We start from the raw sequence: 57,671 nt of genomic DNA on the forward strand, positions 1-57,671 counted from the left end.
GCCCCAGGTCGATCATGAAGTTGACGGCAGTTGGAGAGATCTACTTCGCCGCCAACTTCATGATCGACGGAGGAAGCCCGGGGGGACGGTCACCTTCTACTCGGGCGGAGACGGCATTACCTGGCGGAGGATTTCGTCTACGACGCTCGCGAGAGGTGCGGTGGCGTCGATTACGGTGCCGGTTCTCGGAATGTCTTGCTTCGTTCGGTGCAGTCGCAGGATGAGTTCGCGTTCCGCCGGCCTTCCGCCCCACTCGTCTTCCGGCCGCCCGTCGAGTCGCCGATTCAACGTGTCCAGGTCGACGTCGAGGACGAAGACGCCGTCGAACAAGTCGATGAACTTGTGAAAGTTCCGTGAGCCCCCGCAGAAGAAGGTCACCGGCTCGTCGTGGTTGGCGATCAGAGCCCGCACGTCATCCACGCGCCAGATGTGGTGCTCGTGCCCGAGACCGTCCAACGGCTCACCGGTCTCCGGGTCGCCTTGATAAGCCAGTTCCCGGTCGCCATTGACGGCATGACAGCCGCGCCGCTGCAACTCTCTGCAGACCGAAGTCTTGCCGGTGCCTGAGACGCCCTCGATCAGATAGTTCCTCAGGCCCATCGCCGGATGATAACGAGCAAGGCGTGATCACCGCCGGGAGCGACGAGGCACGTCGATCAGCGCGCCGCGCCCTCCGGGCCTGACAGCTCACGGCTCTCGTACGCCTGACGGGAGCCGCAGACGTCGGCGCGGGAGCACATGGAGCGCGAGCCGTCGGCGTCCAGGCGGACGGTCACCGCGTCCCTCGGGACGCTGTGGCCGACCACGCGGCCCTCCCCTTCCGGCGTGGTGACGCGGGCGCCGACGGCCGGAGCAGACTCGGCGAACTTGGCGTACAGGGGATGTTCGTACTTCAGGCAGCACATGAGCCGGCCGCAGGCGCCGGAGATCCGCAGCGGGTTGAGCGGCAGGTCCTGGTCCTTCGCCATCCGGATGGTCACCGGTTCGAAGTCGTTGAGGAAGGTCGCGCAGCACAGGTCGCGGCCGCAGGAGCCGATGCCGCCCTGCACCCGTGCCGAGTCCCGGGCGGAGAGCTGGCGCAGCTCGACCCGGCAGCGCAGGGTCGCGCCCAGGTCGCGGACCAGTGAGCGGAAGTCCACCCGGTGCGGGGCGGTGAAGTAGACGGTGCTGCGGTCTCCCCCGGCGTCGCCCTCGCCGAGAACATGATCGACGGCGACCACCTTCATCGGCAGCCCGTGCTCGCGGATCAGCCGCTTGGCGGCCACCTTCGCCTCGGCCTTGCGCCGGCGCAGCAACTCGTCGCGGCGCAGGTCCTCGTCCTGGGCCAGGCCGGCCAGCTTCGGAAAGCCGTCGGTCTCCTCCGCCACCCACTGCGCCGCCCAGACGCACTCGGCCACCTCGGGCCCGTCGTCGGTCGGGACCAGCACCCGGTCGCCGACCTGCGGTCGCAGCTCCCCCGGGTCGAGGTAGTAGAGGCGCCCGTACCGGTTGAAGCTGACCGCGCAGAGCATGCCCATGCGGTCCACCCTACGACGGACGGCCGGTGCCGGCCCGACCCACCCGTCGCCGTGCGGTCACGCCGTGCAGTCATCCACGATCGTCGACTCGTTCCCTTGGGCCTCGCCCGGACGGTTGAATCGGGCCCCGCGGCGGGACAAACGCCGGGGGCAGGGCGTTGAGTGGAGGCAGACCTGCGGGGGGTGCAGGGAACGGCCACGGCGCCGCCGCCGGGGCCCGGTCCAGCCGGGCGTTGCGCGCGGCGCCGTGGGCCGTCCACCGTCAGCGGCCCACCCGGGTGACGCCGTCGTAGCGGACCGGCCCGCCGGTCGACGCCCGCCAGGCCGACTCGGTGAGGCTCGGCGACCACTGGCGCAGCAGCGTCTCGGCCCCGTCGTACGCCACCCCGAGCACCGAGAGCACCCTCGTGGCGATCTCCGCCGCCGCGCCGGCGCCGGTGGCCGAGTTGCCGCCCGGCGCGGTCGCGGCGAGTACGCGTACCGCCTCGGCGGAGCCGAGCACCTCGGCGAGCATCCGGGCCACCGCCAGCCGGCTGCCCTCCACCCAGTGGGCGAGCGCGTCGGCGTACCCGGCGGTCGACTCGATCCGCCCGACCAGGCTCTCCGGCCCCTCGTCCAGGTGGCGCAGCAGCGCCGAGCGCGCCTCGTCGTACGCGGAGGCAGCCGGCCCCGTCCACAGGCCCGGGTCGGTGAGGGCGGCGCACGCGTCGTCGTACCCGCGAACGAGCCGGCGCACGGCGTGCCCGGCGGTCGCCAGCGGCGCCGGTTGCAGGTCGAGGAAGGCGCGCAGCGCGTCGCCGGGGAGCACCTGCATGCGGCGCAGCAGCGGCCAGAGCCGGTGCCCCTCAGGGGCGCCGGTGGCGAGCAGGTGGTCGACCCGGCGCAGCAGGTCCAGGCCGGGCTCGGCGAGCCGGTCCAGGGCGTCCATCAGCGCTCCCCGGACAGCCGCCGACCGGCGGTGTCGTCGACGTCCACGTAGCGGTCGGCGGCGCTGCGTACGGCGGCGGCCGCGGCGGCGAGCCGGGCGGCGGCGGCGCCGGCCTCCCGGGACCGGTCCCCGGTGGCGGCGGTCCACTGCCGGTGCAGCGCCCGGCCGACCTCGCCGGGGCGACCCGGCGCGTCCGCGCCGAAGGCGGCGTGGGCCGGGTCGGCGGCGGTCACCGTGCGGGCGAGCACCGTCAGCGTGTCGCTCGCCTCCTCCAGGCGGGCGGCGAGGGCGCGCAGTGCGTCCATCTCAGGCCCCCGCCAGCGGCCGGTACGCCGCGAAGGTCTCGTTGTGCAGCTTCTCCCGGGCCCACTGCGCGGCGTCCGCCGCGGCGGAGACGGCGGCCTGCACCGAGCCGGCGACGTCGCGCGGGTGGCGCGAGTGCAGCGGCCCGAGGAAGCGGACGTCGGTGATCCGCCCACCGGCCGTCACCACCACCTCGACCAGCCCGTCCGGCGAACGGACGGTCACCTCGACGGTGTCGACCGCCTGGTCGAACTCGGCCTGCAGGGACTCGATGCGGCGGTAGCGCCGCACCGCCTCCTCGACCCACGCCTCGTCGATCTCGCGCGGCATCGGTTCTCCCCCCGGCCGGTCATCACTCTGCGTGCCGTAACCGTCACCACGGCACACCGGACCGTACCGCACGCCCACAACACCTGTCGATGCCTGTGGACAGGGGGAACTATCCCTTCCAGAGGGAGAGCATCATCGCCTCGACCGCGATCCGGGGCTTGACGTTCGCCTCGATCGCCGCTCGGCACTCCAGCACGGCCTCCAGCCGCCGCAGCGCGCCCTCGGCCTCCCACTTCTGCGCGCCCGCCTCGGCCAGCGCGGCGGTGTCGGTGTGCACCGGGGCCACCGGGGCGCGCAGCGCCATGGTGAGCGCGTCGCGGTAGAAGCCGGCCAGGTCGACCAGGGCGCGGTCCAGCGCGTCCCGCTGGGCGCGGGTGGCCCGCGACTTCTGCCGCTTCTCCAGGTCCTTGAGCTGCCCGGCCGCCCCGCGCATGGCCCCGGCCGCGCCCCGGCCGGTGCCGCCCGCGCCGAGCGCGGTCTGCAACGCCGCCCGCTCGGCCGCGTCGGCCTCGGCCACGGAGGCCTCGGCCTCCGCCTCGGCCGCCTCGATCAGGGCCGACGCCGCGTCGAGCGCGGTGCCGACGCCGGTCAGCCGGCGCGGTACCGCCAGCACCGCGTCCCGCCGCTGCCGCGCCTCGGGGTCCCGGGCCAGCCGCCGGGCCCGTCCGACGTGCCCCTGCGCGGCCGCCGCCGCCCACTGCGCCACGTCGGGCGCGATGCCGTCCCGGCGCACCAGCACCTCGGCCACCGCGGCGGCCGCCGGCTGCCGCAACGGTACGACGCGGCAGCGCGACCGGATGGTCACCGACACGTCGTCCGGGTGGGTGGACGGGGCGCAGAGCAGGAAGACGGTCCGCGGCGGCGGTTCCTCGATCGCCTTGAGCAGGGCGTTGCCGGCGGCCTCGGTGAGCCGGTCGGCGTCCTCGATGATCACGACCTGCCAGCGCCCGCCGGACGGGGTGCTGGCCGCCCGGAGCACCAGCGCGCGCATCTCGCCCACGCCGATGGAGAGCCCCTCGGGCACCACCAGGCGCACGTCCGCGTGGGTGCCGGTCATCGTGGTGTGGCAGCCGGGGCACTCGCCGCAGCCGGTGCCGTACGTGCACTGGAGCGCGGCGGCGAAGGCGCGCGCGGCCACCGACCGGCCGGAGCCGGGCGGTCCGGTGAAGATCCAGGCGTGGGTCATCCCCGCGCCCGGGTCGACCGCCGGCTGCCCCTCGGCCTCCTCGGCGAACGCCTCGGCGCCGGTCCGATCCGAGCCGGCACCGGCCGGGTGGGCGGCGCGCAGCACGGCGGCGGCCGCCGCGGCGGCGTGGCGCAGGGTCGCGACCGCCTCGTCCTGGCCGACCAGATCGGCGAAGACGTCGGGCATCAGGTCCGATGCTCCATCGTCACCAGCTCCGCGTCGGATAACTCGGGCTGCACCGAGGTGTCCGGCCCCTGGGCGGGGCGCGGATGCACGATGGCGGCCGGGTCCACCAGGAACTCCTCGACCCGGCGGGCGACCAGGGCGGTGATCTCCTCGGCCGGGCGGGAGGCGTCCAGCACCAGGTAGCGCTTCGGGTCGTTGGCGGCGAGGTCGAGGAAGGCGTACCGGACCCGCTCGTGGAAAGCGAGCGACTCGGCCTCCAGCCGGTCGGTGCCCTGGTTGCGCGAGGAGACCCGGGACAGGCCGGTGTGCGGGTCGACGTCGAGCAGCACCACCAGGTCGGGCTTGAGCCCGCCGGTGGCCCACGAGGAGAGCCAGGAGACCTCCTCGACCGGCAGCGTACGGCCGGCGCCCTGGTAGGCCAGGGAGGAGTCGACGTACCGGTCGCTGATCACCACGGCGCCCCGGACCAGCGCCGGACGGACCACGGTGGCGACGTGGTGCGCCCGGTCGGCGGCGTAGAGCAGCGCCTCGGCGCGCGGCGAGGGAGCCTCGGCGCCGGCGTTGTCGAGCACCAGGGAGCGGATCCGCTCGCCCACGCCGGTGGCGCCCGGCTCGCGGGTGACCACCACGTCCCGGCCCTGCTCGCGCAGCCGCTCGGCGAGCCGGTTGAGCTGGGTGGACTTGCCGGCGCCCTCGCCGCCCTCGAAGACGACGAACAGGCCGGTGGAGACGAAGGGCTCGGCGGGCAGCAGCGGGCGACCCCGGATCGAGCCCCAGAGGTCGGCGAGGACCGGCACGCCCTTCTTGTCGTCCATCTGCCCGAAGGCGCTGATCCCGGCGAAGATGCCGGCGGCGCCGGCCGCGAGCAGCAGCAGCCGGGTGGAGGAGACGGAGACGCCGAGGTCGGCGATGGTCAGCTTGCGGGAACCGCCGACGCCGACCAGGAGGCTGCTCAGCGCGATGGCCAGGATCAGCACCAGCCGGGTGCCGATCTGCACCACCGCGAAGACCCGGCCGCGCACCTCGTCGGCGACCTCGCCGCCGAGCAGCGTGGTGCCGGCGAGGAAGGCCATGCCGGCCCCGGCGCCGACCAGGATCGCACCGAGCATGGCCATCGACAGGTGGATGGCGAAGGCGAGCACCAGCACGGAGGCGCTGGCCAGCACGATGCTCATGCCGAACCAGCGGCGGCGGGACATGTCCCGCACCACCATCGGGCCGAGCCCGATGCCGATGGAGAGGCCGATGAAGATCGCGCCGAAGAGCATGTAGAAGGCGGCGTCGCCGGCGCCGAGCGAGGCCGCGAAGAACTTGGCCGTGCCGATCACGATGCCGCCGCCGGCGAACGCGCCGAAGATGCCGAGCACCAGGCCGCGTACCAGCGGGGTCTGCTTGATGAACTTCCAGCCCTCGGTGAACTGGCGCATCATGCTCTGCTCGGTGCGCTCCTGCTCGCCGACCTGCGTCTGGCTGATCTCCTTGATGCCGAAGGCGACCACCAGCGCGGTGGCCAGCCGGGAGAAGGAGTTGAACCAGAGGGCGAGCTGGGCCGGCTCGGCCCAGCCCGGCATCTCGCCGCCGGTCACCGTACGGACGCTGCGGTCGAGCACCGCCAGGGCGATCGCGGCGGCCACCGGGGTCAGGCCGTACGTGGTGATCAGCGTGAGCTGGTTGGCGGTCTCCAGCCGGGCGCGCGGGATCAGGTTGGGGACCGCGGCCTCCTTGGCCGGGATCCAGAGCAGCGTGATCGTCTCGATCAGGAAGGTGGCGACCGCCGCCCAGGTGACCACCACGCCACCGCTGGCCCCGGTGAGCGCGAGCAGCGGGATCGAGGCGAAGAGCACGAAGCGCAGCAGGTCGCAGATGACCATCGTCCAGCGCCGGTCGAAGCGGTCGGCGAGCACGCCGGCCACCGGGCCGAGCACCAGCGCCGGCAGCAGCCGGACCGCGATCAGCGTGCCGAAGGCGGCACCCTTGGCGGTGCTGCCGGAGACCTGGGCGGCGGCGAAGACGGAGGTGGCCAGCAGGCCGAGCCAGTCGCCGAAGGACGCCGCCCCGAGCACGATCCAGAGCCGGCGGAACGGCCGGATGCGCAGCACCGAACGGATCGCGGCCGCGCCGGACCGATCGGTCTGGGCTCCCGACTGCGCTCCGGACGCCGACACGCCGGGCGACTCGCCGTTCTTCTGGCTTTCGATGGCCGTACCTCCACGTGCCGGCCCAACGCTGGGCAGTCTCGGTGGAACACTCTAGTCCCGGTGGGGGGCCTCCCCACCGGCGACATTCTCCTGCTCGCCGAGCGTAGGCCGCCGGGACCAGCGACCGCAGCCCGGCGGTACATGAGGGTATTTCGCATTACTATCCCGGACAGTTAGCGTGCAACCGTGGCCATCGACAGCGACACCCTGCGCGAGCGCCTCGAATCGGCGACCGCCCACCTCGACCCGCCCTACGCCGTGGTCGACCTCACGGCCTTCGACGCCAACGCCGCCGCGCTGGCCGACCGGGCCCGCGGCAAGCCGCTGCGCGCCGCCAGCAAGTCGATCCGCTGCCGGGAGCTGACCGGCCGGGTGCTGGGCCGGCCGGGCTGGGCCGGGGTGATGGCGTTCACCCTGTCCGAGGCGATCTGGCTGGTCCGCACCGGGGTGACCGACGACGCCCTGGTCGCATACCCGACAGCGGAGCGGGCGGCGCTCGCCGAACTGGCCGCCGACCCCACGCTGGCCACGGCCGTCACCCTGATGGTCGACGGCACCGAACAGCTCGACCTGATCGACGCGGTCCGCGCCCCCGGCAACCGGCCGGAGCTGCGGGTCTGCCTCGAACTGGACGCCTCCTGGCGGCCCCTGGGCGGGCGGGTGCACGTCGGCGTGCGCCGCTCACCGGTGCACAGCGCCCGGGCCGCCGGCGCGCTCGCCGCCACCGTCGCCGCCCGGCCGGGCTTCCGGCTGGTCGGGCTGATGGCGTACGAGGCGCAGATCGCCGGCCTCGGCGACGCCCCGCCGGGGCGGGCCGCGCTCGGCGCCGCGATCCGGCTGGCACAGCGCGGGTCGTACCGCGAACTGCTGGCCCGCCGCGCTGCGGCGGTGGCGGCGGTACGCGAACACGCCGACCTGGAGTTCGTCAACGGCGGCGGCACCGGCAGCGTGGCCGCCACCAGCGCCGATCCCGCGGTCACCGAGGTCACCGCGGGATCGGGCCTGTACGGTCCGACGCTCTTCGACGCCTACCGCGCCTGGCAGCCGAGCCCCGCCGCGTTCTTCGCCTGCGCGGTGGTCCGCCGGCCGACGCCGCAACTCGCCACCGTGCTCGGCGGAGGCTGGATCGCCTCCGGCCCGGCCGAGCGCAGCCGCCTGCCCCGGCCCTGGCTGCCGGCCGGGCTGACGCTGGTCGGCACGGAGGGAGCCGGTGAGGTGCAGACCCCGGTGGCCGGTGCCGCGGCCGCCGGGTTGCGGGTCGGCGACCGGGTCTGGTTCCGGCACGCGAAGGCGGGCGAGCTCTGCGAGCACGTCAACGAGCTGCATCTGGTCTCCGGCGACGAGGTCATCGGCACCGTCCCCACCTACCGGGGCGAGGGGCACGCCTTCCTCTGACCGGGCCGCCCGGGCGGGCCGTCAGCCCGGGCGGGGCGGGCGGGCCGTCAGCCGGGCTGGACGGCCTCGGTGGCGTCGACGTGCCGGTGCAGGTACTCGCGGATCAGGGCCTTGGCCTCGGCGAGGACCCGCTCGTCTCCCTCGGGGCTGCGGCGGAACGCCAGCTTGATCAGGGCGTCCGCGGCCTCGACGGCGATCTCCAGGCAGAACCGCAGCCGCGGCTCGTCGGTCATGCCGAACCGCTCGGTCAGCACCCGGGCCAACTGGTCGGCGATCACGCCGTTGTTGTCCCGCTGTTCATCGAGCAGGTGCAGGTCGACCACGTCGCCGAAGTGCAGGGTACGGAACCCCGGGACCGTGCGGTGCATCGTGATGTACTCGTCGATGCCCGCGTCGACGCCGTCCCACCAGTGGGTCAGGTCGTCCGAGGCGAACCGCTCGTCGAGCCGCTGCAGGTAGGACTCCATCGTGCGCAGGGTCAGCGCCTGCACGATCGCCCGCTTGTCCGGAAAGAACTGGTAGACCGACCCGATCGCCACCTCGGCACGCTCGGCGAGCAGCGTGGTGGTCAGCCCCTCGTACCCCACTTCGTCGACGAGTTCGGCACAGGCGTCCAACATCCGCTGGACCCGCGCGACACTTCGACCCTGCACCGGAACGCGGCGCAGCGGCCCGGTCGTGGCGGCTGGTGTGGACACTCGGCGCCACCCCCCTTCGACGGAAGAACATATCTGCATGTCACGAGTCCGTGACTACCGGTACAACGAGCGGACCTCGATTGCGGTATTTACCAGCGACAACGTTCCTGATATGAAGTCAGTTCATATTCATGTCGAGGAGCGCGCCGATGGCCGGTACCGCCACCGCATGGTCCAACTGGGCCGGCAACCAGCAGAGCATCGCCACCGCCATCCTGCGCCCCAGCACGCTCGACGGTGTCACCGAGGCCGTCCGGGACGCCGCGGCGGCGGGCGAACGCATCCGGGTCGTCGGCAGCGGCCACTCGTTCACCCCGATCGCGGTGGCCGACGGGCGGCGGTTGGAACTGACCACTCTGGCCACCGAGGTCCGGGTCGACCGGGAACAGCGCCTGGTCACCGTGCCCGCCGGGATGACCCTGCGGGCGCTCAACGCGCTGCTCGCCACGCACGGGCTGGCGCTGCCGAACCTCGGTGACATCGACGCGCAGACCGTGGCCGGGGCGATCTCCACCGGCACCCACGGCACCGGCGCCGCCTACGGCTGCCTCTCCACCTTCGTCGCGGGGCTGACCCTGGTCACCGGCACCGGCGAGGTGCTGCGCTGCTCCGCCGACGAGCGGCCGGACGTCTTCGCCGCCGCCCGGGTCTCCCTCGGCGCACTCGGCGTGCTGGTCGAGGTGACACTGCGCTGCGTCGACGCCTTCGTCCTGCGGGCCCACGAGCGCCCCGCGCCGCTGGACTCGGTGCTCGCCGAGCTGCCGACGCTGATCGACGCGCACGACCACGTCGAGTTCTACTGGTTCCCGTACACCGAACGGGTGCAGGTCAAGACCAACGATCTGGTACCCGCCGACGACCGGCCGCTGCCCCGGTGGCGGGGCTGGCTCGACGACGACCTCCTCGCCAACACCGTCTTCGCCGGGGCCTGCCGGCTGGGCCGCGCCGTGCCGGCGCTGGCCCCGGCCATCAGCGCGGTCTCCGCCCGGGCGCTCACCGAACGCACCTACACCGGCCGCTCCGACACGGTCTTCTGCACCCCGCGCCGGGTCCGCTTCGTGGAGATGGAGTACGGCCTGCCGCGCGCCGCCCTGCCCGCCGCGCTCGACGCCCTCCGGCGGATCGTCGACGGGCTGCCGTTCAAGGTCCTCTTCCCGGTCGAGGTGCGGTTCACCGCCGCCGACGACATCTGGCTGTCGCACGGCTACGGCCGGGAGTCTGCCTACGTGGCGATCCACCAGTACGTCGGCATGCCGTACGAGCCGTACTTCCGGGCCTTCGAGGAGGTGGCGGCCGAGCTCGGCGGCCGGCCGCACTGGGGCAAGCTGCACTACCGGGACGCGGCGTCGCTCGCCCCCGCGTACCCCCGGTTCGGCGACTTCCGGGCGGTCCGCGACCGGCTGGACCCCGACCGCCTTTTCAGCAACCCGCACCTGGACCGCATCCTCGGCTGAGGGTGCCCCGGGCGCCGAGGGCGCCCGGGGTCCGTCACTCGGTGGTGCTGGCCGCCTTCTTCGGGGCGGCCTTCTTCGCCGGAGCCTTCTTGGCCGCCGTCGTCTTGGCGGTGGTGGTCTTCTTCGCCGCGGTCGACTTGGCGGCGGCGGCCGTCTTCTTCGCCGGGGCCGCCTTCTTGGCCGGGGCCTTCTTGGCCGCCGCCTTCTTCTTCGGCGCCGGACCCTTCGCCCGCTTCTCGGCCAGCATCTCGGAGGCCTGCTCGATGGTCAGCTCCTCCGGGGTCTGACCCCGGCGCAGCGACGCGTTGAACTCGCCGTCGGTCACGTACGGCCCGAACCGGCCGTCCTTGATCACCAGCGGCTTCTCGGTCAGCGGGTCGACGCCCATCTCCCGCAGCGGCGGCGCGGCGGCGCGCCGCTGGCGGGCCTTCGGGGCGGCCAGCAGCGCCAGCGCCTCGTCCAGGGTGACGGTGAACATCTTGTCTTCCGAGTCCAGCGAGCGGAACTCGTCACCCTGCTTGACGTACGGGCCGAAGCGGCCGTTGTTGGCGAAGACCTCGGTGCCGTCCGGGGCCACCCCGACCAGCCGGGGCAGGCTCAGCAGCTTGAGCGCCTCGTCCAGGGTGAGCGAGTCCGGCGTCTGCGAGCGCAGCAGCGAGGACTTGCGCTCGCCGCTGGCCACGTACGGGCCGAACCGGCCGGACTTGAGCAGGATCGGCTCGCCGGTGGCCGGGTCGTCGCCGAGCTTGCGCTCGCCCCCGCCGCCCAGGAACAGCTCGCGCACCTTCTCCGGGGTCAGCTCGTCCGGCGCCAGCCCCTCGGGGATCGGGGCCCGGTCGCCTTGGCCGCCGCCCTCCTCGCCCTCCGCGGCGGGCGCGGGCTGCTCGCCCGGCACCGCCCGCTGCAGGTACGGCCCGTACCGGCCGACCCGGACGACGACCTCGCGGCCCTCGTCGTCGGTGTGCAGCGGGATCGAGTTGACGCTGCGCGCGTCGATGTCGCTGATGTTCTCGGTGACCAGCTTCTTCAGGCCACCGGCGTGGGCGATCGCCTGGTCGCCGGCGCCGTTGGCGCTGCCGAAGTAGAAGGAGGTGAGGAAGTCGACCGAGGCGTGGTCGCCGCCGGCGATCTCGTCCAGCTCGTTCTCCATGCTGGCGGTGAAGTCGTAGTCGATCAGGCGCGGGTAGTGCCGCTCCATCAGCCCGATCACCGCGAACGCCAGGAAGGACGGGATCATCGCCTGGCCGCGCTTGAAGACGTACCCGCGGTCCTGGATGGTCTGCATGATCGACGCGTACGTCGACGGGCGGCCGATGCCCAGCTCTTCCAGCGCCTTGACCAGCGACGCCTCGGTGTAGCGCGACGGCGGCTGGGTGTGGTGACCCTGCGCGGCCAGCTCGTCGGCGGTCAGCGGCTGGTCCCTGACCAGGGTGGGCAGCCGGCGCTCGGCGTCCTCGGCCTCGGCGTTCTCGTCGTCACTGGACTCGACGTACGCCCGCAGGAAGCCCGGGTCGGTGATGGTCTTGCCGGTCGCGCCGAAGTCGGCCTCCTCCTGGGCGGAGGAGACGGCGCGGATGCGCACCGAGACGCTGGAGCCGACCGCGTCGGTCATCTGGGAGGCGATTGTGCGCCGCCAGATCAGCTCGTAGAGCTTGAACTCCTCGGCCGACAGCTCCTTGGCCACCTCGCCCGGGGTGCGGAAGTTGTCCCCCGCCGGGCGGATCGCCTCGTGCGCCTCCTGCGCGTTCTTCACCTTGCCGGTGTAGCGGCGCGGCTCCGGCGGCACGCTGCGCTCGCCGTACAGCTCGACGATCTGCCGGCGGGCCGCCGAGATGGCGGTCTCCGACAGGTTCACCGAGTCGGTACGCATGTAGGTGATGTAGCCGTTCTCGTAGAGGCGCTGCGCGGTGCGCATCGTCTGCTGCGACGAGAACCGCAGCTTGCGGGCCGCCTCCTGCTGGAGCGTGGAGGTGATGAACGGCGCGTACGGGCGGCGGCGGTACGGCTTCTCCTCGACCCGGGTGACGGTGAACGGCCGTCCCTGGAGGCGGGCCGCGAGACCCCGGGCACCGCTCTCGTCGAGGTGGACCACCCCGGCGCCGGGCTTCACGCGACCCGTGGTCGGCTCGAAGTCCTTGCCGGTGGCGATCCGGTCGCCGTTCAGCGCGACCAGGGTGGCGTTGAAGTTGCGCGGGCCCTCACCGGCGTTCGCCACCGCCAGGGTGGCGAGGATGTCCCAGTACTCGGCGGTGCGGAAGGCCATCCGCTGGCGCTCCCGCTCGACCACGATCCGGGTCGCCACGGACTGCACCCGGCCCGCCGAGAGCTTCGGCATGACCTTCTTCCACAGCACCGGGGAGACCTCGTAGCCGTAGAGCCGGTCGAGGATGCGGCGCGCCTCCTGGGCGTCGACCAGGTCGCGGTCGATCTCGCGGGGGTTGGCCACCGCCGCCTGGATCGCCGGCTTGGTGATCTCGTGGAACACCATCCGCTTGACCGGCACCTTGGGCTTGAGGGTCTCCACCAGGTGCCAGGCGATCGCCTCGCCCTCGCGGTCCTCGTCCGTCGCCAGGAAGATCTCGTCGACCTCCTTGGCCAGCTTCACCAGCTTGCTGATCTGCTGCTTACGGTCGGCGGAGACCACGTAGAGCGCGTGGAAGCCGTTGTCGACGTCCACCCCGAGCCGGGCCCAGGCCTCGCCCTTGTACTTGGCCGGCACGTCGGCGGCGTTGCGCGGGAGGTCCCGGACGTGGCCGAAGCTGGCCTCCACGACGTATCCCGGGCCGAGGTAGCCCGAGATCGTCTTGGCCTTCGCCGGTGACTCGACGATGACCAGACGGGTGGTTCCAGCGTTGCTTGGCACGTCTCTCCCCGACCTCACTCCTGCTCCATGCCCGATTCGGGCCGTGTTGCACCCCACCGGACCACCGGCGGTCCGGATGTCCAACGTAACGCGCCGCCGGGGTTTCGGGTTTCGCGGGCGGCAAACAGCCTCCGCGCGGCGGGCGCCACGGCGCCGCGCGGGCTTCACGGGCCGGACGGCGCCACCGTACACCGTGGGTATGGCCGGAGGCGGAACACTGTGACGATGGCGGACCCCCGGCCGAGGGTCACCGAGCCGTTTTATCCGGACGAGCCGCCGCTCGGCTGTCCCCGATCGGACACCTCGGCGCCGCCCCTGCCGGCCCGGCCCTTCCCGCCGAGGTGCGACGCCGGATACGTCGACCAGAGTCGATCTTGCAGCGGGCATTCGGCCGGGTCCGAGCAGGCGGTCAGGCGGGGAGCGCGGGCCAGTCGGCCGGGGGCGCGGCCGGGGGGCGATCACCGACCAGCTCCGCCAGCCGGGTCAGCCGTCGCCGGCCCGTGATCCGGTACGCCGGGCCGCCCTCGCCCGGGTCGAGCAGGGCACCCGGCAGCCCGACCGTGGCGAGCGCGGTCCGCACCGCCGGCCACCACTCCTGGTCGCCGTCGCCGAGGCGCAGCAGGAAGCCCGCCGGGTCGGCGGCGCCGGCGGCGGCCAGCCAGAGCCGCAGCCGGCGACCGTTGAGGTGGAATCCGCCGGGTGGGCGCTTGCGGCCCGAGTCGGTGAGCCAGGCCATCGCCAACGGGGCCAGGGTCCGGGTGTACGAGGTGCGCACGGCGTAGCGCTGGTCCTCGGTCGCCTCCCAGCTGGCGGCCAGCCCGCGCGCCGCCAGCTCGGCGACGAGCACGTGCACCCGCCAGGCGGCGTCGACCACGATCGACAGCCGGGCGGTCCGGCCCATCCGGCCCACGTCACCGGGGCCGGCGAGCAGACCGGCCAGGTCGGCGACGGACGGGTCCGCCGCCTCGGTGCCGAACAGCGAGAGCTGGCGCACCGGTTCGGGGGGTGAGTCGGGAGGGGTCAGCGACACTCCGGAACCTCGTCGAAGGCCTGTTTGAGCTCTTCAGAGTTGAGCTGGCTGGTGTCCAGCGCGCTCGCGTCGTACTCCTTGGTGAGCGTCTCGACCGTGGCCTTGACGCCGTCGTAGAAGGTGGTGGGCTCGGCGGTGCCGAGCCCGTCGATGGTGTCGCGGGCCCGCCCGTACGCGTCCCGCACCTTCTCCAGGGTGGTCTGGAACCCCCGGGAGATCTCCTCGCCGTGCTCGGTCTCCGGTACGCCGGCGTCGGCGACCCTGCGCCGGGCCGTCTCGCTGGCGTCGGCCGCGCCGGCGAAGAGCCGGACCAGGTTTTCCTTCGCCTGCGCCGGGGTGGTCTGCGCGGTCATCTGCTGGTCGGTGCTGCTGGTCAGCTTGCTGATCTCGGCCCGCCACGGGGTGAGCGCCTCGCAGACCGAGGCGGCCCAGGCCCGCGGGCTGGGCCCGCCACCGCAGGCGGCGACGACGAGCACGAGCGTGGCCAGGACCACCGTGAGCTTTCCGGCGGCTGTCGCCCGGCACGTACGCATGCGTTGCAGCGTACGGCCTCCGCGCCGATGCGCCACCGCTCAGGTTTGCCGCCCTCGCAGCCCAGGTGGACGGGTTCCCGGCCGGCGGTCGGCCGACCGGGAACCCGCGGTGCCACCGCCTCAGGCGCTGACCGTCTCCGCCCGCTCCGGGCTGCCCGCCCCGGAGCCGCCGTCGGAGGAGTCCATCGCCACGCCCTTGCGCTTGCTGAACACCACCGCGGCCACCACGATCAGCGTCGCCACCAGCGCGATGGTCAGCCGCAGCGGGGTGTTGCGGTCGTCGCCGACGCTCCACGCCACCACGGCCGGCGCGATCAGCAGCGAGACCAGGTTCATCACCTTGATCAGCGGGTTGATCGCCGGGCCGGCGGTGTCCTTGAACGGGTCGCCGACGGTGTCGCCGATGACGGTCGCGGCGTGCGACTCGGAGCCCTTGCCGCCGTACGCGCCGTCCTCCACCAGCTTCTTGGCGTTGTCCCAGGCGCCACCGGAGTTGGCCAGGAAGACCGCCATCAGCGTGCCGGCCCCGATCGCCCCGGCCAGGTACGCCGCCAGCGCGCCGGGCCCGAGGCCGAAGCCGACCGCGATCGGCGCGAGGATGGCGAGCAGGCCGGGGGTCATCAGCTCGCGCTGCGCGTCCCGGGTGCAGATGTCGACGACCTTGCCGTACTCGGGGCGCTGGGTGCGGTCCATGATCCCGGGCAGCTCGCGGAACTGCCGGCGTACCTCCATCACCACGGCACCGGCCGAGCGGGAGACCGCGTTGATGGCCAGGCCGGAGAAGAGGAACACGACCGCCGCGCCGATGATCAGACCGACCAGGTTGCGCGGGTTGGAGACGTTCAGCGAGTTGAGGATCTCGGTGCCGACGTCCCCGACCCCGGCGTCGGAGTACGCGGTGCGCAGGGTGTCGGTGTACGACCCGAACAGTGCGGTGGCGGCGAGCACCGCCGTGGCGATCGCGATGCCCTTGGTGATCGCCTTGGTGGTGTTGCCGACCGCGTCCAGCTCGGTGAGGATCCGGGCGCCGTCCTCGTCGATGTCGCCGGACATCTCCGCCACGCCCTGGGCGTTGTCGGAGATCGGGCCGAAGGTGTCCATCGCGACGATCACGCCGACGGTGGTGAGCAGGCCGGTGCCGGCCAGCGCGACCGCGAAGAGCGAGAGCGTGATGGAGCTGCCGCCCAGCAGGAACGCCCCGAAGACGCCGGCGGCGATCAGCAGGGCCGAGTAGACCGCCGACTCCAGGCCGACGCTGATGCCGGCGAGGATGACGGTGGCCGCACCGGTCTGCGAGCTCTTGCCGATGTCCTGCACCGGGCGCCGGTTGGTCTCGGTGAAGTAGCCGGTCAGCGCCTGGATGGCGGCGGCCAGCACGATGCCGATCACGACCGCGCCGATGGCCACCAGCCGGGGGTTCTGATCGACGTCGGTGAGGCCGCCCTCCAGCTCGGCGAAGGTCGCCGGGAGGTAGAGGTACGCGGCGACCGCCACCAGCGCCGCCGAGAGCACCGCCGAGAGGTAGAAGGCGCGGTTGATCGCGGTCAGGCCGTTGCGGTCCGAGACGCGCAGCCGGGTGATGAAGACGCCGATGATCGCGACGAGCACCCCGATGGTGGAGATGATCAGCGGGAAGACCAGGCCGTCCTCGCCGAACGCGGCGCGGCCGAGGATCAGGGCCGCGACCAGGGTGACCGCGTACGACTCGAACAGGTCGGCGGCCATGCCGGCGCAGTCGCCGACGTTGTCGCCCACGTTGTCGGCGATGGTGGCCGCGTTGCGCGGGTCGTCCTCCGGGATGCCCTGCTCGACCTTGCCGACCAGGTCGGCGCCGACGTCGGCGGCCTTGGTGAAGATGCCGCCGCCGACCCGCATGAACATGGCCAGCAGGGCGGCGCCGAAGCCGAAGCCCTCCAGCACCGTCGGCGCGTCGCCCTTGTAGGCGATGACGACCATCGCGGCGCCGAAGAGGCCGAGCCCCACGGTGAGGAAGCCGACCACGCCGCCGGTGCGGAAGGCGATCTTCATGGCGGCCTCGCGCCCGCCCTGGGCCTCGCGGGCCGCCGCGGCGACCCGCAGGTTGGCGCGGGTGGCCAGCCACATTCCGGCGCCACCGATGAACGCGCTGAACAGCGCACCGACCACGAAGAACGCCGACCGGCCGATCTTCACCGCCAGCTCGCTGCCGTCGGTGTCGTGCACCGGCAGCAGGAAGAGGAGCACGACGGCGACGACGACGAAGATCGCCAGTGTCCTGAACTGCCGGAGCAGGTACGCGGAGGCGCCCTCCTGTACCGCCCCGGAAATCTCCTGCATGTTGGTGGTGCCCTTACCGGCTGCCAGCACGGCCTTGGTCAAGGCGGCGGCGAAGACGAGTGCCACCAGCGCGATGACCGCGGCGATGACGACGTACGTCAGGTTTCCTCCGGAAAGGGACAGCGCGCCGCCTTCGGCGGCCAAGGTCCCGGACATCTATGTCCTCCTGTACCGAACACTGTCGCGCCGGCCAGCGGACGTACTGACCCGACGCCTGGATGCGGTTGCGCAAGCGCCCCAACCCACCCCACCGGACCAGCGATGAACGCACATACCCGCTGGTTGCGGGAAGGATCACTTGCTGACAACCCCGGTACTGTAGCCCCGCTGAGTGTTGGAGGTCACATCCGGGGGACACCGTGTCCGGATGATCTTCGTAACTGTGTTATGAGGAAAAATCTGATATAGGGGGCCATCAACGCGTCGAGGCCGCGACCCCGCAGGGTCACGGCCTCGACGGCGGAACGTGAAGGTCAGCGGCCTACCGGCCACACCATCCGGACCTCGGTGCCGACGCCCTCGTCGACCGGGCGGACCTGGAGGTCCTCCACGAAACCGGCGAGCAGGGCGAAGCCGACACCGGTGGTCAGCGCCTCGTCGGTCAGCGACTCGTTGGCCAGGTCGTCGGCGTTCAACGCGGCCAGGCCGATGCCGGCCTCGATCGGCGCGCGGTCCACCACCCGCACCGAGTACGCCCCGGAGTCGGACATCTCCACCAGCACCGGGTCGGGCAGCCCGTACTGCCGGTGGAGGGCGACCGCCCGGGTGCACGCCTCACCGATCGCCAGGCGCACCTCGTCGAGCAGGTTCTCGCGTACCCCGGCCCGGCGGGCCACCGCGACGCCGACCAGACGGGCGGTGCGCACGTGCACCGGAGCCGGCGAGAAGGAGAGTCGGACCGTCGCCATCACGCGCCGGCGCCGGTGGGGTCCGCCGCGATCGCCGCCTCGACCGTGGGGTGCAGCGGGAACACCTGGTCCAGCGCGGTGATCCGGAAGATCTTGAGCAGCGGCTCCTTGTCGCAGACCAGGGCGAACGAGCCACCGGCCGAACGGAGCCGCTTGAGGGCGCCGACCAGCACACCCAGGCCGGTCGAGTCGAGGAAGTCCACCCGGCCGAGGTCGACGACCACCCGCCGGTTCCCGGCGTCGATCAGCTCGAGGAGCCGTTCGCGCAGTCGGGGGGCGGTGTAGACGTCCACCTCACCACCGACCTCGAGCACCGTGTGCTCCCCCACCGTGCGGGTCGCCAGCGACAGCTCCATCAGTCCTCCTCCGAGAGCCGTAAACTCTCCTGGGCATCTAACCATCCCCGCCGAGACGGCCTCTGGTCACCGGCGGAGGCCTCTCCTTACCCAGGCCCCCGCTCGAACATCTCCGAACACCAGTGCGAGAGTTCAGGACGTGAATCCCGCAGCCACCGTATCCGCAGGTCCGGGCCCCGAGCGAGCGCCGGCGGCGGCGCCGGGCGACCTGCTGCGCCGGCTGCGCGCCCGCCACGGCGACGACCCGGTCACCCACGTCGAGCGGGTCCCGGCCCGCCCGGGCGAGCCGGCGCCGTGGCCGCAGTGGGCCCCCGAGGAGCTGCGGGCGGCGTTGGCCCGGCGCGGCGTGGTCGCGCCGTGGCGGCACCAGGCGCAGGCCGCCGAGCTGGCGTACGGCGGGCGGCACGTGGTGGTGGCCACCGGCACCGCGTCCGGCAAGTCCCTGGCGTACCAGCTGCCCGCGCTGGCCACCCTGCTCGCCGACCCCCGGGCCACCGTGCTCTACCTGGCCCCGACCAAGGCGCTCGCCGCCGACCAGCTCCGCGCCGTCGCCGGCCTGGAACTCGACGGGGTACGCCCCGCCACCTACGACGGGGACACCCCGCGCGCCGAACGGGAGTGGATCCGCCGGCACTCCCGGTTCGTGCTGACCAACCCGGACATGCTGCACCACGGCATCCTCCCCGGGCACGCGCACTGGTCCGGTTTCCTGCGCCGGCTGGCGTACGTGGTGATCGACGAATGCCACACCTACCGGGGCGTGTTCGGCTCGCACGTCGCGCACGTGCTGCGCCGGCTGCGGCGGCAGTGCGCCAAGTACGGCCGTACCCCCGTCTTCGTGCTGGCCTCGGCGACGTCGGGTGACCCGGCGGCGGCGGCCGGGCGGCTCACCGGCCTGCCGGTGGCGGCCGTCACCGAGGACACCTCACCGCGCGGCGGGGTGACCTTCGCCCTCTGGGAACCGCCGCTGCTGCCGTCCTCCGACGCGCCCTCCCCCGACGCCGACCTTCTCCAGGTCCGCCGGTCGGCGCTGCGGGAGACCGCGGACCTGCTCGCCGACACCGTCGCCGAGGGGGTACGCACGCTGGCCTTCGTCCGGTCCCGCAAGGGCGCCGAGGTGGTGGCGTCGAACGCGCGCCGCGCGCTCGACGAGGCCGTCCCCGGGCTCGGTGACCGGGTGGCCGCCTACCGGGCCGGCTACCTGCGCGAGGAGCGGCGCGAGCTGGAACGCGCCCTGCTCCACGGCGACCTGCTCGGCCTCGCCTCCACCAACGCACTGGAACTCGGCGTCGACCTGGTCGGCCTGGACGCCGTGCTGATCTGCGGCTGGCCGGGCACCCGGGCGTCGCTCTGGCAGCAGGCCGGTCGGGCCGGCCGCTCCGGCGACGAGGCCCTGGCGGTGCTGGTGGCCCGGGACGACCCACTGGACACCTATCTGGTGCATCACCCCGAGGCGCTGTTCGGACGGCCGGTCGAGGCGACCGTGCTCGACCCGGCCAACCCGTACGTGCTCGCCCCGCAGCTCGCCTGCGCGGCGGCGGAGGCCCCGCTCACCCCGGCCGACCTGGAGCTGTTCGGCGACGGCGCGAAGGAGGCGGTGGAGGAGCTGGTCGCGGCGGGGGCGCTGCGGCAGCGGCCCACCGGCTGGTACTGGCGGCACCGGGAGCGGCCCGAGGTGGACCTGCGCGGCGAGGGCGGCGCGCCGGTCTGCGTGGTGGAGGCCTCGACCGGTCGGCTGCTCGGCACCGTCGACGGCGGCTCCTCGCACTTCCTCATCCACCCCGGCGCGGTCTACCTGCACCAGGGCGTCTCGTACGTGGTCGACTCCCTCGACCTCGACGACGGCTGCGCGCTGGTGCACGCCGAGGAGCCGGACTGGTCCACCCACGCCCGCGACGTGACCTCGCTGTCGGTGGTGTCGGTGCGCTCGTACGCGGACGCCGGGCCGGTCGGGCTCTTCCTCGGCGAGGTGGACGTGACCAGCCAGGTCGTGTCGTACCAGCGGCGGCGGATCGCCTCCGGCGAAGTGATCGACACTCGGCCGCTGGACCTGCCGGCCCGGGAGCTGCGCACCGTCGCGGTCTGGTTCACCCTCTCCCCGCAGTCGCTGGCCGCCGCCGGGGTGGAGGCCGCCGACATCCCCGGCGCGCTGCACGCCGCCGAGCACGCCGCGATCGGACTGCTGCCGCTGATGGCGACCTGCGACCGCTGGGACATCGGCGGCCTCTCCACCGCCGTGCACCCGGACACCGAGGCCCCGACCGTCTTCGTGTACGACGGGCACCCGGGCGGGGCGGGCTTCGCCGAGCGGGCGTACGGGACGGCGGCGGCCTGGCTGCGCGCCACCCGGGACGCGATCGCCGAGTGTGGCTGCGAGGCGGGCTGCCCGTCGTGCGTGCAGTCGCCGAAGTGCGGCAACGGCAACAATCCGCTCTCCAAGCCGGACGCCGTCCGGGTCCTCGACGTGGTGCTCGCCAACCTGCCGGCCGGCGACGTTCCGGCCGGGTCGGGTGAGGGTGCGCCCCCGGCGGCCGACCTGCCGGCTGCGCCGCTCCTGCCGCGTCAGGACGACCGGACCAGCACGGACGCCGAGGTCACTCCGGGCGCCAGCTGAGCCGGCTCGCTTTCGGGGCTTCATGCATGACCGGCCCGGCCGGTGGGCATTGATGCATGGGAGCGCTTCCATATACGGGCCTCCCTGCCCGCCTGCAGCGCTCACCACACCAGCCGAACCCACCGATGCCGTACCGGAGGAGGAGCCGTGGCCGACACCATCGCCGAAACCGTCGACCTGCTCTATACGATCGACCAGGAGAAACTCACCCTCGACCAGCAGATCGCCCTGGGTGCCGCCCTGGCCGGCCTGGCGCAGGCGGAACGCCTCGAACAGATCAACGAGCGGCTACGCGGGATCCACCAGGTGCTCAACGCCTGGGCGTTGAAGGCGACGGTCGAGGGCGGACGCTGAGCCGCAGGTTGTGCGAGACTCCGGCGCACACTTCGGAGGAGACATACATGCAGCTCGACAACTTGCAGACGCAGCACCAGTTCCACGTCCGGCAGCGGATCCGGATGATGGTCAACCAGTACGAGGTCCGCGCCGTGGCCCCGGACGGCACCGAGGGAGAGCTGCTGGCGTTCGCGCAGCAGAAGCGGCTCGCCTTCAAGGAGCAGGTCACCATCTACACCGACGACTCGAAGCAGCAGCCCCTGCTCGGGTTCAAGGCGCGGCAGCGGCTCGACCTCGGCGCCACGTACGACGTGACCGACGCGGCCGGCACCCCGATCGGGCAGTTCCGCAAGGACTTCGCCCAGTCGCTGCTGCGCTCGACCTGGCACGTCGAGCAGGCCGGCCTGCCGCAGATCACCGGCCAGGAGCGGAGCCTGCCGGTGGCGCTGCTGCGCCGGTTCGTGGACTCGCTGTCCTGGCTGCCGTACCACTTCGACTTCGTCGCCGAGGGCCAGCCGGTCTTCTCGGTCGTCAAGAAGTGGGGCCTGCGCGACAAGTACGTCGTCGAGGTGCAGAACCCGCAGGTGGACCGCCGCCTGGTGATCGCGATGGCGATCGGCCTGGACGCGCTGCAGAGCCGCTGACCAGTTGACCGGCCGAGGCGCGTCCTGCGGGGCGCGCCCGGCCGGCGTGCCGCCGCACCGCGCCTGCCCTCACTCGCCATCGCTGCCGCGTTCCGGTCGGGCTCGGTCAGTCGCGGCTCGGGCCGGCGCGGGAGGTGGCGGTGGCCACCCGGTGAAAGCCGGGAAGCGGGGTGACCGGCACCTCCACCGTCACCAGCACGTCGAGGCCGTCCAGCTGGCAACCGGCCAGGAATGCGCCGTTGGCCCGGGCGAACTCGGCCGCCGCCGCGCAGGCCACCCCGTCACCCTCCAGCGCCCGTCCCGCCCCGGCGAGCGCCGCGAAGTCGGCACCGATCCGGGCCTGGTGCCGAGCCGTCCGGGCGGTGCCGATCGCCGCGCCGAAGACCCCGACCAGGACGAACACCAGGCCGACGACGAGCAGGCACACCGTCGCCCCACCCCGGTCGGCGGCACCGGGTCGTCTCGGCGTCACGGCTGCGCCGCCGGGGAGCCCGGACCGGGCCCGCCTCACGGGTGCGCCGCCGGGGAGCCGGGCTCGACGGCGGCGACCGTCGTGGCCGCCACGGTGATCCGGGGCAGGCGGGCGCCGAGCGCGCGGACCGGTGCCCGCACCGTCGCGGTGACCCGGTCACCGTCCACCGTCACCGAGACGTCCGCTCCCGGTGGCGCGATCCGCGCCCCGGCCGCCGCCCCGCTCTCGCCCCGGGAGGCGGCGAGTGCCGCCTCCCGGGCCGCGTCCAGGCAGGCGGCCTTCGTGGTGACCGCGTCGACCGCGGTGAGACCGGTGAGCAGAAGCAGGAGCAGCGCCGGCAGGCCGGCCGCCAGCTCGGCGGTGAACGAACCCCGGTCACGGCCGGCCGGCCGGCGCCGGCTCACTTCAGCGCCCGGTCGATGACCGCGGTCAGGGCGGACTGCACGTTGCCGGAGGTGAGCACCTTGAGCAGGATGCCCGCGAAGGCGACGGCGGCGAGGGTGCCGACGGCGTACTCGGCGGTGTTCATCCCGGCGTCCCCGCGGAGCCGGGCGAGGAGTTTGCGCACTGGCGTGTCCCTTCTCGATGGTGGATCAGAGGACGTCGCCGAGGACGGCGACGATCACCGGCACCAGGCCGGCGAGAATGAAGGCCGGTAGGAAACAGAGCCCCAGCGGCAGCACGATGAGCACGCCGGCGCGACGGGCCGCCGCCTCGGCGGCGGTGGACCGGTCCGCCCGCAGGTCGTCGGCGACCCGGGTCAGCGCCCCGGCGAGCGCTGCCCCACTGCGCGAGGTGCGTAAGGCGGCGGTGACCAGGCGGTCCGCCCCCGCTACCGCGCCAAGGTGCGACCAGGCCTCGTCGGGCTGCCCACCGAGCAACAGCGTCCGGCCGACCCGGTGGAGCCGGTCGGCCAGCGGCCCGCCGAGCGCGTCGGCCACCGCGAGCACCGAGCGGTCGACCGGCGCGCCGGCGCGCAGCGCCGCGGCCAGGAGATCGGCCGCCAGGGGCAGGTCCGCCGCCTCCCGCAGCCGCCGGTCGCGGGCGGCCGGGGATTCGATCCGCCGGAGCAGGCGGTCCGCCACCAGCGCGGCCACCACCCCGGCGAGGCAACCCGGTGCCCCGCCGAGGAGTACCGCCACCGCCACTCCGGCCAGGCCGGCACCCAGCCGTACCCGGTCCGGCCACCACCGGGGACGGCGGTCTTCGGCCGATCGAGCCCGATCACCCAGCCCGCGCAGCCGTCGCGAGGGTCGGACCCCGGGCGTACGGACCGCCACCAGCAGCGCCGCCACGACGAGACAGGCCGCTATCCCCTGCTGCCGGTTCATCCGGCGCTCCTGTCCGGCGTGCCGCCCAGCCGCTCGGCCCAGAGCAGGCCCCCGATTTGCAACCCCATGGCGGTGACGGCGCTGGCCGCCCCCACCGGGGTGTACAGCAGCACCGCCAGCGGGTCGGCGCCGATGCCGTAGCCGAGGCCGATCCCACCGAGCGGGAGGGCGGCGAGCAGCAGGGCGGTGGCCCGGGCGCCGGCGGCCTGGGCCGAGGCGGCGGCCAGTCCCCGGTCCATCGCCCGCGCGTCGGCCTCGACCCGTTCGACGAGTTCGGCCAGCGGCGCACCGGTCCGGTCGGCGAGCCGCACCGCGGCCCGGGTCAAGCTCCCGAGGCGGTCGCCGTCGTCGTCCGGCGCCGGGACGGGCAGACCGGCCCGCAGGTCGGCGGCGAGACCGCAGAGCTGGTCGAGTCGACGGCGGCGCAGCCCGACCGCGTACCGGGTGGCCCGGTGCCGGAGCACGGCCCGGGCGCCGAGCACGCCGTACCCGCCGAGCAGGACCCCGGCGACGGGCCCGGCGGCGAGCCCGCCCAGCGCCGCCGCCAAGAGACCGATCAGAACCAGCGTCCGGCGTGGACGAGCGACCAAGAGCGCGAGAAGCCATGACCACCGGGCGGCCGGACCGGCGTTCTGAACGTCGCCGCGCTCGGAGCCGGTGGCGGCGTGGTTCAGGCGACGGACCTCGCTCGCGCCGAGCCGTAGCAGTCCCGGCGGTCGGCGGGAGTCGCGCCGACCGGGCGGCCGAAACGATGGTGGCCTGGTCAGAGCCGCTGCCGGACCGGCGGGCCGGCCACCGGCCAAGGGAGAAGGAGCCGGGCAGTCGGCGGGCGCGACCGCCCCGGCGCAGCGGCGGTCCGGGGCCGGTGCGAGCTGGCTCGCGCCTGGCGCAGTCGTCAGCGGTGCGACGGGGCCGGTCCACGCCGGGCCGTCGGGCGCGGCGGCTGGTCCGGCGGACGGCGAGCGGCCACGCCCGGGCAAGGGCGCTTCGCCCGGCAGCCGGGTAGCGGGGTCGGACGCCAGGACGGACGCGCCGGTGCGGAGCGGCTCGGCGTGGTGAGGGGTGAGCGCGGGCCGGCCGAGCGCGCCGACACCGAACAGGGTGCGGCGCCGCCGCCGGCTGCTGCGGGCCGGCCAGGCCAGCACCGCTGCCGCGCCCACCAGCAGTGCCGCCACCAGCCAGACCGGCAGGCTCATGCCGGCCCCGCCGACCCGGGCCACGGCTCGCACAGGATCGGCGGCACGGCCACGCCACGGTCCCGCAGCAGCGTGGCGAGGGCCCGACCGGCCAGGCCCAGCCCCCTCCCGCGTATCCAGGCGGGCACGACGGTGACCAGGCGGTCGGCCCCCTCCGGGAGCAGGAGGCAGATCGACTCCAGCACCCGGCCGCGCGGTCCCCGTCGTACCTGGAGCAGCACCTGGAGCGCGGCGGTCACCTGGGCGTGCAACGCGGCCCTGGGAAGCCCGCCGAGCAGGCCGAGCGCCTCTAGCCGGGCCGGCACGTCGGCCGGGGTGTTCGCGTGCAGGGTCCCGGCGCCCCCGTCGTGGCCAGTGTTGAGGGCGGCGAGCAGGTCGACCACCTCCCCGCCCCGGCACTCGCCGACCACCAGCCGGTCGGGGCGCATCCGCAGCGCCTGCCGGACCAGCTCGCTGAGACCCACCGCGCCGGTGCCTTCGACGTTGGCCGTCCGAGCCTGCAGCCCCACCACGTGCGGGTGCACCGGGTGCAGCTCGGCGGCGTCCTCCACCAGCACGATCCGTTCCGTCGACGGGACCAGCCCGAGCAGCGTGTTGAGCAGCGTGGTCTTGCCCGAGCCGGTGCCACCGGTGACCAGGTACGCCAGCCGCGCGGCCACCACTGCCGCCAGGACCGGGGCGACCGATCGCGGGACGGTGCCCTGGCGTACCAGCTCGTCGAGGGTGAACGGCCGCTGGCGGAACGTCCGCAGGGAGAGGTACGGGCCGTCGGTCGCCACCGGGGGCAGCACGGCGTGCAGCCGGGTGCCGTCGGGCAGCCGCGCGTCCGCGTACGGGGAGCCGTCGTCGAGCCGGCGCCCGGCGGCCGCGGTGAGCCGCTGCGCCAACCGCCGTACGTCGTCGACGGAGCCGAACGGCACCGCCACCTGGCGCAGGCCCTCGCCCCGGTCGACCCAGACCCTGGTCCCATTGACCAGCACGTCGGTGACCTGCGGATCGGCCAGCAGCGGAGCGAGCGGCCCGGCGCCGACCAGGTCGTCGCGGACCCGGTCAGCCATCCGCAGCACGGCGGTGTCACCGAGGACGGCGGCGGTGGGCTCCGCCCGGACGGCGGAGACGATCGCGGCCGGGGTGACCGGGGTGGCGCTGCCGGCCATCCGCTGCCGCACCCGGGCCGACAGGTCGTCGGGGTGGCCGCTCATGCCGCACCGGGCACGGGCAGGCCGGTCAGTTCGGTGACGATCCGCCGGCAGAGCGCGGCGAGCGGGCCGCGCCCGGCGCCGGCCGGTGCCTCGCCGCGTTCCAGCCCCCGGCACAGCGCCGGCTCGGGCCGCAGCGTGCCGGCGAGCGGCAGGCCGAGGGCACGCGCCACCTCGGCTGCCTTCAACCGGCCGGGCGCCGGCCCGCGCACGATCACGCCGAGCGCGGCGCAGTGCGGGGCCGCCGCGGCCGCTACCCGAGCCGCCGCTGCCGTCGCCCGCAGCTCGGCCGGCACGACCAGGTACGCCTGGTCCGCCGCCTGCAAGGCGACCACCGACGCGTCGTCGAGCTGGCGGGGCACGTCGACCACCACGAAGTCCCGGCCCCGGCGGGCGGCGTCGAGCGTGGCCGCCATCGCCTGGGCGGGCAGGGACAGCAGGTCTCCCCGATCCCACGAGAGCACCACGAGGTCACCGCGGCTGGGCAGCGCGCGGACGAGCGCGGGGGCGTCCACCCGACCGTCGGCGTCGGTGAGCGCCGGCCAGCGCAGGCCGTCCAGTTCCTCCCAGCCGAGGACGAGGTCGAGACCGCCGCCGAGCGGGTCGGCGTCGACCAGCAGGGTGCGCAGGCGGGCCCGGGCGGCGGTGACCGCGAGGGCGCCGGCGAACACGCTGGCCCCCGCGCCGCCCCGGCCGCCGAGCACCGCGACCGTCGGGCCGGTCCGCCGAACGGGCGGTCGGCGCCGCACTCGGTGAACCGGTCGACCAGCCAGGGCTCGGCCGCCGGGAGGGTGGCGACGTGCTCCGCGCCGAGCAGGTCGGCAATCTCCCATCCCGGATCGAGTTCCCCGGTACGACCGACCAGGACCGTGCGGGGGCGTCGGGGCAGTCTCGCCCGTAGGCACGCCTGTGCCTGGTCACGGCCGACCAGCACCAGCGGCGCGGGCAGCCACCGGGCCCGCGCGGCGGCGGGATCGGCGGCCAGCTCGACCTCCGTACCGCCTGCGGCGGCGAGCCGGAGCAGTTCGTCGAGGAGGTCACCGTCCGAGGTCACCAGGAGTGGCAGCCGCCGGTGCGGCGGCAGTGAGGTACGGGGTGGCATCGCGGCCTCCAGCGGTCCGGCTCGGGGGTGCTGGCCCAGACCCTGCTCCCCGCTCCACCCCGCCTGCCGCCCTCGCACCGCCGCCTGTGGACAACGGCAGGCCCTGTGGACAACCCCCTCGATCGCCGGTCGATCTGCTATGCGCGGCCACCATGGACGCTGACCCGACGAGGTGCAAACAGCGCCGTCCAGCAGGCACCCGTCACATCAGCGGCGCGGCGCGTCGCACAAATGACCGATCGACCGTTCGCGCCTCACCGTTGGCCTCACAAAGGCGCAAAACCGCCGGTCAAAATGGTCCCATTCGCCACCTCGCAACCCATTGACGACCGGCGACCCGGCCCGTCGATAATCGGTTCCCCCTGCCACCGGCCGAGGTGGCTGCGCTTTCCCGAGAACGGGGCCATGGCCGAGCCGTCCGACGACGAGACCCATCACCCCGACACCACCCTGCGGATCGGCGGCTGGCTGCCCGCACCGCGCGAGGCGGGACGACCTCTGCCGTACCCGTCGATCGAACCCGGGGACGCACGGCCCGGCGCCGGCCCACCGCCCGGGCCGGAGCGGCCGGTGCCGGCGACCCCCAAGCCGGCGGCCCGCGCGAGCGGCCCGAGGCGGTCGCTGCTCATGGGCTGCGCCGTGGTCGCTGCGCTCGCCACCCTGGCCGTAGCGTCGATCTGGACGGCGCCGCCACGGCCGGAGGAGGGACCAGCGGCCGCCGCGCCGATTGCCCCGATCGACCGGGTGGACGAGACCACGCCGGCGATCCAGCCCACCGCCACCTTCTCCCGCGCGCCGGTGTCGCTCTCCACCCGGGCCTCGCTGCGGTCGCCCACCCCCGCCGCCTCGCCCACCAACCGGCCGCGCACTCCCACCGGGGGTACGACCAGCCGACCGCGCCCGTCGACCACCCCGCCGGCGCCACCCCGATCGGACGAGCTCACGCCGCTGCCGGCATCGCAGGAACACTCGCTGCGCTCCAGCGGCGGCGGCGCCGAGACGTTCGTCGACTTCGTCAACGACCGCGACGGGCACGTCGTCGTGTACTGGCTCGACCACCACGGTCAGCGGCGGCGGTACGCGGTGCTGGAAGCGGGCCGGTCGTACCGGCAGCAGACCTACGTGGGTCACCCGTGGGTCGTCACCGACGGCGGCGGGCGGGCACTGGCCTGTTTCCTGCCCGCGCCGGAGACCAGGAAGGCGGTGGCCCGGTAGGGCCGCCCCCATCGAGAAGGAGCGGCCCCGGGCACCGGCGGATCAGCCGATTCGATCGGTCCAGGCGGTGTCGAGGATCAGCTGGTACGCGCTGAGGCGAACGGGTGCGAGCGTCAGCCGCTCGTGGGCGAGCAACTCACCCGTGTGCGGATCGAAGATCAACAGGGACTGCGCCTGGTGCTCGCGGTCGTCGAAGGTGACGGCTACGCCCTTGCGTCCGGCACGGTCGGTCACCTGACCCCGCCACAGAAATCCAGGCACGTCGGCGAGGATCCGCAGGATCTCCGCACGGGTACGACGCGGCACGACGTACCGCCCGTACACGGTGCTGACCTCCTTGCTCGCGGCGCCCGCGCCGTATCTGACCTTGAGCAGTTCGCTCAGCTGCACCCGGTCGGACGGCAGCGGACCCTCGACCAGCGGTGGCAGCGGAACCGTCGCCGGGGTGGCGCCCTTGGCAGGGAGCTGGAGGTTGCGCTGCCAGTAGTCCCGGGACGCCGCGTCGGGGTACTGCGGTTCGAGCTGGGTGGTGACCCCGCTGCCGGTCCCGTCCGCGGCCTGCCAGACCTTCGTCTCGTCGGCGAAGGCGACGTGGTGGCGGCCGTCGGCGGACGACATCACCGGGTCGCCCCACACCTGCCTGCGGTGATACATGTAGCGCCCGCTCTGGTTGTCGTACTCCGCGTCGATGAGCCTGCCGGCCAGGGCGCGCAGGTGCGGGCGGGCCGCTGAGGCGTCGGAGTTGAGCTGGTACGCCACCGGCACGAGCACGGCAGCCGATGCGGCGCCCGGCGGATCGGCGACACCTGAGGTTTCCGGGGTGGCGGTGGCAAACGGGTGGACGACTGCCGCGGTGCCGGCCGCGACCGCCAACGCCCCGGCGGTCAGGATCAGCCGACGGGTGGGGCGGGGGCGCCGACGACGGACGGCCGGCCCGACGGCTTCAGCCTCGGCGATCACGTCGCGGGCTGAAAACCGGGGCGGTGCGACGGCGGCGTTCCGGGCCGGGTCGGCCGGACCGAGGAAGGTACGGGTTCGTTCTTCTCCGAACATCACAGCTCCCTTCGAGGAGTCGACAGCACCGGGTGCCGTGCCGGCGGGACGGCCTGATCCGACATCGCTCCGGTGAGGCGACGCCGGGCGCGGTGCAGGCGCACCGCCGCGGTCGCGCGAGTACAGCCGAGAACCTTGGCGGCCTCGGAGACGGTGAGTTCCTCCCAGCCGATCAGGCGGAGAATCTCCTGATCCAGCTCACTGAGAGCGGCCAGGGCGGCCTGCACGTCCGCCACCCCCACCGTCACGTCGGCGCCGGCCGAACTGGACGGCAGCAGCAGGTCGGCGTCGGTGATGGGCAGTACGTCCGGAGCGGCCCGCCGGGACCGCCACTGGTTCGCCAGCAGACGCCGGGCCACCCCGTACAGCCAGGGCAGGCTGCGGTCCGGCACCTCGCGGCGGCGCCGCCAGGCGATGACGAAGACCTCCTGGGCGAGTTCAGCGGACGCCTCCGCGTCGGCGAGCCGACGTAGGCCGTACTTGACGATCTGTGCGTACTCGGCGGTGTAGAGCCGCGTGAACCAGCCCTCGTCCCGTTCTCCCGGTGGACCCATCCGAACTCCCCACGGTTTCGGCAGCACTCACCCTGGCTTGTGTCACCACCGACCGGACGATTACGGCCAGGGCTCTCGGCACTGCTGTCCCGTCGTGTGTCACAGGAGATCCCTAGTCTTCCGGCGTGACCGACGCGTACACCGTCTTCTGGCCGCAGGACCGCTGTCTGGCTGCCACTTCCGCTGTCGGCGCCGGCCTGCCCTTGCAGGTGCTCTTCGGCGGCCCGCACCTCTCGTTGCCCAGTTTCGTCCGCGCGAAGGTCCGCGCCGGGGATCTGGTGTACCCCATCGGCGTACACGGCCAGAAGTTGTACGTGCTGGGTCGGATGCGCGTGACCGAGGTGCTCGCGTTCGGCGGCGAGGACCGGGCCGGACTCCACCGTCAGCTCGACCGCTTTCCGCAGTGGCGGTTCCTGACGGGCAGTTGCATGAACGAGGTGGTGCTGGGTGAGAACGGGACCCGCCTGCGCCTGGACGCCGCGATGCCGCCGGAGGCTCTGCAACGGTTGACCTACCGATCACAGCGCGCCACTCGAACCGTCAAACACGTCAGTGCGGACGGCAGACTGACCCGGTCCCTCGGCGTCCAGGGCATCTATCGGCTGGGGGACCAGTGCAGCGCCGACCTGGACGCCGTCCTGGCCCAGCCGACGACGAGGACGGGTTCGGTCTTCGGGCGGCAGATCCGGACGCCGACCACCACGCCGGCCCAGACCGACGCCCTGTTCTGGCAGTCGTTCCGCGAGACCTGAGGTGTCGGCAGGCTGCCCGGTGAAAGCCCACTCGACAGGAGGTGCGGACCGACTTGGTAGGAGCGCTCCCCCGGAATAGGGACGACCCCCGTCGGGGGGATGCGGTCCCAAACTGTCGGCCGCTGCCAACCGGCCTTGATCCGCGTCAGCGAGCAGGCGTGGGTCGTCGTCGAGTTCTCCTCGGAATCGGCCTTGATCGAGGTTCGCGCTGCCTTCTCGCTGCCTCGGTCCGCCTGATGCCTCGCATACAAGCCTTGGGCGCTACTACCCGACCGGACCGATTGCGCTGATCCGATACCTTCGACGATCGTGACCATCAATGATCTAGGCAACCTCGGCGATGCAATCAGCGGCCTCGTTGCTGTCGTTCTCGGCATAGTGGCTTTGCTCGGCAGTCGCTCAGCTTGGGCAGACTGGCGCGCCCGGCAACAGGCTGAGAAGGAGCTTGCCGAGGAGCAGACGAAGGAGCTTCGCCTGAACCGTGAGCGGACCGTGCGGGGCTGGATGCCAGGCGGGACTCAGGTCTACGGTGTTCAGCTTGTCACGGAGCCAGCGGAGCTATCTCAAGCTGTCGACGAACTGAAGGATGGCCGACCATCTGACTACGTGCTTCTACGGGTCAGCGAGTCCGAGGCGGGCAACGTCAACCGGGCCTACAGCCTGCGCCAGATGGTCGTGTCGCAGGGCTACATCGCTCAAGCACCGTCGACCGCAGTACGAAGCGCTCCAGCGTGGTCGAGAGCTGACGAGCAACTAGCGTATGAACCTCTTCGTTGTGAAGGAACCACTAGCCGTCGATGAGCTGCGGCAGCAGCAGGGCTGAGCTGTTCGAACGGTCCACCGGAGTCCATGGACGTCCGGCGTTGCCCGCGTCCGTCGTCACTCAGTTGGTCACTCAGCTGGGTGTCAGACGTTGAAGCGGAACTAAGTGCCGCGATCCCGTCACCAGCAGAAACGATGCCCCGATACCTGCTCATACGGCGTCTTGTGCTGCCAACGTTGGGGGCTGGTTGAAGGCGTTCGACGGCGTCTTGTGGCCCGTGTGTACCCTGCCCTGCTCTCGAGTCGGCGCTGGGCTCAGCCCGGTGCTACCGCACTCGCCGCAAGGTTGGTTACAAAGCGTGCACAAACCGTAGCGATAGAACCGAGGGCGATGCCGATCATCCCCCATAGAGATCACCCCTCCCAGGAAGGTCAGGACTACTGCTAGGACCAGATACGGCAGCACCAGGCGGGCATTACACCCGGCTCAGTCCAGCGCCATCCGAGGACACCCGAATCTACCAGCTCACCTGACTGGCTCGGTGTGAGGAAATGGCGGCCGTCGATGAGCTGCGCGAGCAAGCAGGGCGGGTTGGCGGAACAGTCGACCATCGTCCATGGTCGTCCGACTGATACGCCCTAGTATCACTCAGTTAGACACTCAGCGCGCTCGCTCCTGCCATGAGGCACGGGGCCGAGCGCTACCACGGCCGCCCCTACCTCGGCCCTCCGGCGGCGCCCGCTCCGACTGTGCGCAGTTAGTAGCCCACGCCAATCCAGGCTTTTCGCAAACTCACGCAAAATCAAGGGGTGTGCGTACAAAATTGTTCATATGCTTATCAAACTCGCGCAGAATGCTCGTATATCTAATCATGTACCTGATGCGGGACTTAAGGCCATTAAAGGCCGATGACGCAAGAAAGTATCGGCCCTCATCGTCCTCGCTGACAATCCCGTCGACTTCAAAGAAGGACACGCCATTCTTTTCAACTCGCGCTATGCTGTCGATCCCCAGCTTGATCGCCGACGCCTTCTCTAACTCCGGGAGATCCTCCGGCCCCCTATTGAAGGTGTACTCTCGATCGTAGAGAAAGAACGAGTAAGCGGCCATCACCTCTCTATCTCGACGAATAAACTTGCTTACCTCTGGATAGAGGCTGCCCTTCCCCGTCTTACATTCCACGAAAATCAAGCCACCATCGATCAGCGCAATGCAGTCAAATTCATCGCCCGGGTCGGCGTCCTTCAGCCGGATTCCAAATCCTGATGCTCGTGCAGCGAACTCTCGGATGAACAGCTCGCTGATATACCATTCGAAAGTGTTGGCATATAGCCCCTGTGTCAGTTGAAAGCGCCGCCCTCGGCGAGTGCCGATGCTCTGACAGAGGGTTAGGTAGCCGTTCACCGCGTCCGCATTTCCACCTTCGACATATTCTTTGCCGAACGCCATGTCGCGTAACGCTTTCCGAAATAAATCTTTCGACATCTGATGGTAGAGGATGTCTTTGAGTGCACGCACAACAGTCACGTCTTGACAATCGGGCAAAAGGATGTCGCCGTCGGAACCCTGCTTAGTGACTTCGTGCCCGCGTTGCATCAGCAGCCTGGAGATCTCCGTAAGCAAGGGAGGGCGCTCCACCTTCGTCTGAGGACAGTGTGCTTTGGACTCTACCCATGAGCAGCCAAACCGCCCATCCCGATGCTCCTATGGAGGTCAAGGGGCGAGAGCGGCGAAGTCGGCGCGTAGGGCTGTGTAGACGTCGCGGACGATGTAGCGCTTCAGGCAGCGCAGGATCTCCTGCTTGCTGAGGCCTTCGCTGATGCGTCGTTGCAGGTAGGAGCGGGTGCGCGGGTCGTAGCGCAGCCGGCGCGCGCCCAGGCGGCGGCGCGTGCGGCCCGTTGCGGGCCGCCTTGAAGACGTACAGAAACTTGAACCGCTCGCCGGCAGCCGGCCTGTCGTGTTCCGGCTGATGCTATACACCGGCGTCCCACCAGATGCTTTACATGATCGGATTTCGGCGCGGGTGCGGTGAGGGATGCAGTCTCCTCCGGAGGGGTTGCCAGGGCCGAGCGACTGTCACTGCTTCTTCCATCGAGCGGCCAACTGGTCGTGCTGCGCGACGAGTTCGTCGCGGGTCGCTCCTCCGCCGTAGACCGAACTCCACAGCAGGTCGCGGAAGCGCAGGTAGTCGTGGTCCTCCGCAGTCGCCTTCTCGTCATCGTCAAGCGGCCAGCCTCTGCTCGCCATGTACTTCTCGCGCGCAGCCCTGATGTCGGCCATACGAATCACTCGTTGGTAGTCGTCGAACGCCGGGTCATCGGGGTTGATGACGGGCAGGATCTCAGCTCCTGATGGGAAACCCAGAGCCGCGGACAAAGCCAGTACGGCATCCTCCATCACCGGCAGGTTGTCCTGCTCGCTGCCCATGATGGCTGTGATGGCCTCTGTCGAAGGCGTCCGGCCTGCTTCGACCGCCCAGGTACCCAACGCATGCACCGCGAGGTCCGGGTCGACCCGCCTGGGACTATCCTCCACGTGCTGGTAGCCGCACGGCTCATCGTTGTTGGGCAGGTGCAGCGAGAAGCTCGGGCCCGCCGGAGTCCGGCCCTCCAGATGGGCGCAGGAGCTGTTGGACACGTATGCCGCAACAGCTGGCGCCGCCGTGGCCGCCATGAGGTCGTCCACCCCCGCGGACAGCCGCAACTGCTCGGTGGCGAAGGGCCTGACGCCCACTCGCTGCCAGCCCTGGCCCAGGTCGTAGAGCCCAACCTTGTTGCCCCATGGGTTTGGCGTGGCGAAGTGAGAGCCGAACGCCTCACGCACCCCCGGCTGCATCGGAAGCGTGGCGGTAGTCGGCCTTGCCACCAGGAGCGTCCCGAACCAACCCATGGGGCCGAACTCTACGGGGGTAACGAGATTTAGGCCGTCAAGCATGTCCTGGGACTAGACACGCCGGGAGCCGGCCGCCTCAGTTGGCGTAGACCGCTGTGGCGTCGTCGCTGCCTTTGTTGCGGGGCCATTTGGTGCCGTTGGGGTCGGCTGCCTCGATTGCTCGGACCCGTCGGATCAGCTCGGTCGGGCCGTGCTCGTCCAGGACGTCGAGCACCCCTTGCCAGTCGAGCAGGTCGAACATCGTGACCAGACGTGCGGCGCCATCGGTCAGCACGGCCAGTCGCCGGACAGCCGTAAGCGGAATCTGTCCGGTGATCGCGTGGGTGACGACGGTGGGATCTGCCGCGGCTACCCAGAAGCCTCCTGGCTGGTTCCGCAACGCCAGCTCGGCGTGTTTCATCCGCAGGAGGGCTGCCTGCTTCTGGGCGGAGCCGAACGGGTAGCGGTTGGCCTCGGCTCGTTCGGCCTGGGCCGTCGTGTCGACCCGGTCGTCGTTGAAGACCTCGATCCCGTCGGTGGTGTCGACCACCACCGTCGTGTCGCCAAGCACGAGGTACTGCAACGCGTCTTCGGTCAGCCGGATCAGTGCGGTGGTCGCCGACGGCGTAGCGGGATGGTGGAGGTCGCACTCGGGGTGCATCCTCGCCGTGATCCCGATGGCATCGGTCAGCACGTCACCCAGCTTGCGGTCACCCTCGACGGCAAGACCAGTGATGGTCGATCCTAGCTTCGCCGCGTACCAGGCCACGCCGTGCGCACAGCCGGTATCCGTGCGGGCGGTCGCACCGTCCAGGACGACGATCAGCCCCTGGGCGGCGGCAACCCAGTCCTCGTTGGGCCGTAGCGGGTGACCCGGGTCAGTCGCGGTCGCTACCCGCATCAGGCACCGTCGGGGCGGTACAGCGGTGTCAGCCGCTCGGTCGACAGGATCTTCCGCCGGTCCTTCGGGTCATAGACGCACTTGATGACCGTCGAGAACCGGCGGTTCTTCAGCTCCTTGTACAGCTCTGCCAGGTTGGTGGCGACGAAATGGGCAGCACCGAGGGTGCCCTGCGCGTGGGTACCCGCCAGGTAGAAGAAGGTGCCCTTGCCGTCGGGTCGGGGAAGCCGTCCCACGTATCCGTAGTCGGCCACTCTACTGCCTCTCTGCTGCCTCCGGCCGGGGAAACGCCCTCGGCAGACGGCCTCGACGGGGACAAGAATGACCTATGACCTGCGGCGGAGCATTCATCCCGAATAGGGACGACCCCCGTCGGGGGGAGCCTGGTTGTAGTTGTCAGAGAGTGTCAAACAGACCGTGTTGTATGCCCTAAGGCAGCCTCATGGTGTTGCTCGTTCCACCCGTCATCGTCGTGCAACGGACTGCCTGCTGACTCTCTGCTGACTCCGCTATCTTCGTCTGCCAGCGTTGCCCTGACCGAGCTTCGCGCTGCGTCAGCGGCACTCCTGTCGCTGACAGGGCGTGAGCCAGCCACAGGAGAACGAGGAGGCGTGCATCACGTCCGGGTCCGGGCATGCCTCTCCCTCTGAACAGTCCGCGGTCCCGTCCATGTGCTCGGTTAGCATCCCAGTGCATTCGAAGGCGGACATGAAGGCCGATGCATCCTCATGCAACTCCATGCAACGAGGGCAGGCATGGTTCGTGGGGATCGACTGATAGCCACATGGAGCCAAGGCGTCGTCCGGGTGATACCGCGACAGGCCGCCGGGGCAGCCGAGGCCGTGGCATTCAAATGAGCCGTCTTGGTGGATGAGAAGCGGGCCTGCGCATGCTGGCTCAACTTCCATGGTCCCGTATTGGCTGCTGAGCATCGTTACGGTCGACAGCTCAGCAGCCCTCGGTACGGGTACCTCGACCTTCGCCTTCAAGTGGCCACTTTGCCGCCCGCCAGCAGCTCGCCGCTTCTTCTCGTCGCGACGGCGCTTAGAGTTCTGTCCCATCTCGCCTCCGGGATCCACCCTGGCAGGCCGGCGCAGCTTGCGGTAGCCCCGGCGGCCGGGAAAACCTACGCATTACGAGTCGGTGGCCCGATGCTGGTCGACCGCCTGGCCGTCGTGCCCGACACGGTGTCGCGGTTCGCAATCGTCCACCTATGCTCGCCGGTTTGGCTGCTCGCTCGGCTGCTCGGCGCGGCCCTGACGCGTCGCCTACACGTTTTGAGTGCTTCTTTCGGTGCTGTCCGCGTCCGCGACCTCGGCCGATTGGCCGCACCCGCGACCGGCGGCTGTCCTTGTCCGGGCCGCCCGTTGCTGTCGACAGCTACCCGACTCACGGGTGAGCATTCCTCGTCCACACCCGACGCCACGCGCAGGGCAAACCGTCCCTGCTGCCTTCACTAAACCAAGGCAGTTCTATCCCCGCTCGTGATGTCAGACAAGGAGCCCATATAGATCCTTTCGGGTCGGCCGGCAAGAATGTAGAACAGCGACTCGGGCACGTAACCTGGGTTTCGGAACCAGTTGAGCACCCGGTTCCTCATACCTTGGTCCTCGGCGATTTCGGCAAGTAAACCTTCCGTGTCAGCGTAAATGTGGGCCCTGCGCAGCCGCCCGGATGATCTATTCACCATGAATTCTTGCAAAACCGGCAGGCCACTTGGCGTGGCACTGCTCGCCCATGACTGGAGGGAGCGGTTACCTTGCAAGACGTCATTCACGGCGTTGGACGTCTGGACTCGGTGCCATACATCGAGCAGTGTCCCGTGCTCTTCCCGTCCGTCGAGAACCTCTGAGATGTAGACGAAGAGACGCATCATCAGCGTGGCATTGTGGAAGACGTCGACCGGGACCTGTGTCCCCAGAACCGCAACTGCCCCCTGTCGCAGTAGCAAGTCTGAAATGCTTACCGCTCCAGCACCTTTTGGTGCTACATGGCATGCGCTAAGAATCACAAGGGGCGGCATAGGCCCAAGTTCAGGACCCAAACAAAAGTCCCTTCCTATCACGACGCCAGCAACGTTTGCCTGCCGATTCAGTGCACCGTGCGCGCTGATGACGAGCAGGTCTGGCTGCTTGTCGTTGATTGCCGCCCGCAGATCGGAGACCGACAGTGTCTCCACCACCTCGATATTAGTATTCGTCGGAGCAGACAGATGTTCGGAGGCAAAATCCCACCCCTTACGCGAAGCGCGGCCAACAGGATCATCAGAAGGAATGCACTCAGCTATCAAAACCCGGATACCTTTGGCCCACTCCACTGGACCTTGATGATCCAACTCCTTTTGAAGCGCACGAGTCAATGGTAGCAATGGGCGATATGCTATGGGAAGACGAGCTGTGAGCGGCGAGGTGTCCCCTGGCATCTTGAGCAGCCCGATGGGGAAGTTAGTAAATACTGTGAGCGCTGATGCCGCCGACAGTACGTCCAGCAGAGACTCTGTCCAAATCGCTTTGGCCGCTTCATCTAACTGGTCAAGCATCCGCCAGACTGTTGGACCGCTTTGCCTGCCCTCAAAATGGCGCTCGATCTGTGCCAGCTTAATAAAGGCCTCAGCTGGCACAGATGGCAGGATAAGTCCCACTGAACCCCGGGCTAGGGCTCGGTGCGTGACAACGAACTCGATCGTGGCACGTTCGACCAAGGCATCGGATCTCAGGTGTACCGAGGGGGACCATATATCGCTATCGTCTGTAGCGGGAAGGGATTCGATGTGTTCCCGGCTTGCTGCGTCATAAGCACCCTTAGAATATGCGGGCGGCACCCCTGGCAGACCGATGACGACGGGGACGCGCAATCGGCGGCGCTCCTCGGCGATGACTCGGGGCAGAGCCTCCTCCGCCGCCTCAACCGACGCACCTTCCCTCTCAAGACGGGATACTGCTTGGAGGATCAACTGGCCCCACAGGGCGTGCCGAACGACTGAATTTGGCCCCTCACCTGCAGAAGGCAGCTCCTCAACTTCGGCCCCCATCTGACGCGCTAGCCAGCGATGCGGCAGGCCAGCTGGAGCGAAGTCCAGCCGCCGCGTCAACTTCGGCTCCCGTCCGAGGTACTCCTTGTCGCCTAGAAAATGCTCGTAGATTGAGCGCCAGTGAGCCTCTAGGGAGCTATCAGAGAGCTTCGAGTAGACAGCTGGCGGCAAGGCGAAATTTAATTGCTCCGATCGTCGCGAAGCCTCTTCCAAAAGTTCATCGGGGCAGACAACCATGGTTGGTGCGAAGTGCTTCAACGCACGGCCAAGGTGAGCTACGTCGAACGCCTCGATGGGTAGAAGCAATATATGGTGATCGAGGTGAAGCCTCTGCAACGCTTTCAGCCGTTGGGCTGGGATATCGACTAACTGCTCAAAGATGTTGGGGAGATGTAGGCAGTACCACAGCCCCGGAAGGGAGGCCGCAACATTTCGGTCCAAGCCATGCGGGACAGTCCCTAGATGCCTACCCTGCTGCTCGGCAACTATCGGAAGGTAGGTGGATTGGGTATCGCCCCCGCCAAACGGCACAACATACAGTGGACTTTTCCGAGGGACCCTATTACCGGCTGCCGTCATTCGCCGCGGCCTAGGATGACGGTCGCTGCCTGCAGAACGCTGTGGCTGAATCTCCTCATCATTCCAGTGTGGCACTGTGCCCACCAGTTTGGAATAGGGACTGTGCCGGCTCTCCGCCTCTGACAGCACAAAACTCTCATCCCCCTGCCGCCGCGGCGTCGTCCCTTCTCGGCCACCGCGCTGTGATGGCCGCGAAGGGCTTGCTGACGGCCCTGTCTGTGCGCGTGCATCGGCGGCTCGCCGGCCAGGATTGGAAACCGCCACTCTCAGCCCTGTTCGTGCAGTAGACCCGTCCTTGCCTGCGGAGAGGCGTTAGCTCGGAGTAGCGCCGTCCCACTGGCTGGCGCGTCGTCGTCCAGCGCGGTTGCCTGTCAGCAGCACATCCGCGCCTACTGATACCGCCAGCTCGCCAGCTAGCACGACTTCTTCGCCGACGCGGTGACCGGCGAGGGCGACACGCGGACGATCGGCGGTTGCCAGCAGCCCTCTGTCGGGGGAGCGGTCTCAACTTCTCGGCTGCTGCAGCAAGGTGGTGCTGAACAGCGTCGACGAGCAGGTGTGAAGCCTCGTGGGTTGACGTTCAGGCAGCCAGCCGACGCCGAGTCGGGCGAGGGTGAAGCCGGCGAGCAGGTCTAGCCCACGTCGAGGGGCGCGCTGCCTTCTGGCTGTCCATCTTCTCTGGCGAAACCTTGTCTGCCAGCGATGCCGCCTCGCCTGGCCGCTGCTCGGTCTTCATGCTCACGGTCCAGCTGGTCCACCAGATTACTCAGGGCAGCGGCGGTGTGACCGTCGTTGGTATCTTCGGCGGCATGAGTGGGGGCCGGAGGTCTGGTAGCCGCAACAGACGGCGACAGGTCAGCGAGGTAGAACGCGCCGCGGCGGTGGAGGACTACCGGGAGTCGGTCGGTCGGTTGCAGCACACCGCCTACCGGAACCTGCGGCAGACGGTCGCCTACGCCACCATCTTCGTCGCGGTCATGGCCACCTGGATGATCTTCATCGGTCAGGCCACGCCGACGACCTTTCCGTGGTACGCGGTTGCTGTCCTCAGTGGCGCGTTTGGCCTGTCCACCTATGTCGTCCGGGAGCCTCGTCCGCGTCTCTACGTCCTCGCCGTCGCCGTCCTGCTGGCTGTGGTGGGCGTGGTCGGCATCTTCCTGACGAACTAGGCGGCCCGCGATGACGTTGTCCGTCGAGCCGGAAGCGGTGGTCGGCTTCGCTCGCCAGGTCGATCGTGCCGCAGCCGACGTGTGGGAAATCCGCGCCTACCTGAACCGTCACGCTGACGTGGCGACCGGCGGCGAGGAGATCCAGGTCGCCAAAGCTGGGCATGAGAACGCGGTGGAGGTCATCAACAGCGTCCTCAACCGGCTTGCCTGCCTGCTGGAGAACTCCGCCCCCGAGCTGCGGGCCGCCGCCGGCTACTACCGCACGACCGACCTGGCCAACGCCGACCGTCTCGACCGCGCCCTGCCGCCGGCGATGGACCGGTGCATCACCCCGCTGGAACTGGAGCTGGCGAACAACCCGTGCGCCCCGGCGAACTTCGTCGACGTCCGAGACGTCCGCGGCCACCTCGACACCCCGCCGGCCAACCCGGACAAGCCCGCGAACCCCCTGGGCTGGATGGACTACATCAGCCCCGCGAACTGGCTCAACGACGTCTTCAAACGCGTCTTCGGCTTCGACCCCATCGGCAGAATCCAGAACCAGGTCTCTGGGGACTGGGAAGCCCTGGCCAAAATGGCACCGGTCGTCGACAACATCGGCGGCGCCCTGCACGACCTGGCCTACAACATCCAGGCCGGCACCACCACCCTGCGGCCCCTCTGGCACGGCGTCGCCGGCGACGGCGCCTTCCGCTACTTCACCACCACCGCCAACGCCACCGCCGACCTCCACGGTCCCCTGTCCGCCATCAGCAAGGCATACCGGGAAATGGCCGACGCGGTCTGGTCCGCCGGTGAAGCCCTCGGCGGCGTGGTCAAAAGCCTCATCGACTCCGCCATCATCGCCGGCGTCGCCGCCGCCGCCGGCACCATCACCGCCGAAACCGGCGTCGGCGCAGTCGTCGGCTACGGCGTCGCCGCCGCCGAAGTAGCGAACATGTTCCGACTCTGGGGCGAAGCGACCAAACTCTGCCAGAAAATCGCCGCCGCCGTCTTCGTCTTCCGCGCCACCCTCACCCGCGAACTCAGCGACCTCGACAGCGTCGCCCTCCCGGCACTCCCCGACGGGGGCCGCTACGACCACCCCCTCGCCGGCGCAAAGGCATGAACAGCGTGAACGACCTAGACGACATCACCGACGGCGACGAACAACGGACCCGAGCGCTTCGCCGGATCCTGGACCACCTCGCGCGAAGCAACAACCCGCTACTCCGCGAGATGGCCACCGCAGTCAAAGACGGCCAACTCACCCTCCGTCAGGCGGCCACCAGCGATACGTACGGCAGCGAACTAGCTGCACCCTTTCAAACCTTCTGGACCGCCTACCAGGAGATGACCCCCGAGGAGCGCGACAACCTCGCCCCCCGCACCTGACTGCCGGCGCGACGTCTCGCTTACAAGCTCTGTGCGTACTGTCCGCACGCGTCCGGCAAAAGCTGCACGCTCGAAGATTCGTCCATGCCAGTGTTCGTCAGCGTGCCGCCGTCTAGCCACGTTGCTGTCAGCGTTGCTGTCGATCGCCGTTGCGCCGATGACCAGCCGGAACCACCCCGGGCAGCTCGGGTCGACGCGGGGGGCCGGCCCTCCCGCTGATCTGCCCGCCGTCTTTTGGGTTTCGTCACCCGGCAGTTGCATCATGACCGTCATGCCCCCTGACGGATCACGGCTCGTGCTGAAGCACGCCGCCCCTCGCAAGCAAGTCGTCGACGAGCACATGTACCGGCTCCAGACCGCAGACGGCAGTGTCAGCACGGTCCTCCGGCTTCAGCTGTTCACCGCAGATAGGCAGCGACCTGTCGTGGTGGGCACCCAGACGCTCGACGAGTACCCATCGCTCACCAACGTCGCAGAGGCCTGCGCAACCGAGATCTGGCGGCAGTTCTTCCCTGAGAGCACGACTCCGCCGATCTGGATCCAGCGATCACTGACAGACTCCCACCCGCCGCACGTCGCCTACGTCACCTTCGCGGCCGATTTGCAGCAGCGGCGGCTGTCCGACCCGGAGTGGCACTTCATCACAGATGACGTCATCGACATGCTCGTAGGGCAGTCCGTTGACCGTACCCGCGGCACGGGCTATATCCCGCCCGAGCCGGAGCCGGAGGACCAGCCACGATACGAGACCTACTGGGTGGCCCGGCTTCCTCGACCTAGACCCTTTCGGGCGCCGCAGTGCATGCCTACCACTACTCCATGGTGGCGTCGAGTCATGAGGCAGCTTCTGCCACAACGCTCCGGCAGAGGCTGCTGCTGGTACCACGGCGGAGACTGGCACACCGTCAGCCTCATGGCCGTCCGGCTTGTTCAGCGCGCCCGCGCCGAACAAGTCCCCGCTCGCGACATCGCCGACTACGTCGACCGAGAGGCTGCGGCAGATCCCACGTTGACGCTGTGGGAACGCGAGGCCCTGGGCACGCTCGTGTCGCACGCAGACGCAATTCAGCCGTTTGAAAGCGCGCGCGGCTACGTCAATGGCCAGCATCGAGCCCAGGCCATGCTGGACGCCGGGGTACGTCGAACGATCGTGATGTATTGGGATGCCCCGAACTGATCCGGGTTGGGCGAGCTATCGGCTGCTGCCAGCTGGTGCCAAGCCTCGTCGACAAGCAGGAGTGCACCGCCAGGGACTCGAACCCTGAACCCGTCCAGCGGGCGGCCGATCGTCTCAGCTCGGGCAGGCGCAGGTACGCTTGCACCCCCTGCGCAGAACTGCGGATGCCGCAGCATGAGGGGCCGCTTCAGACGTGTCGATGCGACACCGCAGCAACAGCCCGCGCGGCGCAAGGCGGGCGTCTGCTATGCATTGTGCATGACTGACGGTGTGCCCCTCCGCCTTAGGGTGGATCCCGATGAATACCGGTGCAAATGGCGTATCCCACGAGCAGATGGAAGTCTCGTGGAGGTTGACGGCGATGTTGAGCTAAAGGCCAACCGGCCTCCCCGTGCTGGCGCGTACGGTGATGTGCCAGTAGCTTGGGATCTTGCTGATGGTCAGCATTCTGCGGGATTCCCGCAAGTGACGGAGATTCCGTACTTGCGAGGGAGAATGCTGAATGGCCAGGATGTTGTGCTGATCGACTCAACGTTGTGGGTCTGGGCGCCAGATCGGGCCTTGATAGACGCCAGAGCGGCTCTCGTTGGGCCTTGCATCGAGGACCAGTTAGACATCCTCTTCGATGTAGCTAAGGTGCAGATCAGCGGCCTTGATGCTATTGCGGGCATCGGCCCTCTTAGACCATCAATGCCGAGTCCTCGCCCTGAGGGCGAGCCTTATCTGGCGCAGTCCTGGAGGATCGACGGGGAGCCAAGGAGCGCACAGGAGTGGGCTGACGAGAACGCCGAGGTTCGGCTGGAGTTCGATGGCTCCTTCTCTCTTCTGGATCCCTATTTTCACAGGATGTCTTTCAGTCCTGTAGTAGTGATCAAGTTGCAGCAGCCGATATCGTTCGATCAATTTATCGAGCGGTGGCTAGAACCGCTCCGGCGGTTAACCTCGCTTGCAACAGGCCGTCAAGAACGTACCACCTTCTTGTCCATGGCATCACCTGGACCGGAAGCGCTTCGCGAACGTCTTGTCCAAGTGTATGGGTTTGGCCTTCACCAAGCACCTTTTGCCTCGCGGCGGAATGACCTGATTAAGGTGAAGAAGGTCTTCACAACGGCAGGTGACAGGTTGTCGCTGTTGCACCTTCTCAACCGGTGGCAGAGCTTGGGGGACGTCCACCATCCCCTGCTGGAAACCTACGGCTCGTCGATCGTCGGTGCCGACCAGCATCCCCGTGCTCGATTTCTGCTCCTAATACAAGCCCTCGAAGGTATGTACGGATACGAAACGAGGGAAGATTTTGTGGAACGGGAGAAGCGGCATGTTGCACAGCGCGGAGCTGTGCTAGCCGCGGTGCAACATTCTCTATACAAGGATGCGCAGAAGTTCCTAAAGAACTATCTCTCTAAGCGACCGCCGGAAAGCCTTGACACTGCTCTCTCCCGACTATTCAAGGCCTTGCCCATCGATGTTATGCCGAGGCTCGCGGAAACATCACTCGTGAAGCTGTTGGCTGATGACGCCAGAAGGCCCCAGGGAGTGCCGGGAGCGCTGCGGTTGATTAGAAACGATCTCTCGCACGGCACGAGAGGATATGACACCCAGAAGGTGAACGAGGTGGCCGGCATCTTGGAACAGGTGGCACGAGCTCATCTGCTCAGGATTCTCGGTTGCGCCTCTGACATTCAAGAGCGGGCGCTGGAACAGGATCGCAACTGAGAGTTGAACGGCAGCATTCCTGCGAGGTCTGCGACCATCCGTCCAACCGGTCCGACGGCGCACATGACCAATGCTCTGTGCGTTGCGTCCCCACGCGTCGGCAACGGCTGGGCGTTCGGAGCTTGTCCGTGCCGGCGCTCGCCAGTGTGCTGCCGTCCACAGTTCCTGTCAGCGTCGCTCTCGACTTCCAAGGTACTTCGGGCAGAGGTTGCAGGGTCCGGTTAGGCAGGCCATGTGCAGCTGCGGGGTTCCTCGGCTAGATGCCGGGCAACCAGGAGTAGGGTGGGCGCCTGGGTGCTGGCTCCTCGACTTAGGTCACCCTCCCGCGAGCCTCGCTCGTCTGTGACCCGGCAAACCGGGAACGCTAACCAGGCAGGGAGGTACGTCACGCGGTCTGCGGCTAGCGGCCTTCCTGCCACAGTGACTCTGGGTCAGGAACCAACTCGCTGGGAGTAACGTCTAGAGCCCGGGCGAGGGCCCGGATCGTTCTCATCCTCGGGGCGGTGACGCCGGCCTCGATCCTTGCAATCGTGGCTCGGCCGAGCCCGGAGCGTTCGGACAGGTCGTCCTGCGTCAAGAATCGCGCCAGCCGCATTGCTCGTAGGCGGCTGGCGAGCTGACGTCTTGGTTCGACCGTCGAGTTCTTGATGAGCAAATGATACATTAACGAGGCAGGAACGATGTAGCTCGAGGGGAGCCCGATGAGGCTTGGGGTCACCGGTGCCGGGAACGTCGGTGCAGCCTGGGAGACTTGCGGCGATGACTGCTGACGTTGAGCCCCCACGACTCGAGCCTCAGGTGCTGCCACTATTTGCCGATCGAACTCCCCGTGTTGTGGATCTCGACCAGGCCCCCGCGGACGATGCGGCCGAGGTTCCGGAACCTGACACTTCTGGCTTACCGGCGCCCACCCAGCGAGTGATCGTTGGTGACGCTCGCAAGATCGACCTGCCCGACGCAAGTGTCGACCTGGTTGTCACCTCGCCGCCGTACTGGAAAAAGCGGGACTATGGTCACGCCAACCAGATCGGCCTGGAGGACACTCCTCAGGGATTTGTCTCCGCAATTATGGATTGCCTTGAGGAGTGGCGGCGACTCTTGCGGCCAACTGGCTCGGTGTTCCTCAACGTCGGCGACACGTATCACAAACGTTCACTCATGGGCATCCCGGGTCGCATCGAGGCGGCGGCGATGGACGCCGGTTGGCTAATCAGGAACCGTATTATTTGGGCAAAAGAAAAAGGAATGCCTGAGCCTGCCAAGAATCGGTTAGCGAATCGCCACGAGTATATTATTCACCTGAGCCCGCGCCCGAACTACTATTACGACCTCTTTGGTTACTCCATTGAATACGGCAATGGCGCGAACCCCGGTGATGTCTGGACAATGGGGCTTGATAGGAACATGGGTGCTCACCTTGCTCCCTACCCGAGAGAGCTGGCGCGTCGAGCCATCGTCATAGCCTGTCCGCCGGCCGTCTGCACGACTTGTGGCGTCCCGTCCGAGCGGATCGTCGCAAGGACTGCACAGCTTGACCCCCGTCGACCTCAAGCTAAGCGAGCGATGCAACTCGCGGTTGAGAAGGGCCTCACAGAAGCGCACATCGCAGCGATCCAGGCTACCGGAGTCTCAGATGCCGGCAAGGCGCTTTCTTTTCAAACCGGCACTGGCCGCAATTCCAAGTCAGTCCAGACCCTTGCGAAGGAAGCAAAGGACGCGCTCGGCGGCTATTTTCGAGAGTTCACCTTCGCCAAGAAGGTCACGACTGGTTGGACTGACTGTGGACACGAAGGACGAACCCGCGGCGTAGTTCTCGATCCATTCATGGGAACCGGTACGACCCTGCAGGTTGCTTTGCAGACTGGGCGAGACGCGATCGGGGTTGACCTAAATCCCATCGCGCCTGAGATCGGCTAACTTGAAGCGGCCGGGAGAAATGACACCAGGCGAGGCAGCAGAGCATTGTCGGATCGCAGCACAAGCCGATATACGTCGTTCCACTGGGGCCTCTCCATAAGCCCTTGGTGTGCAGCTCTGTTGCGGTACCGGGCGCGTAGCTGGTCAAGCTCTGCGACGAGAATTGCAAGACTTGGAAGATCTAGCCCTTCGCCATTCAGGTGGTGGCGAAGCTGGCGAGCCGCAATGCCACTGCCTCCGCCGATGGCTTCCCGAAGCCTTAACAGTAGCGTGCCAAGCGTCCAACGCTCGGCGTTACAGCCGGGTTGCTCGCGCACTCCCATCAGAGCTGGCACTGCTAGCCGCTCTCGAAGCAGTCGCTCGATCGGGGCGCACAAGCCGAGCACCGGGCCGGCCAGGTCTGCGCCGTCGGGAGCGGTGACGCCGAAGTGAACTGCGGTTGTCACCATCCGTTGCACTTCCTCGCCGAGCTGCGGCCAAGCATCTTCGAGCAGGGTCCGCAGGTGTGCAGCCGTCGCTTCGAGTACCTGCGGTGGGAATTGGCCCGCGAGGGTCTGGATTTGGGCGACGGCCAGGGCCTGTGCACGGGTGCCCGTCTGTTCGTCCCTGTCGGCTTCCTCGTCGGCATCGCCGGTGAGGAACTCCACCTGGTCCGCCGGTACACCAGTGGCCGTAACGACGAGTCGTGCGAGAACGTCGAAAGCTTGTGCGCTGCCAGCAGTATCGGCTGGCTCGACGGCGACAACGTCGATCGTTCCCGACTCACCCCTGGCGCCTCGCTGCAGGCGGTTGTGGTTGCCGTCCGACCCCCGGAAGCCAGTGGGCTCATGGAAGATCAGGCCACCGAGCCGTACGGGCCGCCCTGCATTCGCAAAGTAGCCCAGCAGCTTGTACAGCTCCTGCCCACGGGAGGTACGCCGGCGCAGCTTCGCGTCGACCAGTACCACCTCGGAGGTGCTGTCGATGTGCCTGCACCGGATGCCCAGGTCAGGGAAGGCCCGGAGCTGTCGTCCCTCGGGCTGGTAGCACCAACGGTTAGGAGCTTCTGCAAGGTCAGCGAGGGCGGGCTGGAAGAACAGTTCAACAGCATCCGCACCTGCGTCCCAGATGAACAGCGGCGCCCGGGTGTCACGCTGGAGCAAGTGGGGGGCGGCGTACCGAGGCGGGCCAAGCAGTCGACTGATCGCGGCCGCAAGCTGAGACAGGCTCCAGAGCTCAAACAGCTTGTCATCAAACCCAGGCCCGTAGAACGCGGCGGCGAGGTCTCCCTCGGCTACCTCGGGTTCACCGCTCATAGCCCTATGAACCCAGCCGACCAGCTGCTCGTAGCCTCCGGCACGGGTGACGTGTCCAGCACGCAATCGCGCTTCCACCCTGTCGAGCAGCTCGCCAACCGTTTCCCGCTGAGCCGCTCTAGCGGCCTCGACAGCGGCTGCACGGAACGTGGGGTGAGTGCCCAGCCTCACCAGATCAGCGCGGGTCTGCGCAGCTGTGCGTCCCTCGGGGGTATCAGTGGTCTGGTCGAGGAGGAGTAGGCATACATCGAGCTCGGCCACCAGCCAGTGCAGTGCAAATGCTGCCAGGACATTCTCCGGCGTCACCCTGCTGCGCTGCAGGTCGACCACGGGGTAGTGGCGAGGCAAGCTGCGACGCCCCCGTTGCTGTAAGTAACGGGGAACGTCTAGCCGGCCGTGCAGGTGGCCCACGTGTACGTCACGGACCTGCTCATACCGGAAGTTGGCATTCCGGAGCACGACTCCGAGAACCTCAGTTAGCTGTCGCCCACTAACGAGAGCGGCGCGGAGCCGGAGAGCCGCTAGTACGGGGTCAACTGCTTGTCGTGGTTGGCCCGGCACGTTGACTGGGTGAGTGCCGACAACCGCAGCCGGTTGGAGCCGCAGATGGTCACTGCGGACGAAGTAGGTCGCCACAAATGGGAGGGCTGCGGAGAGGGCTGCAAAACGGCTGCGGTCCGTGAAGTAGCCGCTCCCCAGGTCCTCCGAGCCTTCCCCGTCCTCGTCGTCCCGTGCTTCCTCTACGAGCGTCTCTGTGGGTGGGGCTCCCGTCATGCCGTAGCCGAGGTGTCGCGCAGGTGTTCCGCAGCTCGAATGGTGCGTGGCAAGTCAACCGAATGCTCGGCGTGAAGCCAATCGATCAGGCCTTGCAGGACGACAGGCTTGGCGCCACTCATCTGCGGGACGACCCGGTCGGCTAACGCAGAGTCGAGCACCTGCATTAGGTCTGCGGCGGCGTTGACCCGAAGGACGATCCGGCGTAGTACGTCAGCGACCTGAGCGGTGCCCAGTGGCCAACCTCCGCCCCTCGCGCCGGCAGAGGGGTAACGGACACGAGCAATCACGTTCTGCAGCAGCCCGAGAACACTTTGCATGTGACTGTTAGCCCGCCAGTCTCCCAGGAGTGCCATGTCGTCTCGGGTACCTGCCTGCTCTGGGTACTCGGCGGCCATCCAAGTCGCCGCGTGGCCCAGCGCGGCGTCGACTTCGGGACCGAGGTCCTCTTGATGAGGAACGCCCACGTATACGAACTGGAAACGGCGGCTCAGGCCCTGTGAGAAGTCGTAGACGAAGGAAGCGTCAACGTCGTTCATTGTTGCGATGATTCGGAACCTGCGAGGAAATGTGACGACCTTTCGTCCCGGATCGCTTTCGAACCAGAGTTCCAGCGACTGCTCGCCGCTGCCGCCCAGCACCGTATACAGGCCACCGATGGCCTTGTCGATCTGTGCTCGGCTGAACTCGTCAATGATTAGCCAATGTGCTTGGTTTGGCTCGTCCGCTGAGTCCTGCTCGTGAGCCCGCACCGTCCGAGCGCAACGTAGCGCAGCACGGGGTACGTGTCCCAGCCAGGGACGCAGGATCTCTTGATCTCCGTCCCCTACGCCAGGTTGGAGGCCGCCAATCACGTCGTACGTGCTCCAGTCTGCCGTGGCAGTCTGCAACTCACTGGTGCAATCGAAAGCCTCGGCGAGGGCACGGGCGAGCGTGGTCTTGCCGGTGCCCGGTGGCCCCTGTAGGACGAGGTGTCCAGTGAGCAGGGCAAGCACGCACTGTTCAACGAGGTAGGGGTCAGGCAGCAATAGACCGCGGGCTTGTACCGCAGCTTCGACACGACCAATGAGGGCGTCGACATCGGCACTCTCTAGGGGGAGAGCAGCATAGGAGTCAAGGTGCCGGTAGTCGTCTTCCTCCGATTCGGGCTCGTCGCGCGGTGGCTCCAACGCTGGCACTGCTATCGGCGGGGGAATTTTGGGAGCCGGGATGAGTTCGCTGAGCGCTGCGGGGGGCCAGTCCTCTCCCAACTCTGGGTCATCGTCAATGAGAAGCGGCAGTTCGTCGAATACCAACGAACGCTCATTCTCCGAAAGATGAAGTTCGTCGGCCAGGGCGGCGACGAGGTCCTCTCCGTTCTCTACTCCGCTTGGAGCACCAAAGCGGTATCGCCATATCGCCATCTCCAGTGGCGGGATCCGCTTGTTGTGCGGAACCAGCTTTTGTAGTGCGGTTAGGTACGTCCTTCGCCTTGGTTCAACAAAAAGCGTTTTCTCGCCTTTGGCATTCTTTCCTAGATCCATGTTTAAGAGTGCCGCTAGCTTGGCGCTCGGCCGGTTGAGCTGCGTCCAGACGGTGCCGATGGGCCACCCTCCGTTACCGGCCGTGGCGTTCCAAGTGGCCTGAAAGGGGTCGTACCACCGATAGGGCTCGCTTCCCGGCACCGCAAAGAATGCATCACAAAACTGGACCGCCGTCGTGGTCGTAAGTTCGGCGGGGTCTTCGTTGACGCGCGCTCCTGCCCACTTGGCAGCAAGCCAACGAATCACGCTTCCAGCGTCACGACCTAGTTTGATAGCGGCCAAAGCGTCCGCAGCCTGCTTCACCCGCTCCACCGACGGTTGCACTCAAGCTCCTCTGCTCCCGGGGTGCCCGCTGAGTTGCCGACGGTACCGGAAGCGAGCGCTGTCATGGCGCCCCGACAACGGTGTCGCCATCCCGTATGCCGTCGACCCGCCCTCCCGGGGAGCGGGCCGCCGCCCGGCCCGCCACGTCAAGCGGACCTTGACGGCTCGCCCGGACGCTGGCGGGTCGGGCGGTGGTCTGCTCGGCTCGCCCGGGTCGATGTCAGGCGGGATGGCCTACCGCAACCACCCACGAACCGCGACCCGCCGGCGGAGCCCCGGCCATCCTGGAGCCGGAGCGCCCCCGCCGGAGGCGCCCTAACCGCAACCCCGCGACCACCGTCAACTCGCCCATGCGGCCGGCGTTCGCTCCCTCGCGCCGCGCGGGCTCGTGGCCGCGCGGCCCGGCCGGCTGCCGGCTAACACGTCACCAGTCCAACGGTCTGTCGTTCTGCGGCGGCCCACCGGGCTTCCCGCTGTCCGCGCCAGCCGCCGGGCATCAGGCGTGACGGCCGCAGAGCGACAGCGGCAGCGGCCGGCGCGCGCCCAGGCGGCGGCGCGTGCGGCCCGTCAAGGGCCGCCTTGAAGACGTACAGAAACTTTGAACAACCTCGCCGGCAGTCGGCCTGTCCTCCGTCGCACATCAGTTGTCAGATCACACCCATGGTTGTTCATGGTTGTTCGGCAACTGGTGGGCCCTCGTACCTCGTCCCGTTGAGCATCGCCCCTTCGAACGATCTGCTGCCGCGAAACGTCACCTCGTCGAACCACGGGATGTCGCTGAACGTCGCCCCGTCGAACCTGGCGGCACCGTTGAACGTCACCCCGCCGAACCCGGCGTCGCCGCTGAACGCCACTCCGGCAAATCCGGCGGCGCCGTTGAACGTCACCCCGACGAACGCGGCGCCGCCGCTGAACGTCACGCCGGTAAATACGGCGTCGCCACGGCTGAACCTCCCGGCGAACTCGCCGCCGCCGCTGGACGTCAGTCTGGCAAATCCGACGGCGCCATGGCCGAACGTCGCCCCGTCGAACGCGGCGCCACGGCTGAACGTCACCCCGTCGAACGCGGCGCCACGGCTGAACGTCACCCCGACGAACCCGGCGGCACGGCTGAACGTCGCCTCCTCGAACCTGGCGGCACCGCTGAACGTCGCCTCCTCAAACCTGGCGGCACCGCTGAACGTCACCCCGTCGAACGCGGCGCCACGGCTGAACGTCACCCCGCCAAACCTGGCGGCGCCGTTGAACGTCACCCCGCCGAATGCGGCGGCACCGCTGAAGATTGCTTTGGTAAAGGTGGCGTCGCCGCTGAACGTCGCCTCCTCGAACCTGGCGGCACCGCTGAACCACACTTCGACGAACCCGGCGGCACCGCTGAAGATTGCTTTGGTGAAGGTGGCGTTGTGGAGACGGCATCCGGTGAAATCGGGGTGGATGAGCGTCGCTTCGCTGAGGTCTAAGACGATCTTTGGGCCCCAGTACATGGGGTTGCCGTCCCCGCCCTGAGTATCAGGTCGCAGGTGTCGGGCGAGAATACGTTGGGCGGCGAGGCGAACCTGACGTTCCTCGCGGGAGTCCCTGGCGGGCTTGTCGGGCTCGCCAGTGTCGGTGGTGTCCGCTGGCTCGTTGTCACGTGACGTTGAGGTTTCTCCTGCATGCGGGCGACCTGTGCCAGGGTCGGCTGGGGTATAGGGCATGCGCAGGTAGGCGCAGATCACCTCGACGATGCTCTGCCGGTGGACGGGGTTGTCCTGCGCGAGGCGTTCCAGGGCGTACAGGCCGGCAAGGCGGACGGGGGCCTTGTCCGAGCCGAGCTGGTCGGCGGCTTTGACGTACAACTCGGTAACGCGTTTCTCGCCGGCGTCGTACTCGGTGGCCTGTTGGGTGCGCTCGGCCAACTGCTGTCGGCGGAAGGCCAGTAGCAGGGCGAAGGCGCCGGTCACGGCGGCGCCGATAGTCAGGCCGGTGCGGATGCTCTCCACCCGCAGCTGCGCCCGCTGCACCCCGTCGCCGACCATCGACACGCTGTCTTGCAGCCAGACCACCGCGGTCCAGGTGACCGCTGCTACCAGGACCACCCCGATCGGGATCACCCACGACCGTAGGGGCCGCACATGCCGGTCTGGCGCTGTCGGCGCAGCCGAGGGCTCATGGTCCTGGGTGGTTCGGCGCCACAGCAGCACGCCCAGGAGCAGCACCGCCAGGCTCGCCGCCAACGGCAGCAGCACCGGCCACCCGGAGAACAGGACACGCCACCACGACCCGGGAACTCGAACCAGCGCGACGCTGAGCAGGCCCAGCCCGCCGGCAGCCATCAGAGAAACGCTCAGACGGTTCGTCACACTGGGGAATCATGCCCGTACCGGGCAAGCAACGTCGTGCCCGTCCTCGGGCTCCGGCGTGGCCCGGTGTGTAGCGCCAGCGAAACGACCGCCCCCGCACCCTTGCCTCCGGTCGAGGACGGCGACGCCGTCGAGGTCGAACGCACCGTCGACCGCAGCGGCGGTGTCTCGCTGGGCCAACACATGATGTGTGACGTAGCTCTGCCAGATGATGTGCGACGGGTGGTCTAAGAAACTGAGGTAGCGATCCGCGGTCGCTGGCCTTTGGTGCTTAGTTGTCGGATCACACGCCGGCAGTTGCCCGGCAGCCAACCTGCCCTGTAACGACAGGCTCGACGCTCGCGTCCCACGCTGCCCGACATGATCCTCACAGGGCGTCGCGGAGGCCCTCACCGTCCCACGACACGGGCGCGCATTGCGGCATGCATGTCTGTCAATATTCTAGCTGCCGCGTCGCCCGTGCCTGCGCGCCTTTGCCCGATCGTGCCTGCCGCGGCTCAACGAACCCGTTACGTCGAGTAGCGCCGAGCTGGACCAATCGCAGAGGGGCTAACCTCTCGCTTATGGATGCAACGGCGGCTACCCTGTCGATGGATCTGGGCTAATTCGGGAGGTGCCGTGAACCCAGCGTGGGTAGCCGTAACCATTGCCGGGCTAGCACTGATTGTGAGCGCTCTCGCTCTCCTAATTAACTATGCGGCCCACCGTTCGTCAGGCCCTCGAGTATCCGTTACTGAACACAAGTTCAAGCAATCTGGCGATGAACTCTGGCTTGAAATTCGGGTCACCAACTCGGGCCGAGGTGATGTCGACATCGAGGGCAGTTGGTCAAATTGGCTAGGCTCCTGCGTAACGGACCTGCCTGCTCGGCTTCCGAGTGGATCTTCGAAGCAGCTGTACTTCCGCGGATCTGTTCCTCCTGCCCAGTACACCAATGGATCCTTGTCTGCGATGGTTGGCCTGGGTAATGGCCAAACGGTTATCAAGAGAATCAGTCTGGATGACGTTCCAATTGGCAGGGCGACGGACGGTGATCCGGCAACCTTGACTTCGCCCGCGGCCCAGCCCTGGCCCGCGTTGCAGGCAGATAGTAGAAGTCACATGGAATCAACTAGAGCCGTGCATCGCCGGCTACTTATCCTTCATTGCGGCGGGGAGGATCAAGCTGAGGCGGATAAGATTCGGGGCATGCTGAGTCCGTCGTTACCCAACTGGACCATCATTACATCAATCCACACCGACGAGCCCGGCGCTAATATCGTACGGCACGCTGTAGACGTAGCGAGGAATTGCGATTCGATTCTCGTCATCATCTCCCCGTTGTGGCTTCGCATCAACGAGCGGTCCGACGAACAGCCTATGGGTCATCGCAGTTCGATCCCGTACGATGCGGCCTTGCAGGTAGCCCTCAATTCCGCTGTCAGCGCCATTCCTGTTCTCATTGCAGGAGCGCGACTACCTGACCAGGAGCTCGTCCGGCCAAACTGCGTAGAACCCACTCATCGCAATGCAGTGAATCTAACCGAGGTCGAACACCCTGAGCAAACCGAGGTCGAACACCCTGAGCAAGTTGCTCGGCTGGTTCAATATCTTCAAGAAATGCGGCCGCAGGAACAACAGCTAGCGATTTCGAAGCCTGAGGGCTTTCGCCTAGCGATCGATGTGGTCTAGATGTTCGCCCTGTGGACACTACAAGCGTCGGAGTCGCAGTCATGAGCTACGCCGTTCTCCCAGTTTATCTGACTCTTGATGTTTCCTCCTCGATGCATTGGCTGATGGGTGAGCTGAACAACGCGATCGAGCGCGTGGTGTCAGAGATCTCGACTGACTCCATCGCCGCATCCAGGCTGCGACTTTGCGTCATTTCCTTCTCCCATGATGCCCGAATCGAGCTTCCACTGTCCGATGTGCGGAGGGTTGACCACTTGCCTACGCTGGTAGCTCACGGCGATACCAACTACTCCGCAGTCTTCAAACTGCTTAAGCAGAAAATTGAAGAAGACGTCGCAACGCTGAAGCACGAGCAGCACACTGTGCTACGCCCTTTGGTGCTCTTCATCACGGACGGCGCACCCGTCGACCGGGACTGGATGATCCATCTCGGCGCACTTCAGGATGAGGGTTTTCGATCCCGACCAAATATGGCGGCGTTCGGAATGGGCGATGCAGACCCCGAGGTACTTCAAACTATTGCAACCCGACGCGAGTACGCCTTCCTGTCTCGTGTGCAAACCAACCCCGGGACCGCTATCCGAGCGCTATTCTCTTCCCTCGCGTCGTCGATGACGGCGTCGGGCCGGAGCGTTGGCTCGGGTGCCGCAATGTTGCAAGTTAACGCCCCTGACCGATTCGTATCGATTTCGACGCTGATTACATAGGTAAACCGATAGGCGGACTCACTAGCCGGACACCGGTCGCGCCCGACAGCGGTCAACGGCAGGCGTCTGCCCGGACGTGCACACCGCACCATGGCGGCAGCTCGGCTGCCCACACCCGCCAGCCGCCGGCGTCGCGCCGAGTCTCGAACCGCCACGGGTGGGCTGTGCCGCTCAAGTTGATCTGTCCGTTCCACCAGACCGCATGGACCTGGGCGGTCACCGTCGCACGGTCGTCGGCCTGGTCCTCGACGTCGATCGGTCCGACCACTTCAAGCTTTGACGGAACATTGCCGCGTTCCATCTCGCCGCGGTACTCACGCCACTGCCGCAGCAGCTCGTCATGACGCCTGCCAGCGAGCACCCGCGACAGGCCGATTTCCTCGCCGCTGCTCATCTGGAGCACGTACACGTTCACGGCCGCCTCCGGTGTCACCTCACCTCGCTCTGCTTCCGCCTGCCGCAGGACAGCCCATGACACGGGCACTGCCACGATCCCGGTACACAGCATCGCTACGAGCGAGAGAACCACCAACGGCCAGTGGCGCGGCGACCGCACCAACGGTTTGCCTGCCGCCGCCCGGCGCCCCGGCAGGACTGGTGCCTCCCCTGGTCCCATAGAAGGCAACATATGCCTCCGGTGGGTTTCCCAGCCAGTGCCCGTCGTCGGCCGTGACCGTCATGCGGCCGTTGGTGCCACAATGAGGCCGTGGAAGCTGGCCCTGACACGACTGCGGAGTGGTGGACGACCTCCGACGTAGCTGCGTACCTCGGCGTGAAGGTCGCGACGGTGACGAACTACCGGAAGCGGGGTCAGATGCCAGAGCCGGATGCCACGGTGGGTCGCACTCACATGTGGCGCCCGAGCCGCGTCGTGTCCTGGCATGAAGGTCGCCCACGACCAGGCGTCGGCGGTCGTCCGAGCCGAGCAGGCGGGGACTGAGACGACGAGGGGGTCAGCTCGCGCTGAAGGCTCGCACCTCATCAAGGTACGAGGTGGCCTCCGGCTCGTTCGGGTACCGCTCCCGCAGCAGCGTCGCCAGTTCCTTCGAGACCATCAGCAGCGAGGGTAGGGATTTGCGATCTCCCTCTAGCGCCTGTCGCCCGTAGAAGACCGCCCTCTCTAGGTCGCCTGCTCTGGCCGCTGCCACGCCCAGCGTTATCCGGGCTTCCGCTTGGCGCATCGGCTTTCGGTCGGTCCCGTCCGGGTCCGTCGACGAACGGATTACCTCACGGGCATACATCTCTGCGAGGCGGTCTTCGCCTGCGATGCGGTAGCAGTCCATGGCGTAGAAGTCGAACTTCGCCGGGTCAACTACGAAGTGGTGGTCGGTGTCCTCGGGATACGGCAAGGATTCAAGCAACGTGCGGCCCTTGTCCAGCGCAGTCTCTACCTGCCGCCTGTCGCCGAGTCGCGCCCATGCTTTGGCGCGCTGCGCGGCCAGCTGCACGGCCGCCCCGTCATGGGCGGAAACCGCCTCGCCTGCCTCAGTGGCCGCGATGACGCCTCGGTAGTCGCCTTGTGTCAGCGCGTACCAGGCTCTCATCTCGTAGGCCCAGCCTGAGATGGCGGCATTGCCGGCTTCCTCGCCGAGTGTCAACGCCGCCTTGCGGGTGCCTTCGGCAACGTGACGGAGGCCCATGTCGTACTCCACGCAGCCAACGAGCAACGCGACCCAGCCTGCCAGGGTTAACACCTCTTGGTGCTGAGCGAGGGTTAGTCGGCGGTCCCTCAGTGCAGTAATCCGGCGCAGCCACGCGCGGCCCTCCACCCGTAGCTGCTCCGGCGCCATGTAGGGGTACTCGCAGCACAGCCGATCAGCGGTTATCCGTAGCGCTTCAAGAGTGGCGTTCGATACGTCGGAGCTACGGAGGCGGGCAAGGATCTCCACCGTCTCCATGCCGGTTCCCGCGATTAGTTCCGCGTCAGCTTCATGTGGTGCCGTCGGCGGGAAGAACGCGGCGGTGACGGTTCCGAACGTCTTGGCGATGAGTGCCTTGTAGAACGCGTCAGGCTCCGAGCCCCCTGCCTCCCATCGCTTCCAGTTCCGGAGCATGGTGCTGTCGGCCGGAAGCTGCTCGGCGGCGTGTGCCCGCATAGCGCGCACGGCTTCCCCCTGCGACCACCCCCGTGCGGTGCGCTCGGCCCTCAGCCTGGTTGCCCAGACGGGTCGGTCGAGGTCAGCAGCTACGTCAGCCATAGGGCCAGTATCGCCCCGATCGAGGGGACATGGCGAGGGGACTTAGTCCTGTCACCGCAGTGACACCTGTTGTTCTAGCGCAGTGAGGGCGATCGTTTTGGGTGTCAGCGATACGCCGGAAGAACTCCGGTTAGAGTCTGGCGTAGTACCAACTGAGTTGGTACTTTCAAGGCGAGGTAGTCATCCATCAGGGGATGCGCCTAGACACAGGAGGTAGCTCGTGAAGCTGTACGTGGACACCCAGAGTAAGCAGGTCCAGGTGACGAAGGACCCGGAGCCGAAGAACGACCAGAACGGCAATCAGCGGTCGGAGAAGAACACTGGCCGGCTCATGTGGTCCACCCAGGTCTTCGTTCTCGACGAGACTGGCGGCGAGATCATCACCATCACCACGGCGGGTGAGAAGCCGGGCGTGACGGTGGGACAGCTCGTCGCTGTCGAGCAGTTGGAGGCCATTCCGTGGGCGACCAACGGGCGCAACGGCGTCGCGTTCCGTGCCATCTCGCTGAAGCCGAAGGCTGGTAACTCGGCGGCGAAGTAGTTCTCGTTCACCGTGCTGTGTCTGCCACTGGTGTCCGTGGCAACCCGTAGCGGCTGAGGTCCGCTGCACCGCTCAACCGAACACATGCAGTCCGGGGACGGCTCTGGCGTCCAACGTTCCTGGCCTGGTGAC

The 57,671-nt window shown here is 68.9% G+C and carries 50 protein-coding genes and 3 pseudogenes; 19 read left to right on the forward strand and 34 right to left on the reverse strand.

Annotated features, from left to right (window positions below; all coding sequences use genetic code 11):
• Positions 1–96: 96 nt before the first annotated feature.
• The 7 genes from ACSNN7_RS08085 to tmk form a co-directional block, all read right to left on the reverse strand.
• The gene (locus ACSNN7_RS08085; protein WP_436680044.1) at positions 97–600 is read right to left on the reverse strand and encodes an AAA family ATPase; all 504 of its coding nucleotides are present in this window, start codon (positions 598–600) and stop codon (positions 97–99) included.
• Between the two features lie 56 nt (positions 601–656).
• Positions 657–1,517, reverse strand: a complete 861-nt coding sequence (locus ACSNN7_RS08090) for a PSP1 domain-containing protein (RefSeq protein ID WP_436680045.1) — start codon at positions 1,515–1,517, stop codon at positions 657–659.
• Between the two features lie 262 nt (positions 1,518–1,779).
• The gene (locus ACSNN7_RS08095) at positions 1,780–2,445 is read right to left on the reverse strand and encodes a hypothetical protein (protein WP_436680046.1); all 666 of its coding nucleotides are present in this window, start codon (positions 2,443–2,445) and stop codon (positions 1,780–1,782) included.
• Positions 2,445–2,750, reverse strand: coding sequence for a hypothetical protein (locus ACSNN7_RS08100; protein WP_436680047.1), 306 nt, complete (start codon positions 2,748–2,750; stop codon positions 2,445–2,447). Before ACSNN7_RS08100 ends, ACSNN7_RS08095 begins: the two co-directional genes overlap by 1 nt.
• 1 nt (position 2,751) lies before the next feature.
• On the reverse strand, positions 2,752–3,078 hold the full coding sequence (locus tag ACSNN7_RS08105) for a YbaB/EbfC family nucleoid-associated protein (protein ID WP_436680048.1): 327 nt from the start codon (positions 3,076–3,078) through the stop codon (positions 2,752–2,754).
• A 109-nt stretch (positions 3,079–3,187) separates the two neighbouring features.
• Complete coding sequence (locus tag ACSNN7_RS08110) at positions 3,188–4,450, reverse strand: DNA polymerase III subunit delta' (RefSeq protein WP_436680049.1); 1,263 nt, start codon at positions 4,448–4,450, stop codon at positions 3,188–3,190.
• Positions 4,450–6,549, reverse strand: coding sequence for a dTMP kinase (gene tmk / locus ACSNN7_RS08115; protein WP_436680050.1), 2,100 nt, complete (start codon positions 6,547–6,549; stop codon positions 4,450–4,452). The genes ACSNN7_RS08110 and tmk overlap by 1 nt, the downstream gene beginning before the upstream one ends.
• A 285-nt stretch (positions 6,550–6,834) precedes the next feature.
• Between tmk and ACSNN7_RS08120 the strand changes: the two genes are divergently transcribed.
• Entirely contained in the window at positions 6,835–8,043 is a 1,209-nt protein-coding gene (locus ACSNN7_RS08120; protein ID WP_436680051.1) for an alanine racemase, read from the forward strand.
• A gap of 47 nt (positions 8,044–8,090) precedes the next feature.
• On the opposite strand, the gene ACSNN7_RS08125 is transcribed toward ACSNN7_RS08120, so the two are convergent.
• Positions 8,091–8,663: a TetR family transcriptional regulator gene (locus ACSNN7_RS08125; protein ID WP_436680052.1), complete on the reverse strand. Its 573-nt coding sequence runs from the start codon at positions 8,661–8,663 to the stop codon at positions 8,091–8,093.
• Positions 8,664–8,890: 227 nt separating this feature from the next.
• Between ACSNN7_RS08125 and ACSNN7_RS08130 the strand changes: the two genes are divergently transcribed.
• The gene (locus ACSNN7_RS08130; protein WP_436680053.1) at positions 8,891–10,195 is read left to right on the forward strand and encodes a D-arabinono-1,4-lactone oxidase; all 1,305 of its coding nucleotides are present in this window, start codon (positions 8,891–8,893) and stop codon (positions 10,193–10,195) included.
• Positions 10,196–10,229: 34 nt separating this feature from the next.
• Here ACSNN7_RS08130 and topA read toward each other — a convergent pair whose 3' ends face one another.
• The 6 genes from topA to ACSNN7_RS08160 form a co-directional block, all read right to left on the reverse strand.
• Entirely contained in the window at positions 10,230–13,058 is a 2,829-nt protein-coding gene (topA, locus tag ACSNN7_RS08135; RefSeq protein WP_436680054.1) for a type I DNA topoisomerase, read from the reverse strand.
• A 409-nt stretch (positions 13,059–13,467) separates the two neighbouring features.
• A complete protein-coding gene (locus ACSNN7_RS08140; protein ID WP_436680055.1) occupies positions 13,468–14,088 on the reverse strand; it encodes a hypothetical protein in 621 nt (206 codons plus the stop codon).
• Positions 14,079–14,621, reverse strand: a complete 543-nt coding sequence (locus ACSNN7_RS08145) for a hypothetical protein (RefSeq protein WP_436680056.1) — start codon at positions 14,619–14,621, stop codon at positions 14,079–14,081. The genes ACSNN7_RS08140 and ACSNN7_RS08145 overlap by 10 nt, the downstream gene beginning before the upstream one ends.
• 120 nt (positions 14,622–14,741) lie before the next feature.
• Positions 14,742–17,093: a sodium-translocating pyrophosphatase gene (locus ACSNN7_RS08150; RefSeq protein WP_436680057.1), complete on the reverse strand. Its 2,352-nt coding sequence runs from the start codon at positions 17,091–17,093 to the stop codon at positions 14,742–14,744.
• 317 nt (positions 17,094–17,410) lie between these two features.
• Positions 17,411–17,848, reverse strand: a complete 438-nt coding sequence (locus ACSNN7_RS08155) for an ATP-binding protein (protein WP_334452270.1) — start codon at positions 17,846–17,848, stop codon at positions 17,411–17,413.
• Complete coding sequence (locus ACSNN7_RS08160; RefSeq protein WP_334452268.1) at positions 17,845–18,201, reverse strand: STAS domain-containing protein; 357 nt, start codon at positions 18,199–18,201, stop codon at positions 17,845–17,847. The genes ACSNN7_RS08155 and ACSNN7_RS08160 overlap by 4 nt, the downstream gene beginning before the upstream one ends.
• 139 nt (positions 18,202–18,340) lie before the next feature.
• Here ACSNN7_RS08160 and ACSNN7_RS08165 point away from each other — a divergent pair, with 139 nt between their 5' ends.
• The 3 genes from ACSNN7_RS08165 (at position 18,341) to ACSNN7_RS08175 (ending at position 21,795) form a co-directional block, all read left to right on the forward strand.
• On the forward strand, positions 18,341–20,815 hold the full coding sequence (locus ACSNN7_RS08165) for a DEAD/DEAH box helicase (protein WP_436680058.1): 2,475 nt from the start codon (positions 18,341–18,343) through the stop codon (positions 20,813–20,815).
• Positions 20,816–20,962: 147 nt separating this feature from the next.
• Positions 20,963–21,169: a hypothetical protein gene (locus ACSNN7_RS08170; protein WP_436680059.1), complete on the forward strand. Its 207-nt coding sequence runs from the start codon at positions 20,963–20,965 to the stop codon at positions 21,167–21,169.
• Positions 21,170–21,216: 47 nt separating this feature from the next.
• A complete protein-coding gene (locus tag ACSNN7_RS08175; RefSeq protein WP_436680060.1) occupies positions 21,217–21,795 on the forward strand; it encodes a hypothetical protein in 579 nt (192 codons plus the stop codon).
• 106 nt (positions 21,796–21,901) lie between these two features.
• Here the strand turns inward: ACSNN7_RS08175 and ACSNN7_RS08180 are convergent, their stop codons facing one another.
• The 7 genes and pseudogenes from ACSNN7_RS08180 to ssd form a co-directional block, all read right to left on the reverse strand.
• Complete coding sequence (locus ACSNN7_RS08180) at positions 21,902–22,267, reverse strand: Rv3654c family TadE-like protein (protein WP_436680061.1); 366 nt, start codon at positions 22,265–22,267, stop codon at positions 21,902–21,904.
• Between the two features lie 35 nt (positions 22,268–22,302).
• Positions 22,303–22,671 carry a TadE family type IV pilus minor pilin gene (locus tag ACSNN7_RS08185; protein WP_436680062.1) on the reverse strand — a complete coding sequence of 123 codons (369 nt, stop codon included), beginning with the start codon at positions 22,669–22,671 and terminating at the stop codon, positions 22,303–22,305.
• On the reverse strand, positions 22,668–22,796 hold the full coding sequence (locus tag ACSNN7_RS08190; protein WP_208418639.1) for a DUF4244 domain-containing protein: 129 nt from the start codon (positions 22,794–22,796) through the stop codon (positions 22,668–22,670). Before ACSNN7_RS08190 ends, ACSNN7_RS08185 begins: the two co-directional genes overlap by 4 nt.
• Before the next feature lie 64 nt (positions 22,797–22,860).
• Positions 22,861–23,598, reverse strand: coding sequence for a type II secretion system F family protein (locus tag ACSNN7_RS08195; RefSeq protein WP_436680063.1), 738 nt, complete (start codon positions 23,596–23,598; stop codon positions 22,861–22,863).
• Positions 23,595–24,368: pseudogene (locus ACSNN7_RS08200) on the reverse strand (hypothetical protein); the annotation flags it as partial. The pseudogene ACSNN7_RS08200 and the gene ACSNN7_RS08195, both read right to left, overlap by 4 nt.
• A 422-nt stretch (positions 24,369–24,790) precedes the next feature.
• The gene (locus tag ACSNN7_RS08205) at positions 24,791–25,996 is read right to left on the reverse strand and encodes a TadA family conjugal transfer-associated ATPase (RefSeq protein WP_436680064.1); all 1,206 of its coding nucleotides are present in this window, start codon (positions 25,994–25,996) and stop codon (positions 24,791–24,793) included.
• Positions 25,993–27,047 (reverse strand): annotated as a pseudogene (gene ssd / locus ACSNN7_RS08210) (septum site-determining protein Ssd). Before ssd ends, ACSNN7_RS08205 begins: the two are co-directional and overlap by 4 nt.
• A gap of 453 nt (positions 27,048–27,500) precedes the next feature.
• Here ssd and ACSNN7_RS08215 point away from each other — a divergent pair.
• Positions 27,501–28,310, forward strand: a complete 810-nt coding sequence (locus ACSNN7_RS08215; protein WP_436680066.1) for a hypothetical protein — start codon at positions 27,501–27,503, stop codon at positions 28,308–28,310.
• 42 nt (positions 28,311–28,352) lie between these two features.
• On the opposite strand, the gene ACSNN7_RS08220 is transcribed toward ACSNN7_RS08215, so the two are convergent.
• Together ACSNN7_RS08220 and ACSNN7_RS08225 are read right to left on the reverse strand one after the other, a co-directional pair.
• A complete protein-coding gene (locus tag ACSNN7_RS08220) occupies positions 28,353–29,363 on the reverse strand; it encodes a CU044_5270 family protein (RefSeq protein ID WP_436680067.1) in 1,011 nt (336 codons plus the stop codon).
• Positions 29,363–29,917, reverse strand: coding sequence for an RNA polymerase sigma factor (locus tag ACSNN7_RS08225; protein ID WP_436680068.1), 555 nt, complete (start codon positions 29,915–29,917; stop codon positions 29,363–29,365). The genes ACSNN7_RS08220 and ACSNN7_RS08225 overlap by 1 nt, the downstream gene beginning before the upstream one ends.
• Before the next feature lie 125 nt (positions 29,918–30,042).
• On the opposite strand from ACSNN7_RS08225, the gene ACSNN7_RS08230 reads away from it, so the two are divergent.
• Both ACSNN7_RS08230 and ACSNN7_RS08235 read left to right on the forward strand, forming a co-directional pair.
• A complete protein-coding gene (locus ACSNN7_RS08230; RefSeq protein WP_436680069.1) occupies positions 30,043–30,669 on the forward strand; it encodes a hypothetical protein in 627 nt (208 codons plus the stop codon).
• 309 nt (positions 30,670–30,978) lie between these two features.
• On the forward strand, positions 30,979–31,470 hold the full coding sequence (locus ACSNN7_RS08235; RefSeq protein ID WP_436680070.1) for a hypothetical protein: 492 nt from the start codon (positions 30,979–30,981) through the stop codon (positions 31,468–31,470).
• Between the two features lie 754 nt (positions 31,471–32,224).
• Here ACSNN7_RS08235 and ACSNN7_RS08240 read toward each other — a convergent pair.
• From ACSNN7_RS08240 to ACSNN7_RS08265, 6 genes and pseudogenes are all read right to left on the reverse strand, one after another.
• Entirely contained in the window at positions 32,225–32,959 is a 735-nt protein-coding gene (locus ACSNN7_RS08240; protein WP_436680071.1) for a hypothetical protein, read from the reverse strand.
• A 186-nt stretch (positions 32,960–33,145) separates the two neighbouring features.
• Positions 33,146–33,301 (reverse strand): annotated as a pseudogene (locus ACSNN7_RS08245) (IS110 family transposase); the annotation flags it as partial.
• Positions 33,302–33,508: 207 nt separating this feature from the next.
• Positions 33,509–34,255, reverse strand: a complete 747-nt coding sequence (locus ACSNN7_RS08250) for a hypothetical protein (RefSeq protein ID WP_436680072.1) — start codon at positions 34,253–34,255, stop codon at positions 33,509–33,511.
• 145 nt (positions 34,256–34,400) lie between these two features.
• Positions 34,401–35,204: a protein phosphatase 2C domain-containing protein gene (locus ACSNN7_RS08255; RefSeq protein ID WP_436680073.1), complete on the reverse strand. Its 804-nt coding sequence runs from the start codon at positions 35,202–35,204 to the stop codon at positions 34,401–34,403.
• Positions 35,204–35,458, reverse strand: a complete 255-nt coding sequence (locus ACSNN7_RS08260) for a hypothetical protein (RefSeq protein WP_436680074.1) — start codon at positions 35,456–35,458, stop codon at positions 35,204–35,206. Before ACSNN7_RS08260 ends, ACSNN7_RS08255 begins: the two co-directional genes overlap by 1 nt.
• Positions 35,459–36,660: 1,202 nt before the next feature.
• A complete protein-coding gene (locus tag ACSNN7_RS08265; protein ID WP_436680075.1) occupies positions 36,661–37,824 on the reverse strand; it encodes a CHAT domain-containing protein in 1,164 nt (387 codons plus the stop codon).
• Between the two features lie 1,679 nt (positions 37,825–39,503).
• Between ACSNN7_RS08265 and ACSNN7_RS08270 the strand changes: the two genes are divergently transcribed.
• From ACSNN7_RS08270 to ACSNN7_RS08290, 5 genes are all read left to right on the forward strand, one after another.
• A complete protein-coding gene (locus ACSNN7_RS08270) occupies positions 39,504–39,983 on the forward strand; it encodes a hypothetical protein (protein WP_436680076.1) in 480 nt (159 codons plus the stop codon).
• 10 nt (positions 39,984–39,993) lie between these two features.
• Positions 39,994–41,091: a WXG100 family type VII secretion target gene (locus tag ACSNN7_RS08275; protein WP_436680077.1), complete on the forward strand. Its 1,098-nt coding sequence runs from the start codon at positions 39,994–39,996 to the stop codon at positions 41,089–41,091.
• A complete protein-coding gene (locus tag ACSNN7_RS08280; protein WP_436680078.1) occupies positions 41,088–41,357 on the forward strand; it encodes a hypothetical protein in 270 nt (89 codons plus the stop codon). The genes ACSNN7_RS08275 and ACSNN7_RS08280 overlap by 4 nt, the downstream gene beginning before the upstream one ends.
• 295 nt (positions 41,358–41,652) lie before the next feature.
• A complete protein-coding gene (locus ACSNN7_RS08285; protein WP_436680079.1) occupies positions 41,653–42,534 on the forward strand; it encodes a hypothetical protein in 882 nt (293 codons plus the stop codon).
• A 258-nt stretch (positions 42,535–42,792) separates the two neighbouring features.
• Positions 42,793–44,247, forward strand: coding sequence for a hypothetical protein (locus ACSNN7_RS08290; protein ID WP_436680080.1), 1,455 nt, complete (start codon positions 42,793–42,795; stop codon positions 44,245–44,247).
• A 400-nt stretch (positions 44,248–44,647) separates the two neighbouring features.
• Here ACSNN7_RS08290 and ACSNN7_RS08295 read toward each other — a convergent pair whose 3' ends face one another.
• Complete coding sequence (locus ACSNN7_RS08295) at positions 44,648–44,911, reverse strand: helix-turn-helix domain-containing protein (protein WP_436680081.1); 264 nt, start codon at positions 44,909–44,911, stop codon at positions 44,648–44,650.
• 95 nt (positions 44,912–45,006) lie between these two features.
• Here ACSNN7_RS08295 and ACSNN7_RS08300 point away from each other — a divergent pair, with 95 nt between their 5' ends.
• Entirely contained in the window at positions 45,007–46,164 is a 1,158-nt protein-coding gene (locus ACSNN7_RS08300) for a DNA-methyltransferase (protein WP_436680082.1), read from the forward strand.
• Positions 46,165–46,616: 452 nt separating this feature from the next.
• Positions 46,617–47,699 (forward strand): hypothetical protein, encoded by a 1,083-nt coding sequence (locus ACSNN7_RS08305; RefSeq protein WP_436680083.1) that lies wholly within the window; start codon positions 46,617–46,619, stop codon positions 47,697–47,699.
• Between the two features lie 530 nt (positions 47,700–48,229).
• Here ACSNN7_RS08305 and ACSNN7_RS08310 read toward each other — a convergent pair.
• Both ACSNN7_RS08310 and ACSNN7_RS08315 read right to left on the reverse strand, forming a co-directional pair.
• The gene (locus ACSNN7_RS08310) at positions 48,230–50,059 is read right to left on the reverse strand and encodes an AAA family ATPase (RefSeq protein WP_436680084.1); all 1,830 of its coding nucleotides are present in this window, start codon (positions 50,057–50,059) and stop codon (positions 48,230–48,232) included.
• 689 nt (positions 50,060–50,748) lie between these two features.
• Positions 50,749–52,422: a pentapeptide repeat-containing protein gene (locus tag ACSNN7_RS08315; protein ID WP_436680085.1), complete on the reverse strand. Its 1,674-nt coding sequence runs from the start codon at positions 52,420–52,422 to the stop codon at positions 50,749–50,751.
• Between the two features lie 1,188 nt (positions 52,423–53,610).
• On the opposite strand from ACSNN7_RS08315, the gene ACSNN7_RS08320 reads away from it, so the two are divergent.
• Together ACSNN7_RS08320 and ACSNN7_RS08325 are read left to right on the forward strand one after the other, a co-directional pair.
• Entirely contained in the window at positions 53,611–54,093 is a 483-nt protein-coding gene (locus ACSNN7_RS08320; RefSeq protein ID WP_436680086.1) for a hypothetical protein, read from the forward strand.
• 41 nt (positions 54,094–54,134) lie between these two features.
• Positions 54,135–54,800: a vWA domain-containing protein gene (locus tag ACSNN7_RS08325; RefSeq protein ID WP_436680087.1), complete on the forward strand. Its 666-nt coding sequence runs from the start codon at positions 54,135–54,137 to the stop codon at positions 54,798–54,800.
• 52 nt (positions 54,801–54,852) lie between these two features.
• On the opposite strand, the gene ACSNN7_RS08330 is transcribed toward ACSNN7_RS08325, so the two are convergent.
• The gene (locus tag ACSNN7_RS08330; RefSeq protein ID WP_436680088.1) at positions 54,853–55,215 is read right to left on the reverse strand and encodes a hypothetical protein; all 363 of its coding nucleotides are present in this window, start codon (positions 55,213–55,215) and stop codon (positions 54,853–54,855) included.
• Positions 55,216–55,506: 291 nt separating this feature from the next.
• On the opposite strand from ACSNN7_RS08330, the gene ACSNN7_RS08335 reads away from it, so the two are divergent.
• Entirely contained in the window at positions 55,507–55,740 is a 234-nt protein-coding gene (locus ACSNN7_RS08335) for a helix-turn-helix transcriptional regulator (protein WP_436680089.1), read from the forward strand.
• A 13-nt stretch (positions 55,741–55,753) separates the two neighbouring features.
• Here the strand turns inward: ACSNN7_RS08335 and ACSNN7_RS08340 are convergent, their stop codons facing one another.
• Positions 55,754–56,998 carry an XRE family transcriptional regulator gene (locus tag ACSNN7_RS08340; protein WP_436680090.1) on the reverse strand — a complete coding sequence of 415 codons (1,245 nt, stop codon included), beginning with the start codon at positions 56,996–56,998 and terminating at the stop codon, positions 55,754–55,756.
• Positions 56,999–57,218: 220 nt separating this feature from the next.
• Here ACSNN7_RS08340 and ACSNN7_RS08345 point away from each other — a divergent pair, with 220 nt between their 5' ends.
• Positions 57,219–57,539, forward strand: coding sequence for a hypothetical protein (locus ACSNN7_RS08345; protein WP_089021118.1), 321 nt, complete (start codon positions 57,219–57,221; stop codon positions 57,537–57,539).
• Positions 57,540–57,671: the final 132 nt, after the last annotated feature.

Origin of the sequence: Micromonospora sp. URMC 105 (assembly GCF_051386295.1) — a bacterium.
GTDB lineage: Bacteria > Actinomycetota > Actinomycetes > Mycobacteriales > Micromonosporaceae > Micromonospora.

Bases quoted from the DNA above. Each gene is read 5' to 3' on its own strand.
- ACSNN7_RS08160 (WP_334452268.1), bottom strand. From the start codon at position 18,201: ATGGAGCTGTCGCTGGCGACCCGCACGGTGGGGGAGCACACGGTGCTC.
- ACSNN7_RS08205 (WP_436680064.1), bottom strand. From the start codon at position 25,996: ATGAGCGGCCACCCCGACGACCTGTCGGCCCGGGTGCGGCAGCGGATG.
- ACSNN7_RS08220 (WP_436680067.1), bottom strand. From the start codon at position 29,363: ATGTTCGGAGAAGAACGAACCCGTACCTTCCTCGGTCCGGCCGACCCG.
- ACSNN7_RS08225 (WP_436680068.1), bottom strand. From the start codon at position 29,917: ATGGGTCCACCGGGAGAACGGGACGAGGGCTGGTTCACGCGGCTCTAC.
- ACSNN7_RS08190 (WP_208418639.1), bottom strand. From the start codon at position 22,796: ATGAACACCGCCGAGTACGCCGTCGGCACCCTCGCCGCCGTCGCCTTC.
- ACSNN7_RS08215 (WP_436680066.1), top strand. From the start codon at position 27,501: ATGGCCGAGCCGTCCGACGACGAGACCCATCACCCCGACACCACCCTG.
- ACSNN7_RS08195 (WP_436680063.1), bottom strand. From the start codon at position 23,598: ATGAACCGGCAGCAGGGGATAGCGGCCTGTCTCGTCGTGGCGGCGCTG.
- ACSNN7_RS08290 (WP_436680080.1), top strand. From the start codon at position 42,793: ATGACTGACGGTGTGCCCCTCCGCCTTAGGGTGGATCCCGATGAATAC.
- ACSNN7_RS08145 (WP_436680056.1), bottom strand. From the start codon at position 14,621: ATGCGTACGTGCCGGGCGACAGCCGCCGGAAAGCTCACGGTGGTCCTG.
- ACSNN7_RS08295 (WP_436680081.1), bottom strand. From the start codon at position 44,911: ATGTATCATTTGCTCATCAAGAACTCGACGGTCGAACCAAGACGTCAG.
- ACSNN7_RS08085 (WP_436680044.1), bottom strand. From the start codon at position 600: ATGGGCCTGAGGAACTATCTGATCGAGGGCGTCTCAGGCACCGGCAAG.
- ACSNN7_RS08175 (WP_436680060.1), top strand. From the start codon at position 21,217: ATGCAGCTCGACAACTTGCAGACGCAGCACCAGTTCCACGTCCGGCAG.
- ACSNN7_RS08340 (WP_436680090.1), bottom strand. From the start codon at position 56,998: ATGGCTGACGTAGCTGCTGACCTCGACCGACCCGTCTGGGCAACCAGG.
- ACSNN7_RS08125 (WP_436680052.1), bottom strand. From the start codon at position 8,663: ATGTTGGACGCCTGTGCCGAACTCGTCGACGAAGTGGGGTACGAGGGG.
- ACSNN7_RS08130 (WP_436680053.1), top strand. From the start codon at position 8,891: ATGGCCGGTACCGCCACCGCATGGTCCAACTGGGCCGGCAACCAGCAG.
- ACSNN7_RS08150 (WP_436680057.1), bottom strand. From the start codon at position 17,093: ATGTCCGGGACCTTGGCCGCCGAAGGCGGCGCGCTGTCCCTTTCCGGA.
- ACSNN7_RS08255 (WP_436680073.1), bottom strand. From the start codon at position 35,204: ATGCGGGTAGCGACCGCGACTGACCCGGGTCACCCGCTACGGCCCAAC.
- ACSNN7_RS08320 (WP_436680086.1), top strand. From the start codon at position 53,611: ATGCTGAGTCCGTCGTTACCCAACTGGACCATCATTACATCAATCCAC.
- ACSNN7_RS08090 (WP_436680045.1), bottom strand. From the start codon at position 1,517: ATGGGCATGCTCTGCGCGGTCAGCTTCAACCGGTACGGGCGCCTCTAC.
- ACSNN7_RS08300 (WP_436680082.1), top strand. From the start codon at position 45,007: ATGACTGCTGACGTTGAGCCCCCACGACTCGAGCCTCAGGTGCTGCCA.
- ACSNN7_RS08325 (WP_436680087.1), top strand. From the start codon at position 54,135: ATGAGCTACGCCGTTCTCCCAGTTTATCTGACTCTTGATGTTTCCTCC.
- ACSNN7_RS08095 (WP_436680046.1), bottom strand. From the start codon at position 2,445: ATGGACGCCCTGGACCGGCTCGCCGAGCCCGGCCTGGACCTGCTGCGC.
- ACSNN7_RS08280 (WP_436680078.1), top strand. From the start codon at position 41,088: ATGAACAGCGTGAACGACCTAGACGACATCACCGACGGCGACGAACAA.
- ACSNN7_RS08110 (WP_436680049.1), bottom strand. From the start codon at position 4,450: ATGCCCGACGTCTTCGCCGATCTGGTCGGCCAGGACGAGGCGGTCGCG.
- ACSNN7_RS08275 (WP_436680077.1), top strand. From the start codon at position 39,994: ATGACGTTGTCCGTCGAGCCGGAAGCGGTGGTCGGCTTCGCTCGCCAG.
- ACSNN7_RS08100 (WP_436680047.1), bottom strand. From the start codon at position 2,750: ATGGACGCACTGCGCGCCCTCGCCGCCCGCCTGGAGGAGGCGAGCGAC.
- ACSNN7_RS08105 (WP_436680048.1), bottom strand. From the start codon at position 3,078: ATGCCGCGCGAGATCGACGAGGCGTGGGTCGAGGAGGCGGTGCGGCGC.